This window comes from Streptomyces bugieae, assembly GCF_036352915.1.
Lineage (GTDB): Bacteria > Actinomycetota > Actinomycetes > Streptomycetales > Streptomycetaceae > Streptomyces > Streptomyces endophytica.
This window is the reverse complement of the sequence record NZ_JAZBJP010000002.1, coordinates 281,438-339,108: the sequence shown is the minus strand read 5'-3', so window position 1 is coordinate 339,108 and position 57,671 is coordinate 281,438. Positions and strand designations below refer to the sequence as shown.

48 protein-coding genes (1 of these 48 cut by a window edge) are annotated in these 57,671 nt (G+C 70.4%); 32 read left to right on the top strand and 16 right to left on the bottom strand.

The genetic code is table 11. The features are described 5' to 3' along the window. Both V2J85_RS06700 and V2J85_RS06695 read right to left on the bottom strand, forming a co-directional pair. A protein-coding gene (locus tag V2J85_RS06700; protein ID WP_330820911.1) for a D-alanine--D-alanine ligase family protein crosses the window boundary here: on the bottom strand, positions 1-925 show its 5' portion. Its footprint begins 137 nt before the window's first position; the window shows 925 of its 1,062 coding nt (coding positions 1-925); the start codon lies at positions 923-925; its stop codon lies beyond the left edge, outside the window. A gap of 106 nt (positions 926-1,031) precedes the next feature. Further along, on the bottom strand, positions 1,032-1,499 hold the full coding sequence (locus tag V2J85_RS06695; RefSeq protein ID WP_330820910.1) for a GNAT family N-acetyltransferase: 468 nt from the start codon (positions 1,497-1,499) through the stop codon (positions 1,032-1,034). A 162-nt stretch (positions 1,500-1,661) separates the two neighbouring features. Here V2J85_RS06695 and V2J85_RS06690 point away from each other — a divergent pair, with 162 nt between their 5' ends. The 5 genes from V2J85_RS06690 to V2J85_RS06670 all read left to right on the top strand — a co-directional run bounded on the left by V2J85_RS06690 (position 1,662) and on the right by V2J85_RS06670 (position 7,962). Next, positions 1,662-2,393, top strand: a complete 732-nt coding sequence (locus V2J85_RS06690) for a DUF7873 family protein (protein WP_261957799.1) — start codon at positions 1,662-1,664, stop codon at positions 2,391-2,393. Positions 2,394-3,726: 1,333 nt separating this feature from the next. Then, entirely contained in the window at positions 3,727-5,382 is a 1,656-nt protein-coding gene (locus V2J85_RS06685) for a M48 family metalloprotease (protein WP_330820909.1), read from the top strand. A gap of 133 nt (positions 5,383-5,515) precedes the next feature. Then, on the top strand, positions 5,516-5,989 hold the full coding sequence (locus V2J85_RS06680; protein ID WP_261957801.1) for a carboxymuconolactone decarboxylase family protein: 474 nt from the start codon (positions 5,516-5,518) through the stop codon (positions 5,987-5,989). Positions 5,990-6,162: 173 nt separating this feature from the next. Then, positions 6,163-7,089 (top strand): RNA polymerase sigma-70 factor, encoded by a 927-nt coding sequence (locus V2J85_RS06675; protein ID WP_261957802.1) that lies wholly within the window; start codon positions 6,163-6,165, stop codon positions 7,087-7,089. A 138-nt stretch (positions 7,090-7,227) separates the two neighbouring features. Next, positions 7,228-7,962, top strand: coding sequence for a dienelactone hydrolase family protein (locus V2J85_RS06670; RefSeq protein WP_330820908.1), 735 nt, complete (start codon positions 7,228-7,230; stop codon positions 7,960-7,962). A gap of 117 nt (positions 7,963-8,079) precedes the next feature. Here the strand turns inward: V2J85_RS06670 and V2J85_RS06665 are convergent, their stop codons facing one another. Next, positions 8,080-8,532: an Lrp/AsnC family transcriptional regulator gene (locus V2J85_RS06665; RefSeq protein WP_261957804.1), complete on the bottom strand. Its 453-nt coding sequence runs from the start codon at positions 8,530-8,532 to the stop codon at positions 8,080-8,082. Between the two features lie 115 nt (positions 8,533-8,647). Here V2J85_RS06665 and V2J85_RS06660 point away from each other — a divergent pair, with 115 nt between their 5' ends. The 3 genes from V2J85_RS06660 to V2J85_RS06650 all read left to right on the top strand — a co-directional run bounded on the left by V2J85_RS06660 (position 8,648) and on the right by V2J85_RS06650 (position 10,821). After that, entirely contained in the window at positions 8,648-9,280 is a 633-nt protein-coding gene (locus V2J85_RS06660; RefSeq protein ID WP_330820907.1) for a LysE family translocator, read from the top strand. Between the two features lie 111 nt (positions 9,281-9,391). Next, positions 9,392-9,847, top strand: a complete 456-nt coding sequence (locus V2J85_RS06655) for a PaaI family thioesterase (protein ID WP_261957806.1) — start codon at positions 9,392-9,394, stop codon at positions 9,845-9,847. Further along, entirely contained in the window at positions 9,844-10,821 is a 978-nt protein-coding gene (locus V2J85_RS06650) for an MBL fold metallo-hydrolase (RefSeq protein ID WP_330820906.1), read from the top strand. The genes V2J85_RS06655 and V2J85_RS06650 overlap by 4 nt, the downstream gene beginning before the upstream one ends. A gap of 117 nt (positions 10,822-10,938) precedes the next feature. Here V2J85_RS06650 and V2J85_RS06645 read toward each other — a convergent pair whose 3' ends face one another. Further along, the gene (locus V2J85_RS06645; RefSeq protein WP_330820905.1) at positions 10,939-11,706 is read right to left on the bottom strand and encodes an SDR family NAD(P)-dependent oxidoreductase; all 768 of its coding nucleotides are present in this window, start codon (positions 11,704-11,706) and stop codon (positions 10,939-10,941) included. Between the two features lie 194 nt (positions 11,707-11,900). Between V2J85_RS06645 and V2J85_RS06640 the strand changes: the two genes are divergently transcribed. After that, positions 11,901-12,260 (top strand): aspartate/glutamate racemase family protein, encoded by a 360-nt coding sequence (locus tag V2J85_RS06640; protein ID WP_330820904.1) that lies wholly within the window; start codon positions 11,901-11,903, stop codon positions 12,258-12,260. A 104-nt stretch (positions 12,261-12,364) separates the two neighbouring features. Then, entirely contained in the window at positions 12,365-14,059 is a 1,695-nt protein-coding gene (locus V2J85_RS06635; RefSeq protein WP_330820903.1) for a PucR family transcriptional regulator, read from the top strand. Between the two features lie 293 nt (positions 14,060-14,352). On the opposite strand, the gene V2J85_RS06630 is transcribed toward V2J85_RS06635, so the two are convergent. Next, positions 14,353-15,147, bottom strand: a complete 795-nt coding sequence (locus V2J85_RS06630; protein ID WP_330820901.1) for an inositol monophosphatase family protein — start codon at positions 15,145-15,147, stop codon at positions 14,353-14,355. A 291-nt stretch (positions 15,148-15,438) separates the two neighbouring features. Between V2J85_RS06630 and V2J85_RS06625 the strand changes: the two genes are divergently transcribed. The 7 genes from V2J85_RS06625 (at position 15,439) to V2J85_RS06595 (ending at position 22,106) form a co-directional block, all read left to right on the top strand. Continuing rightward, complete coding sequence (locus V2J85_RS06625; RefSeq protein WP_330821414.1) at positions 15,439-16,521, top strand: M20 family metallopeptidase; 1,083 nt, start codon at positions 15,439-15,441, stop codon at positions 16,519-16,521. After that, a complete protein-coding gene (locus V2J85_RS06620; RefSeq protein WP_330820900.1) occupies positions 16,518-17,300 on the top strand; it encodes a GNAT family N-acetyltransferase in 783 nt (260 codons plus the stop codon). Before V2J85_RS06625 ends, V2J85_RS06620 begins: the two co-directional genes overlap by 4 nt. Before the next feature lie 65 nt (positions 17,301-17,365). Next, a complete protein-coding gene (gene menC, locus V2J85_RS06615) occupies positions 17,366-18,475 on the top strand; it encodes an o-succinylbenzoate synthase (protein ID WP_330820899.1) in 1,110 nt (369 codons plus the stop codon). Positions 18,476-18,727: 252 nt separating this feature from the next. Continuing rightward, on the top strand, positions 18,728-19,546 hold the full coding sequence (locus V2J85_RS06610) for a maleylpyruvate isomerase family mycothiol-dependent enzyme (protein ID WP_330820898.1): 819 nt from the start codon (positions 18,728-18,730) through the stop codon (positions 19,544-19,546). Positions 19,547-19,676: 130 nt separating this feature from the next. Continuing rightward, entirely contained in the window at positions 19,677-20,612 is a 936-nt protein-coding gene (locus V2J85_RS06605; RefSeq protein WP_330820897.1) for a ketopantoate reductase family protein, read from the top strand. After that, a complete protein-coding gene (locus V2J85_RS06600; protein ID WP_330820896.1) occupies positions 20,612-21,220 on the top strand; it encodes a DUF6817 domain-containing protein in 609 nt (202 codons plus the stop codon). The genes V2J85_RS06605 and V2J85_RS06600 overlap by 1 nt, the downstream gene beginning before the upstream one ends. Before the next feature lie 79 nt (positions 21,221-21,299). Beyond that, a complete protein-coding gene (locus tag V2J85_RS06595) occupies positions 21,300-22,106 on the top strand; it encodes a VOC family protein (RefSeq protein WP_330821413.1) in 807 nt (268 codons plus the stop codon). A 13-nt stretch (positions 22,107-22,119) separates the two neighbouring features. On the opposite strand, the gene V2J85_RS06590 is transcribed toward V2J85_RS06595, so the two are convergent. Continuing rightward, positions 22,120-22,431, bottom strand: coding sequence for a hypothetical protein (locus tag V2J85_RS06590; RefSeq protein WP_330820895.1), 312 nt, complete (start codon positions 22,429-22,431; stop codon positions 22,120-22,122). Between the two features lie 140 nt (positions 22,432-22,571). On the opposite strand from V2J85_RS06590, the gene V2J85_RS06585 reads away from it, so the two are divergent. Next, positions 22,572-23,618 (top strand): S66 family peptidase, encoded by a 1,047-nt coding sequence (locus tag V2J85_RS06585; protein WP_330820894.1) that lies wholly within the window; start codon positions 22,572-22,574, stop codon positions 23,616-23,618. Between the two features lie 56 nt (positions 23,619-23,674). Here the strand turns inward: V2J85_RS06585 and V2J85_RS06580 are convergent, their stop codons facing one another. From V2J85_RS06580 to V2J85_RS06555, 6 genes are all read right to left on the bottom strand, one after another. Continuing rightward, positions 23,675-24,199 carry a GNAT family N-acetyltransferase gene (locus V2J85_RS06580; protein WP_261957818.1) on the bottom strand — a complete coding sequence of 175 codons (525 nt, stop codon included), beginning with the start codon at positions 24,197-24,199 and terminating at the stop codon, positions 23,675-23,677. A 281-nt stretch (positions 24,200-24,480) separates the two neighbouring features. After that, positions 24,481-25,242 carry a superantigen-like protein SSL4 gene (locus V2J85_RS06575; protein WP_330820893.1) on the bottom strand — a complete coding sequence of 254 codons (762 nt, stop codon included), beginning with the start codon at positions 25,240-25,242 and terminating at the stop codon, positions 24,481-24,483. A 453-nt stretch (positions 25,243-25,695) separates the two neighbouring features. Continuing rightward, positions 25,696-27,870, bottom strand: coding sequence for an RNA polymerase recycling motor ATPase HelR (helR, locus tag V2J85_RS06570; RefSeq protein WP_330820892.1), 2,175 nt, complete (start codon positions 27,868-27,870; stop codon positions 25,696-25,698). A 362-nt stretch (positions 27,871-28,232) separates the two neighbouring features. Further along, complete coding sequence (locus tag V2J85_RS06565; RefSeq protein ID WP_261957821.1) at positions 28,233-28,622, bottom strand: cupin domain-containing protein; 390 nt, start codon at positions 28,620-28,622, stop codon at positions 28,233-28,235. 52 nt (positions 28,623-28,674) lie between these two features. Beyond that, a complete protein-coding gene (locus V2J85_RS06560) occupies positions 28,675-29,766 on the bottom strand; it encodes a serine hydrolase domain-containing protein (RefSeq protein ID WP_330821412.1) in 1,092 nt (363 codons plus the stop codon). A 381-nt stretch (positions 29,767-30,147) separates the two neighbouring features. Then, positions 30,148-31,044, bottom strand: coding sequence for an alpha/beta hydrolase (locus tag V2J85_RS06555; RefSeq protein ID WP_261957822.1), 897 nt, complete (start codon positions 31,042-31,044; stop codon positions 30,148-30,150). Between the two features lie 116 nt (positions 31,045-31,160). Between V2J85_RS06555 and V2J85_RS06550 the strand changes: the two genes are divergently transcribed. From V2J85_RS06550 to V2J85_RS06540, 3 genes are all read left to right on the top strand, one after another. Continuing rightward, positions 31,161-32,210, top strand: a complete 1,050-nt coding sequence (locus V2J85_RS06550) for a helix-turn-helix domain-containing protein (protein ID WP_330820891.1) — start codon at positions 31,161-31,163, stop codon at positions 32,208-32,210. Between the two features lie 228 nt (positions 32,211-32,438). Further along, positions 32,439-34,040: a CocE/NonD family hydrolase gene (locus tag V2J85_RS06545; protein WP_330821411.1), complete on the top strand. Its 1,602-nt coding sequence runs from the start codon at positions 32,439-32,441 to the stop codon at positions 34,038-34,040. A gap of 166 nt (positions 34,041-34,206) precedes the next feature. Next, positions 34,207-34,728 (top strand): RipA family octameric membrane protein, encoded by a 522-nt coding sequence (locus V2J85_RS06540; protein ID WP_261957824.1) that lies wholly within the window; start codon positions 34,207-34,209, stop codon positions 34,726-34,728. Between the two features lie 71 nt (positions 34,729-34,799). Here V2J85_RS06540 and V2J85_RS06535 read toward each other — a convergent pair whose 3' ends face one another. Beyond that, positions 34,800-35,486 (bottom strand): DUF4328 domain-containing protein, encoded by a 687-nt coding sequence (locus V2J85_RS06535; protein ID WP_330820890.1) that lies wholly within the window; start codon positions 35,484-35,486, stop codon positions 34,800-34,802. Between the two features lie 213 nt (positions 35,487-35,699). After that, on the bottom strand, positions 35,700-37,211 hold the full coding sequence (locus V2J85_RS06530; protein WP_261957826.1) for a transferase: 1,512 nt from the start codon (positions 37,209-37,211) through the stop codon (positions 35,700-35,702). Between the two features lie 503 nt (positions 37,212-37,714). Between V2J85_RS06530 and V2J85_RS06525 the strand changes: the two genes are divergently transcribed. The 7 genes from V2J85_RS06525 (at position 37,715) to V2J85_RS06495 (ending at position 44,869) form a co-directional block, all read left to right on the top strand. Continuing rightward, complete coding sequence (locus V2J85_RS06525) at positions 37,715-38,365, top strand: hypothetical protein (RefSeq protein WP_261957827.1); 651 nt, start codon at positions 37,715-37,717, stop codon at positions 38,363-38,365. A gap of 142 nt (positions 38,366-38,507) precedes the next feature. Further along, positions 38,508-39,251, top strand: a complete 744-nt coding sequence (locus tag V2J85_RS06520) for an IPT/TIG domain-containing protein (protein ID WP_330820889.1) — start codon at positions 38,508-38,510, stop codon at positions 39,249-39,251. Positions 39,252-39,428: 177 nt separating this feature from the next. Then, positions 39,429-40,742 (top strand): IPT/TIG domain-containing protein, encoded by a 1,314-nt coding sequence (locus V2J85_RS06515; protein ID WP_330820888.1) that lies wholly within the window; start codon positions 39,429-39,431, stop codon positions 40,740-40,742. Between the two features lie 23 nt (positions 40,743-40,765). Then, positions 40,766-41,833: a class I SAM-dependent methyltransferase gene (locus tag V2J85_RS06510; RefSeq protein ID WP_330820887.1), complete on the top strand. Its 1,068-nt coding sequence runs from the start codon at positions 40,766-40,768 to the stop codon at positions 41,831-41,833. A gap of 37 nt (positions 41,834-41,870) precedes the next feature. Next, positions 41,871-43,094: a glycosyltransferase gene (locus V2J85_RS06505; RefSeq protein WP_330820886.1), complete on the top strand. Its 1,224-nt coding sequence runs from the start codon at positions 41,871-41,873 to the stop codon at positions 43,092-43,094. Between the two features lie 313 nt (positions 43,095-43,407). Then, positions 43,408-43,815, top strand: coding sequence for a hypothetical protein (locus V2J85_RS06500; protein ID WP_261957832.1), 408 nt, complete (start codon positions 43,408-43,410; stop codon positions 43,813-43,815). A gap of 412 nt (positions 43,816-44,227) precedes the next feature. Continuing rightward, positions 44,228-44,869: an IPT/TIG domain-containing protein gene (locus V2J85_RS06495; RefSeq protein ID WP_330820885.1), complete on the top strand. Its 642-nt coding sequence runs from the start codon at positions 44,228-44,230 to the stop codon at positions 44,867-44,869. Between the two features lie 84 nt (positions 44,870-44,953). On the opposite strand, the gene V2J85_RS06490 is transcribed toward V2J85_RS06495, so the two are convergent. After that, positions 44,954-45,916 carry a site-specific integrase gene (locus V2J85_RS06490; protein ID WP_261957834.1) on the bottom strand — a complete coding sequence of 321 codons (963 nt, stop codon included), beginning with the start codon at positions 45,914-45,916 and terminating at the stop codon, positions 44,954-44,956. 884 nt (positions 45,917-46,800) lie between these two features. On the opposite strand from V2J85_RS06490, the gene V2J85_RS06485 reads away from it, so the two are divergent. The 4 genes from V2J85_RS06485 (at position 46,801) to V2J85_RS06470 (ending at position 55,609) form a co-directional block, all read left to right on the top strand. After that, on the top strand, positions 46,801-46,989 hold the full coding sequence (locus V2J85_RS06485; protein ID WP_234441936.1) for a DUF5988 family protein: 189 nt from the start codon (positions 46,801-46,803) through the stop codon (positions 46,987-46,989). A gap of 77 nt (positions 46,990-47,066) precedes the next feature. Next, entirely contained in the window at positions 47,067-48,398 is a 1,332-nt protein-coding gene (locus V2J85_RS06480; protein ID WP_261957835.1) for a beta-ketoacyl synthase N-terminal-like domain-containing protein, read from the top strand. Between the two features lie 30 nt (positions 48,399-48,428). Then, the gene (locus V2J85_RS06475; RefSeq protein ID WP_330820884.1) at positions 48,429-54,758 is read left to right on the top strand and encodes a type I polyketide synthase; all 6,330 of its coding nucleotides are present in this window, start codon (positions 48,429-48,431) and stop codon (positions 54,756-54,758) included. A 323-nt stretch (positions 54,759-55,081) separates the two neighbouring features. Continuing rightward, positions 55,082-55,609: an ATP-binding protein gene (locus tag V2J85_RS06470; protein WP_330820883.1), complete on the top strand. Its 528-nt coding sequence runs from the start codon at positions 55,082-55,084 to the stop codon at positions 55,607-55,609. Between the two features lie 154 nt (positions 55,610-55,763). Here V2J85_RS06470 and V2J85_RS06465 read toward each other — a convergent pair whose 3' ends face one another. Next, complete coding sequence (locus V2J85_RS06465; protein ID WP_330820882.1) at positions 55,764-57,176, bottom strand: NsdA family TPR-like regulatory protein; 1,413 nt, start codon at positions 57,174-57,176, stop codon at positions 55,764-55,766. Positions 57,177-57,671: the final 495 nt, after the last annotated feature.

Genomic DNA, 57,671 nt, shown 5'->3' with positions numbered 1-57,671 from the left:
TGCACACGGGCTTGCCGCCGGCGTCGCAGCGAAGGTCGGTACGTGAGTACGAGTTGCCGCCGAACCCGAGAGCGTGATGCGCGCGCAGGGCCAACTCCTGGAGGAGGGAGGAGAATTCGTCCGGTACCGCTGCCGGACACACTTCGCCGACCGCGCCGGGCTGGTACTTGGCCGTGTAGTCGAACACCGATGTCGTCAGCTCGATCTCGACCACGGGGAGCGCCTGGCCGCCGACCACGGCCACGGTGAACTCCCGCCCGGGAAGGAACGGCTCCACCATGAGCTCCGCCTCACCGGAGCGGGTCTCGGCTACGATCCGCGCCAGCTGCGGGAGCGAGTCGACGTAGTGGACCGACACGCTCGAACCGTCCGCGACCGGCTTGACCACCACCGGTCCCGCCGCCACCAGCCGCTGCACGCCCGGCGGCACGTCGCCTGGCGCGGGCCGCCACAGCACCCGCTCGCTCACCGGGACATCCGCCGCCCCCAGTACCGCCTGTGCACGCCCCTTGTGCCAGGCCGCCGCACATGCCGCGCTGCCGGCGCCCGTGAACCGTACGCCCGCCATCTCCAGCAGTGCCTGCACATGCCCGTCCTCGCCCCAGCCGCCGTGAAACGCCAGGAACACCAACTCCGCGTCGCGCAGCAGCTCCAGGACCGGACCGCCGGTCAAGGCGGCATGCATCCGCCGCCTCAGCTCAGGCACGTCTGCGGAGGACGGCGGCTCCTTACCCACCGCGAACCCGTCGACCGCGTCACCGGAACCGGGTTGCAGCGGACCGGCAAGGACCGGCACCGCGGCCGCCGGGTCGACCAGCACCACCTCGTGCCCCCGCTCCAGCAAGGCCCCGGCGACCGATCGCCCCGAGGCCAGGGAGACGTCGCGCTCCGAGCTCTCCCCGCCACACAAGATCACCACACGCACAGCTGACTCCCTCGCTCTTCTCCGGCCTGGTTCGCCTTGCCTTGCCTTGCCTTGCCTTGTCTCGTCTCGCGGAGCGGCGGCCGGCTCGGTTCGGATCGCATCACGATCAGTTGGGGCTGTGGCCGGTCGCCGCTTCATGGCGCCGCGCCGGGTTCAAGATCATCAGTTGTTGGGGGTTCGGTACGGGGGCGAAGCCAACCTGCGCGTAGACCCCGTGAGCGTCGAGCGTGGAGAGCAGGACGCGCTTGAGCGGGTACCGGGCAAGGTGGTCGCGGACGGCGCCGGCAAGCCAGGTGCCGAGGCCTTTGCCCCGGTGCGCGGGAGCGACGTAGACATCGCAGAGCCAGGCGAAGGTTGCCCGGTCGGTGACGACGCGCGCGTACGCGACCTGAGGGCCGGCGGCGTCATGGATGGCGAAGTTGAGGGAGTTGCGCACCGACTCCTCGACCGTTTCCCGGCTGCGGCCCTGCGCCCAGTACGCGTCGGTCGAGAGCCAGCGGTATATCAGCCCGACGTCGAGACGGTCGGGGTCCGTGGAGAGTTCGTATCCGTCATTCCTGCTGCTACTGACCATGGGGAGGCAGCGTAGCGGCGGTACTTGGGTTTTCCAAGTACCAACTTGGGGATTCCAAGTATCGATGTATCGACTCCTGTCGGGCGTGGTGCCCGCGGGTCGAAAAGCGTTCGAGAGTTCGAGGTCTGTGGGATATGTTTCTGCTGTTCGAAGGGGGACGAAGTGGCGAAGCTGAACCAGATCATCGCCGTGGAAAAGGGCGTCAAGAGCAAGTCGCTCCAGGACATCACCGCGGCTCACCACAGGGTGCAGAAGCCCGCACTGCTGGCCGGTATCTCGCGTACCTATCAGCCGAAGGACGAAGAGGGCGAGCAGCTGCCGCCCGAGTCCACGCGGGTGCAGGTCAAGTCCGAGGACGTGCTGCGCGAGATGGGTGCGTCGCTGACCCGGCTGTTCGACGTGACGGCCACCAAGGACTGGGCCAACTGCGCGGCCCGTGCCGACGTCACGGTCGACGGGCGGACGATCCTCGCCGAGGTTCCGGTCAGCTACCTGCTCTTCCTGGAGAAGCAGCTCACGGACCTGCACACCTTCGTCAAGAAGCTCCCGGTGCTCGACGCCGCCGAGTCCTGGTCCCTCGACCCGTCCACGGACTGGTGGAAGACGGACCCGGTCCGCACGATCCGCACGAAGAAGGTGCCGCGCAACCACGTCAAGGCGGAGGCGACCGACAAGCACCCGGCGCAGGTCGAGGTGTACTACGAGGACGTGCCGATCGGATACTGGACGACGGTGAAGTTCTCCGGAGCACTCCCGGCGCGCCGGGTGAACGAACTGCTGGAGCGGGTCGAGAAGCTCCAGCAGGCGGTCAAGTTCGCCCGCGAGGAGGCCAACGGCACCGAGGTCACCGACCAGCGCGTCGGCGACGCGGTGTTCGGCTACCTCTTCGGCTGACGCCGGCCGCTACCTCCTCGGCCGAGGTAAGCCGCTACCTGGTCGGCTGGCGCAAGCCGATTCCTGGTCGGCTGGCGACGGCCGCGGGTAGCATCCATGATCGCCCCCGCGTGCGAGCGCGGGGGTGCGCAACAGGCACGGGCCGGATTGAGGACCGGTCCGTGTCATGAGCGCAAGCTGAAACTGAAGTTCAGCCTGAAGAAGCGGTTCGCAGTGAAGGTTCGAGTCCTTCCCCCGGCACCACGGGCCGGGGTAGCCCAACATGGCAGAGGCACACCGTCTCAATCTCAGACTCTCGCTCCAGCTTCAGCATTGCCGCCGATCGCCGGATCGACCGGGGACGGACGAACGCCGTCGGGTGCGAGTTCGACTCTCGCCTGCACCTCTTCACGGTGCGGTAGTTTCAACGGAAGAACACGACGGCCTGATGACTGATCCGTCCTCTTAAACGCCGCCGGCGTGCGCAATTGGGTGGCATCCCCAGGGGCCCGGGAGCTGGATACGACTCCCGGGCCCCGCCACGTTGTCCGCCCCACGGTGCCTGCGCGTATCGACCGCGCCCGGGATCGTAGCCACCGAGACGTGGATCTCGCGCGGGCGGTTGAGTGGCCACCATGCGGTAGGGGTGGTCGTGTCGCTATGACCAGGGCGTGTCCGACGGGTTGCGTATCGGTGTGTGCGTGTGCGCCTCAAGTAGCCTAGTGCGCTTGAGAGTTGGTGCGTCGGTGCGGCTCGTGCACCATGCTCTACGCTCGTTTTCGCCCGTGCGGCAGGAGGACGTGACGGCGCGACGGCAAACTTCGAACGAGCGCACTCCCTTGCGCATTTGCCCATTACCCCATTGCCCCTCGCCCGGCCTGCGCGAAAGCGGGCGGACGTCGACCTGTTGGCTGGCTCATCACACCGTAGGTGTGGCACAACCGGACCGGTTCGTGCCCGGCCGGCGGCACAAGATCCCGGCGAGGCCCGGCGAGGTCCACCAGGGCCGCCCATACCGTACTGCCGGAACCCTGTGCGCGAGCTTTGCGCACAACTTCAGCCATGCGGTAGGAGTTTGGCCTCCAGGCAGGGTTGAGCGGAGAGAGGACAATGCGGTGCCTCAGCACTCCGGACACACGGCGAACTCACGGACCGACACCATCACCGTCTCGCGCGAGGAGTTCGCCCGGCGTGTGGTGGCACGGGCGGCGCCCGACGAACCGGCCGCCTTCCCGCTGCTCTCACGACCCCGCGCTCGTACGTCCACATTGCGGGACACTCCGTTGCAACGCGCCGATGGCGTGGTGGGTGAACTGGCGCTGCTGAGACCCGGCGGGGATCAGGAGCCGGCATCGTGAATTCGTCTGCCTCTCCGCGACATTCCGCCTCGCTCGACATCGAGGCGTTCCCCTCCGATATGTCATTGATGCTGATCCTGCTGGGGGTCACGGTCCTGGCCCAGGATCTGTTCTTCGCACTGTGGATGGCCACGGTCGAGGCACCCGTGACAGGGCCGTGCACGGGTGAGTTCCTGAACTGTCCGAGGGACCTTGGCGCGATGGTCAGCGGTACGTTCAACCACCTTCTGATGCTGCTCACGCCTGGCATCGTGTTCGGTCTGCACACCAGCCGGCGCCGGCGTCGGCGATCCACGCCATTGGCCGAGACCCCGTTCCACGGCGCCGTCGAGGCGGTGGAGGGCCTGGTCCGGGAAGCCCGGCTGAGCCGGGAGCCGGTCGTCATGGTGGACCGGCGGCTGACGTCGGGAGCGTATGTCACCGGCCAGCGACGTCGGCCTCTGCTGATGCTCGGCCCGGAACTGCTGGTGCTCCGCGAGAAGGGCGATCACGGCCGGCGGATCTTCGAGGCCGTGGTCCGGCACGAGCTGGCGCATCTGCGCGGCAGGGATCTGCAGACGTACAACATGGTGACGGTGTTCCGTCCCTCCAACCTGTTCGCCGGGGCCTTCATCGCCTTCGCCGTGACCCTGAGCATGCTCAACCACTACTCCACACCGGGAGACCTGGTGGTCGCCCTGGTCCGGGTCCTCCTGCTCACACTGCTCGGCGAGCTGATCGTCCGCGCCTACCTGCGGATCCGCGAGCACCATGCCGACCTGCATGCCGGAATGACCGACCGGGAGGGACTGCTCGCCGCCCTGGGGGCAGAGAACGGCAGGGCGGACGGGACGGGTGCGGCACGGCTGCGGTCCTGGCTGCGCCATCACCCCATGGGCATCGACCGGCTGGATGTGGCCAGGACACCGGTGCGCGTGCTGGCCTCCTCGCCGGGGCGGGTGTTTCTCGGTGCGACCGTCGCCGGTGTGCTGCTGCCGATGCTCCAGGACCTGCTGCTGCGGGTCTACGGGCAGAAGAACTTCACCGTGGTTCTTTGCGGTTTCGTCGTCGGCGTGGGGCTGACCCTGTTCGTGGGGTTCACCCTGTGGCGTCACCAGTGGTACGCGGGCGGCCCGGCGCCGGCCCGGCTCGGCCGGTTGGCGCTCACCGGCCTGATCGTGGCCGGCGGGATAGTGGCCGGGAGCCGGCTCGCGCTCTACACCAGGGTTGCCGGCTTCGGCCTCTCCGGCACGCCGCTGGCCCCGTCGTTCCTGGCCGCGCTGGCCGGCGCCGCGGTACTGCTGTGCGGCTGGCTCACGGTGGTCGGGGCCCAGTGGTTCCGGGGCGATCCACAGGCGCAACGCATCCCGCGGTTCCTGAAGTTGGCCGTTGTCCCCGCGTGCCTGATCGGCGGGTGGCTGCTGGCAGGTGTCTGGACCTGGGGAATGGGCCTTCAGAGCGTCCTGGCCGCCTGCTCGACCGAGGGGTATGTGTGTCCGACGACCACGCCGGAGCTGGCCGTCGCCAACGCGGTGACCGGATCCTTCGGCACGGGACCGGTTGCGATGACGGTGGCCCTCATCGTCCTGGCCGCCCCGCTGGCCGCCCGTTTCACCGCACCGCTCACCGGGAGGCCTTCGCGCGCCGCCCGACCGCCGCGGCGCACGCCCTGATGGGCGGACCGGCACTTCGTCAGCCGACGTGCCTGGACAGGAGGAGAGGCAGGTCACATTCGGTCGTGTCACAGGGGGTCGGGCTACCTCGTCTCAGGGGTGTAGTCACTGACGACCACCCGAGGAGCACACCATGGAAGCGCGTCTGAACTTCTTCGCCAGCCCGATCGCCGGCAAGGCCCTCAAGCACGTCATGTCGGCGGGCAAGATGCTCAAGGAATCGCCGCTGCCGGCCGCGACGCAGGAACTGGTGGCGCTGCGCGTGAGCCAGATCAACGGCTGTGCCGTCTGCATCGACATGCACACCAAGGAGGCCGCCGCTGCCGGCGAGACCTCGGTGCGCCTGCACCTGGTCGCGGCGTGGCGGGAGGCCACGGTCTTCACCGAGGCCGAGCGTGCCGCGCTGGAGCTGGCGGAGGAGGGAACCCGGGTTGCGGACGCGGCCGGTGGGGTCAGCGACGAGGTGTGGGCGAACGCCGCCAAGCACTACGACGAGGAGCAGCTCACCGCCCTGGTCCTCACCATCTCCTTCATGAACATGGCGAACCGGCTGAACGTCATCTCCCAGCAGCCGGCCGGCGACTACGAGGCCGGGCAGTTCCACTGAACGGCATCAGCAACTGGCTCGGGGCCCGGGCCGGGTCCCGAGCCCGGCTGCGGGCTCCGGGCCCACCCGGCCCGGAGGGCGCTACTCTGGCCCACCCGCGGTCCGGATGATCACCAGAAGATGTCTGCGTCGGCGAGTACGGCCGGGCGGGGTTCAGGGGGAGGGGATTCGGCGTGAGCAAGGTCGAGGAGTTCGAGGAGCTGCGGCCGCTGCTGTTCTCGATCGCGTATCGGGTTCTGGGCAGCGTGGGGGAGGCCGAGGACGCGGTGCAGGAGACGTGGCTGCGCTTCGACGGCTCGACGACCCGGCCCACGTCGACCAAGGCCTACCTGTCGGCCACGGTGACCCGGATCTCGATCGATGTGCTGCGTTCCGCGCGGGTGCGGCGGGAGGAGTACGTGGGCCCGTGGTTCCCCGAGCCGCTGCTGAGCGATCCGTACCAGGATCCGGCGCGGTCGGTGGAGTTGGCCGACTCGGTGTCGATGGCGGCGCTGATGCTGCTGGAGCGGCTCAGCCCGCTGGAGCGGGCGGTGTTCGTGCTGCGGGAGGTGTTCGGCTTCGGGTTCGACGAGGTTGCGGCAACAGTGGAGCGGTCGGAGGCGGCGTGCCGGCAGCTGCTGGTGCGGGCGCGCCGGCATATGGAAGCCGGGCGGCCGCGCTTCGAAGCGGTCCGCAGAGAGCGGGAGGAGCTGGCGTCGCGGTTCTTCGACGCCCTTCGTGAAGGCGACGTCGGCGGCCTGCAGGAACTGCTCGCCGCCGACGTGTCGATGGTCGGCGACGGCGGCGGCAAGGCCCCGCAGCTGGCCAGGGCCGTCATCGGCGCCGAGAACGTGGCCCGGCTGCTTGCCTCCGTCTTCCCGTGGATGGCCCTGATCGACGTGACGTTCGCGCCGCACGAGATCAACGGCCAGCCGGGCGCGGTCTTCCGCGACCGGGACGGCAAGGTGCTCAACACCCTGGCGCTCGACGTGCTCGACGGGCAGATCCAGACCATCCGCTCGGTGAGCAACCCCGACAAGCTCGGCCACATCGGGCCGGTCGCCGACGCCTGGGCCATCGACCGCGAGGTGAAGCAGGAACGCCGGCGGCAGCGGAACTGACTCGGGAAGCGGGGACTGAGCTCCCGCCGGTCGAGATCGACGGTCGCGAACTTGCTTGGTTTTCCCGTGTCCAGTGTGACGGGCGTTGCGTGAGCCTAGTATTGCGGCGACATTCAGCGATCTGGACACGGGGGACCGATGACTGGTCAGTGGGAAAGACTCGGCGAAGACGGTGGCATCGAGGCGTATGTGCACCGCCCGGCGGGCGAGGTGCGGGGCGCGGTGGTGGTCTGCTCCGAGCTGTACGGAGTGAACGCCTATGTCCGCGACACCTGCGCGGAGTTGGCGTCGGCCGGCTACGTGGCGCTGGCGCCCGACTACTACTGGCGCAATGCCCGTCGCACCGCGCTCGGGTACTCGGCCGAGGAGCGCGAGGAAGGTCTGGTGCTGATGCGCGCGCTGGACCGGGACGAACTGGTGGCTGACGCCTCGGCGGCACTGACGGCGGCGCGCGCGGCAGCCGGGGAGCGGGGCGTGGCCTTCCTCGGGTTGAGCATGGGCGGGCACATCGCGCTGCGGGCCGCGACCGAGCTGAGCTTCGAGCTGGCCGCCGTCTTCTACCCGGGGTGGCTGCTGAACAGCGGCTTCCCGCTGGTGGGGCCGGTGCCTCCGCTGGAGACCAGCGAGCGGATCGCCGCGGGCGGCGCCTTCCTGCTGGGCTTCCGCGGCGAGTTGGACCACATCATCCCGGCCGAGGAGTGGGAGCAGGCCGAGCAGCGGCTCACCGCGGCCAAGGTGCCGCACGAGCTGGTGACGTACCCGGGAGCCCGGCACGGCTTCGCCTGCGCGGACCGCCCTGAAGACTACGAGCCGAAGGCCGGCGCCGATGCCTGGCGGAAGGTCTACGCCGCCCTGGAATCGCACCTTCAGTGATCTGAGTCAGACGTCCCGTCCACTCCGCACGGGATACGTGACGGCCGCCGCCGCAGGATGCGATCCGGAGCGCGGCGGCAACTCACGTAAGTGGTCGGTTCCTCGCGCCGTGGTCGCTTACTCGGGCAGTGGTCGGTCGTCGACCACGTGCTTCATCACGAGGGTGGAGGTCAGCCGCTGGACGCCCGGCAGCTTGGCCAGCTGCTGGTCGTAGAGCTGCTGGTAGGCGGCCAGGTCGGTGGTGGCGACGCGCAGGAGGTAGTCGGGTTCGCCGAAGAGGCGTTGGGCCTGGAGGACGTGCGGGATGGCGGTCACGGCCTCTTCGAAGGCGGTGACGGTGTCGCGGTCCTCCCAGCGCAGGGTGGCGAAGACGAGGGCCTCGAAGTTCAGGCCGATGGCGGCCGGGTCGACGACGGCTCGGTAGCCGCGGATGGCGCCCTCGCGTTCGAGGTCGCGCAGGCGGCGGTGGCAGGGCGAGACGCTCAGCTGCACGCGGGCGGCCAGCTCGGTGATGGTCAGACGGCCGTCCTGCTGTAGCTCGGTAAGAATCTTCCGGTCAAGGGCATCCATGGAGAAGATTCTCCCCCACCGGCCGCGATCATGGGGAAAGAACGGAAACACTTTCGGGCATGTCCGACCTAGCCTTCCCTCTCAGAACAAGGAACGTGAGAGGGAAGACCGATCGATGCACACGACGACGGTGGCGGCATTTCTGGCGGTGGATCTGCTGCTGGTGTTCACTCCGGGCGCGGACTGGGCCTATGCGATCTCGGCGGGGCTGCGGGACCGGTCGGTCGTGCCCGCGGTCGCCGGGCTGATAGCCGGATACGCGGGATACACGCTGCTCGCCGTGGCCGGACTGGTGGTGATCGTGGCGAGCTCGGCCACCGTGCTCACCGCACTGACCGTCGCCGGTGCCGCTTACCTGATCTGGCTGGGCTGGGGCGTACTGTCGCGGCCGGCAGCCCTGGCCACGGCTACGGAGACGACCGCCTCCCCGGCGTCGGTCGCCTCGCGCGGGCGGATCATGCTCAAGGGTGTCGGGACCAGCGGCCTGAACCCCAAGGCACTGTTGCTGTACTTCTCGCTGTTCCCGCAGTTCATCAACCCCGCGGGCGGCTGGCCCGTCGCCGCGCAGACCGGGCTGCTCGGCGTGCTGCACATGACCGCCTGCGCCCTCGTCTACCTCACCGTCGGCGTCCTGGCCCGCACCGTCCTGACGACCCGTCCTTCGGCGGCCCGCGCGGTCACCCGGGTCTCCGGTGCCATGATGATCGTCATCGGTGGGCTCCTGCTGGTGGAACGCCTCGCCGGCTGAGGCATCCGCCCCACCCTCGTACGCACACCGTGATGTCCGTGGAACCGCAGTGATGTGTCGCGACGCCCTGATGTCCGTCGCGACGCCGTGATGTCCGTCGAAGGAGAACACGTGGAAGAGCAGACGCAGCTGGAAGAGGCCACTCCCGAGGTGCAGAAGCGCATCCAGGACAGCTTCGACCGCCAGGGGCTGATGAGCCACCTCGGTGCACGGATAGCGCATATCGGCCCCGGTCGCGTGCACATCGTGCTCCCGAGCCGCCCCGAAGTGACCCAGCAGCACGGCTACTTCCACGCCGGAGCCACCAGCGCCATCGCGGACAGCGCCGGCGGCTACGCGGCCTTCACACTGTTCCCCGAGGACACCGACGTGCTCACCGTCGAGTACAAGATCAACCTCTTGTCGCCCGCCGTCGGCGACCACATCGAGGCGGTCGGGACGGTCCTGAAGTCCGGACGCACCCTGACCGTGTGCCGGCTGGAGGTGTTCGGCGTCCAGGACGACCGACGGAATCTCGTCGCCAACGGGCAGCAGACGCTGATCCGAGTGAACCGGACCGAGCGGTGAGCCCGCAGCCGTCGTTGCCGTCCTGGGTGATATGGCGGCAGAGGCCGTTCCCGGACGCCAACCTGCTGCTGCTCCCGGGGCGCCAACCGGCCCTGGTCGACAGCGGGTTCGTGGCGCATGCCGAAGAGACGGCCGCCTGGGCCCGTGCACACGCCGGGGAGGTCGCCATGGTGGTCAACACCCACTGGCACTGTGACCACGTCGGCGGCAACGCCCTCCTCCAGACGAGGGGCGCCGCCGTCGCGGCCGGGAAGCCCGAGGCGGAGGCGATCTCCCGCCGGGACCCGGGCTGCTGCGCGGCGGAATACCTCGACCAGCCCGTCGCCCCGTACACCGTCGACATCTCGCTCGACGACGGGCAGGTCCTCCAGCTCGGCGACACCGACTGGGAAGTGGTCCGCACCCCCGGGCACACCCCCGGTCACCTCGCCCTGTGGCAGCCGGACGAGCGGCTCCTCGTGGCCGGGGACGCGCTGTCGGACTACGACGTCGGCTGGGTGAACCTCGCGCTCGACGGGCCCGACGCGGCCATGACGGCGCTCGCCTCCCTCCAGCGGATGGCCGACCTGGCACCCCGGGTGATCCTTCCCTCGCACGGCCCGATCCCCGCCGACCCCGCTGCCGCGTTCGGCGCCGCGCTGCGCCGCGCCCAGCGCCTCGTCGACGACCCGGACGGGGCGGTCTGGTACGGCGCCCGGCGCATCCTCGCCTTCGCCCTGATGATCCGTGGCGGTATCCCGGCCGACGAGGTCGAGCCCTATCTGTACGGACGGGCGTGGCTGACCGACGCGGCACGGCTCCTGGACCGCACGCCCGAGGCGCTCGCCACCGAGCTGGTCGGCACGATGCTCCGCAGCGGTGCCGTCGTCCTGCGCGAAGGACGCCTCCACGCCGCCGCCGACCACACCCCGGTGGCGGCCACGTCGCTGCGCGTGCCGTACCCGCGTGCCTGGCCGGCAAGCGAGCTGCGCTGATTCGCGGCCCGAAGGGCACGATCGGTCAGAGCGTTGGTGTTCTTCGCGCCGGCACCCCCCGGCCCCTTCCGGCACCCTCCGGCACCTTGCGTCCTGCGCGGTGCCGGGCGACCGGGTTCAGACGGCGGTGCGGCCGCCGTCCACGGGCAGCACCGCGCCGTGGATGAAGCTCGCCGCGTCGCTGGCCAGGTAGGCGATCGCCTCCGCGACCTCCTCCGGTGCTGCCGTGCGGCCGGCGGGGGCCTGAGCGGCCAGGGCGGCGAGGTCCCCGCCCATGTCGGCGGTACCCTCCGTGCGGGTCGGACCGGGCCGGACGCAATTGACCCGCACACCGCGCGGGCCGTACTCGGCCGCCCATGCCTTGGTCATCAGCTCTACGGCTGCCTTGCTCGACCCGTACAACGCCGCCCCTGCGGCCCCGTACTCGGCCACCATCGTGCTCAGGTTGACGATCACCCCGCCACCCCGCTCGGCCATCCCGGGCGCGAGTGCCGCCACCAGGTAGAACGGGGCCTTCACGTTCAGGTCGTAGACGGCGTCCACGTCACTCTGCTGCGCCTGCTCCGTCGGCCCCAAGGGGTAGATGCCCGCATTGTTGACCAGGATGTCCACCCGTTCGCCGCCCAACTCCGCGGCGTCCCGGGCAAGTTGCCGCACCGACTCAGGCCGGCTCAGGTCGGCGGCGACGAAGTCGGCCGTGCCGTTGCGGTCACGGATGGCGGTGACCAGACGCTCGCCGCGGGCCCGGTCCCGGCCTGCGACCACCACGCGCGCACCCCGCTCGGCCAGCAGCGCCGCGGTGGCGGACCCGATGCCACTGGTCGCGCCGGTCACCAGAGCCACACGTCCGTCCAGATCAAATCCGCCCGGATGAAGAGAACCCATCAGTCCGTCCTTCGCATCGCAAGGTTGAGAGTGCCGACCGGCCTGCGGCCGCGCTTGCCGTGTCGTTCCGGTCCGGCCCGGAACGTTGTCCTTGTCAGTCGCCCGTGTCAGTTGTCCCTGTCATCGGTGATTCCTCCGGCGGCCATGAATGCATGGCCGCCATGAATGCATGGGGCCGTTTCCCTTGAGTGATCATGGATCGTCGGCGTCGTGCCCGTCGTGCCCGCCAGGTCTGTCTCTCGGGCGGTTGGCCTCCACCGGTTACGGAGGTCCCGCGCGACACGAGGTGGTGCGGGGAGGAGGCGGGTGCGTCCCGCTCCGCGGCGTTGTTGGGCGAGGGGCCCTCGCCGGTGCCGGCGCTGGTCGAGGGCGCCCGCTGGCTGCAGAGGGCCGGGGCCGGCTGCGCCGCCGTTCCGTGCAACACCGCGCACGCCCACGTCGACCAGCTGGCGAAAGCCGCGGGAGTCGAGGTGCTGGACATGATCGAGGCGCTGGTCGACACGGCGCTTTCCCGGCTGTGGCGAGCCGATCCGTTCGATCGACCAGGTTCGTGATCATCCGCGTTCGTTCCCGGATACGGACCTCCTCCCTTATCCTCGTCCGCACGCACCAAGCCGGGGGCCGGCAACGGCCCTAACCTGCGGAGATGATCAGGCACATGTCGACGCGCCCCGCCCGAGGCTTGAGCCGGGTGCTCGAGGACCTCGGCTCCACTCTTCTGGACCTGGTGCACGGCGACGCCGGGGCGGCCGGGGAGATCGGCGGCGTCGGCATCCACGATCCGCATGACGAGCAGCACTATCCGCAGCGTGCCATCGTGCTCGGCGTCGGTGTCCATGGCGCCGAGCAGACGTCCCGGCTCCTGCGGGACCTCGCCGACCATCGGGCCGCGGCCCTGGTCGTCCGGGGCCCGGTCGAGGGCGCGGAGGAGCTGGAACAGGTCGTGGCCGAGACGGGTGTGGCGCTGCTGGCCCTGACCCGCGGAGCGTCCTGGGCCCAGCTGGCGGCGATGCTGCGCACGCTGCTGTCCGAAGGGGACGTCGGCGAAGCGGGGGCGCACACGCTCGGCGGCGTGCCGTCCGGTGACCTCTTCGCCCTGGCGAACGCGATCGCCACCCTGCTCGACGCCCCGATCACCATCGAGGACCGCCGCTCGCGGATCCTGGCCTTCTCCGGTCGGCAGGACGAGGCGGATACCGCCCGAGTCGAGAGCATCCTGGCCCGGCAGGTGCCCGAGCGCTACCTCCGCGTCCATGAGGAGGCCGGCATCTTCAAGGAGCTGTACCGCAGCGAGGGCCCGGTGTATGTTCCTCCGCCGACCATCGGTGACGAGGTCGCGCTGCCGCGTGTGGCGATCGCGGTGCGTGCGGGGGACGAGATCCTGGGGTCGGTGTGGGCGGCGCTGCGGAAACCGCTCACCCCCGAGCGCGACCAGGCGTTCCGGGAGGCGGCCAAGCTCGCCGCGCTCCACATCCTCCGGTTCCGCGCGGGCACCGACGCCGAGAACCGGCTGCGCGCCGACCTCGTCACCACCGCTCTGGAGGGCGGGGGAGGGGCGGTCAACGCGCTCGGCCGGCTGGGCCTGGTGACCGAACCCACCCTGGTCATGGCGATGGGGCTGGCCCGCGGCGCCGGTGAGGACCACGCCCACCTCGCCGCCGAGCGCCAGCGCCTCACCAGCGCCCTGGCCGTCCACCTCACGGCCGTCCGGCCCCGTTCCGCGGTGGCGCTGTTGGGAGACGTGGCGTACGCGCTCTTCCCGGTGAGCGGGGATTCGGCGCACGCCCGGGAACGCGCCGTGCAGGTGGCGACGAACTTCCTGGAGCGCACCGGTGACCGGGCCGGGGTCGTCATCGGGATCGGCTCGGTCGCCCAGGAGCCCGCCGCCCTCCCGCGCTCGCGGGCCAATGCCGACCGGGCGCTCCGCGTGCTGCTCAGCGGCGAGAGCGCCCAGCGCGTCGCCGCGATCGCCGACGTGTACGTCGACGCCCTCCTCCTCGAGATGCGGGACCTAGCGATCGCCAACCGCGACGAGCTCTCCGGCCCGCTCGCCCGGCTGGCGGCCTACGACGCCAAGCACAACGCCCACCTCGTCGAAACGCTGCGGGCGTGGCTGGACGCCTTCGGGGACGTCATCGCCGCCTCTGCGAGCGTGTTCGTCCATCCCAACACGTTCCGCTACCGCATCCGCCGGGTGGCCGAGGTGGGGCAGCTGGACCTGCAGGACCCGTCCGCCCGGTTTGCCGCGATGCTGCAACTCCGCCTGATGGGCCCCGGGGACGGCGGAGGGGCACGCGCCGGTGGCACGGACCCCACTCCGACCGGATCGGCCCCCACCGCGTCGGCGGAATGACAGCTGATGCCGGGGGCAGGGCGTCAGAGCCCACGCCCGGCTCGGCTACGGCGCCGACTCGTGGGTCGTCCTGGCCTCCGTTTTCAGGATTCCCATCGCGCTGGAGTACGCCCGCTTCCTGCGCACCCCGTCCCAGGCAGACCGACAGCCCCTCGAACCGTGCGATCGGCCGGTCCGCCAGGGCTGCCGTCGACCATCTGCGATCATCCTGATGGGCACCTAACTTCCTTATTCGGCAGGAGAGTTGATGCCGGTCCGACGATGGCCCCTAAGCCCCGGTGCCGAGCTATGGATCAGCGGCCACGGACCATCGACATCAGAAGTTGATGGGTTTCGCGGTCGGCGGCCACGACCAGGCCGCGGCCGGTCTGCCCGACCGGGGTGCCGTCGATCGCGGTGACCACGCAGCCGGCGGCCCGGCACAGGGCGATGCCGGCGGCGAAATGCACACTCCCCGACAGGTCGCCGCCGTCGGTCACGTATGCCGCGCGCTTGCCGGCGGCGACCCAGGCCAGCGCCAGCGTCGAGGAGGCGACGCGGGGCCGGAACCGTTCGATGAACCCCGGGTGGGCCAGCAGGTCCACGGCCCGGAAACCGGGCGCGCTGGGAAACGGCGGGTCCAGATTGACGTCCACGAGTTGACTGGCGGGCGTCGGTGCCAGCTGGGCATCGGCACCGTCGTTGCGCACCCAGGCGGTCTCACCGTCGGTGCAGAAGACCTCGCCACCGAACGGGTCGGCCACCGCGGCCGCCCCGTCGTGCAGCGCCACGTTGACGGCCACCAGCATGGTGCCGACGGCGTAGTTCAGCGTGCCGCACAAGGGATCCACCAGCCACTGGCGCGCGGACTCCGTGGCACCCTGCTGCCCGCCCTCTTCGCCGAGGACGGCGTCGTCGGGCCGGGCAGCACGGATGACCTCGAGGATCGCCTTCTCGGCCGCCACATCGGCGGCGGTCGCGAAGTCCCCGGCGCCCTTGTCGATGCGGATGAGCCGCTGGCCGTACATGCTGCGCACGACGTCCGCGCCGGCACGGGCCGCTGCTGTCGCGACCCCCACGTCGTCAAGGCCTGCATACGAGTTGACCATGTCACGCAGGATATCGGCGGCACCCGGCGCACCTCCCGGAATGGTGCCGACGGCCGGTGGCCACCCCAGGCAGGCGGCCGCTCCCGCGGGCCGTCCGACCCGCCGGGCACCGCCGTTCCCCACGACTTCGGTTCCGGGCACGAACCGGCTGCTCAGTTTGTCACCGGGCTACCAACCCGGCCCTGGCCGGCGTGCCTAGCGTGGCGGTCATCCCACCCCTGGAGGACTCACGTGCCGGTTGACCCTGCATCCCTCTCCGCGCCGGCGGAGCACCCGGCGGGCCTCGACGCCATGCTCGCCGACCTCGAAGAACTCGTGACCTGCGAGTCCTACTCCGCCGACCACGCGGCCTTGGCCCGCAGCGCCCAGGTCGTCGCCGCGCAGGGCAGCCGACTGCTCGGTGCCCCCGCGCGGACGATGGTGATCGACGGTGTCACCCACGTCCAGTGGACCTTCGGCACGCCGCGCCTGCTGCTCCTGGGCCACCACGACACCGTCTGGCCGATCGGCTCCCTCAAGACCCACCCCTGGTCGGTCGAGCAGGGCATCGCCCGCGGCCCCGGCGTCTTCGACATGAAGGCCGGCCTGGTGCAGATGTTCCACGCCCTGGCCTCGCTCCCGTCCCTCGACGGCCTCTGCGTACTGGTCACCGGCGACGAGGAGGTCGGCTCGGGCACCTCCCGCCCGCTCATCGAGGACCTCGCGCGTCAGTGCGCCGCCACCCTCGTCCTCGAACCTTCGGCCCCCGGGGGCGAGTTGAAGACCAGCCGCAAGGGCGTCTCCGCCTACGACATCACGGTGCACGGCCGGGCCGCCCACTCCGGACTGGAACCCGAGAAGGGCGTGAACGCGGCCACCGAACTCGCCCACCAGCTCCTCGCCCTGCAACACCTCGCCGACAGCGTCACCGCGCGCACCGGGCCCGGGACCACCCTCACCCCGACCCTGATGTCGGCCGGCACCGCGAGCAACACCGTGCCCGCCCGGGCCGAGTTGCACCTGGACGTCCGCGTTCCCACCGCCGCGGCACAGGAAGCCGTCGACCAGCTCATCCGGACCCTGCAACCCCAGCTCAGCGGCACCCGTCTGCAGATCGACGGCGGCCCCAACCGTCCGCCCCTGGACGCCGACGCCTCCCGGGACCTGTTCGCCCTGGCCACCGAACAGGCCGCACAGCTCGGCCTCGGCCCGCTGCGGCAAGCGGCCGTCGGCGGAGCATCCGACGGCAACTACACCGCCGGAGTCGGCTGCCCCACCCTCGACGGACTCGGCGCCGTCGGCGACGGCGCGCACGCCGACCACGAACACGTCATCACCGCCACCATGCCGGTCCGCGCCCGGCTCCTGGCCCGCCTCGTCGGAGCACTGCGATGAACGGACCCGAGATCCGCGAACTCCACGCCATGGAGGAGTTCGCCACCGCCAGCCGCCTCTACGCCCGCATCTGGGGCCGGGACACCACCAGCCCACCCGTCTCCGCGGAGGTCATGCGCGCCCTGTCGCACGCCGGCAACTACGTGGCCGGAGCGTACGAGGACGGCCGGCTGATCGGCGCTTCCGTCGCCTTCTTCGGCGACCCCATAGCCACCACCCTGCACTCCCACATCACCGGAGCCGCCATGGGCCGCGGCATCGGCCTGGCCCTCAAACTGCACCAGCGCCAGTGGGCGCTCGCCCGCGGACTGAAGCGCATCACCTGGACCTACGACCCGCTCATCCGCCGCAACGCCCACTTCAACCTCGTCAAACTCGGCGCCCGCCCCGAGGAGTACCTGACCTCCTTCTACGGCGCCATGGAAGACGCCATCAACGGCGGAGACGAGTCCGACCGCGTCCTGACCGCCTGGGACCTGACCGCACCCACCGAGACCCTGGCCCCGGGCTACGCATCCGTAGGGCTCGCCGACGCGGCGCACGCCCTACGGAACCACGGCGGCCGCCCCGAAACCGGCCCGGCCGACGCCGCCACCGTCCTCGTGGACCTACCCGACGACATCGAGGCCCTCCGGCGTCAGGACGCCGGCGCCGCCCGCGCCTGGCGCCTGGCCGTCCGGCACACCCTGGGCGGCCTGCTCGCCGAAGGCGCCCGCGTCATCGGCTTCCACGACCGCCGCAGCTACGTCGTCCACCGCACCCCCACCTCCGCCGCCTGAACCCCTCAGCCGCTCGACCGCTCAACACCTCGACGCCTCACCCCCTCAACAGGAGTCACCTGACCATGAAGACGAAGATCTCCGGCATCGAACTGCGCCGGATCGCGATGCCGCTCGTCGCCCCGTTCCGCACGTCCTTCGGCGTCGAGACCCGCCGCGACGTACTGCTGGTCCGTGTCGTCACCTCCGACGGCGAGGGCTGGGCCGAGTGCGCGGCCATGTCCGAGCCCCGCTACTGCTCCGAGTACGTCGACGGCGCACAGGACGTCCTGCGCAAGTTCCTCATCCCCGCCCTGCCGAAGGACGGCGTGGACGCTGCCGCGGTGGGACGGACACTGGAGCCCTTCACCGGCCACCACATGGCGAAGTCCGCGCTGGAGACCGCGGTCCTGGACGCCCAACTCCGCCTCGCCGGCGAGTCGTTCGGCTCCTACCTGGGCGCCGCCCGGGACCGTGTGCCCTGCGGCGTCTCCGTCGGCATCATGAACTCCGTCCCGGAACTGCTCGACGCCGTCGACCGCTACGTCGCCGAGGGCTACGTCCGCATCAAGCTGAAGATCGAACCCGGCTGGGACGTCGAACCGGTCCGTGCCGTCCGTGAACGCTTCGGCGACGACCTCCTGCTCCAGGTCGACGCCAACGCCGCCTACACCCTCGTGGACGCGCAGCAGCTCGCCAAACTCGACGCCTTCGACCTGCTGCTGATCGAACAGCCCCTCGCCAACAACGACATGGTCCAGCACGCCCAGCTCGCCAAAATCCTGCGCACCCCGATCTGCCTGGACGAATCCATCGAGTCCGCCGCCGACGCCGCGGCGGCGATCTCCCTCGGCGCCTGCTCCGTCATCAACATCAAACCGGCCCGGGTCGGCGGCTACCTGGAGGCCCGCCGCATCCACGACCTCGCCCGCGCCCACGGCATCCCCGTCTGGTGCGGCGGCATGCTCGAAACCGGCATCGGCCGCGCCGCCAACATCGCCCTCGCCGCCCTGCCCGGCTTCACCCTCCCCGGCGACACCTCCGGCTCCCACCGCTACTTCGCCACCGACATCACGCCCCCCTTCGTCCTCACCGACGGCCACCTCGACGTCCCCACCGGCCCGGGCCTCGGCACCGAGCCGCTCCCCGAGATCCTCGACGAGGTCACGACCGCGAAGGAATGGATAGCCCTCTGACGTCCGTCCCGAACGCGACGGCTCGACCCGGGACACGATCCCGTCGCCTGCGTCTGTCAACCTTCCGCCCACAAGGCAGAGTTGACCTCGCGCAGTCTGCCTGTCTGCCGCTCACGTCCAGCCGGATCACCCACCGGAAGCGGCAGGCAGGCCCATCCCTCCCGGGTGGCGCTCGACCCTCGACAGGCCCCGCGCCGAGGGCTTCGCCGCCGTGGGTGACATGCTCACAGGCGGGCCGTAGTGTACGGGCCCGTGTCCGACATCATCGCTATCGCGCCGGCTGAGATCGCGCTCGTCCTCGACAGCGTCCGCAGTTCCGCCGCACGCCTCGGCACCACCCTCGACGCGCTGACCGACCCGCAGGCGCGCGAACCATCGGCGCTGCCCGACTGGAGTCGCGGCCACGTCGTCACCCACCTCGCCCGCAGCGCCGACGCCTACCGGTGGCTGCTGACGCTCGCCCGCACCGGCTCCGAGCCCGGACCACGGGCCGACGCCGCCACGCTGGACCGCGCGCTGCGCGAAGGCGCCGGGCGCGCCGCCACCCACCTCGTCGCCGATCTGAACCGCAGCCTGGACCTCCTCTTCGACGAGGCGGCAGCCATGCCCGTCGACCGCTGGACCACGCCGGTCACCGCACTGGCAGGCTGGCACCACCCGGCGTGGTTCACCCTGCACCGCTGCCGACGCGAACTCGAAACCCACCACGTCGATCTCAACCTCGGCTACACCACTGCCGACTGGCCCGCCGACTACGTCACCTGGGCACTCAACGACGCCCTCGCCGCACTGGCGGCCCAGCACTTCCCCCTCGCCCGGATCGAGGCCGTAGACCTCGACCGGACCTGGAACCTCTCCTCGACCGGCCCCACCGTTTCCGGCCCCGGCCACGCCCTGCTCGCCTGGCTCGGCGGACGCGGCACAGACCCGCAACTCCGCTCGGACCTGCCGCTACCGATCCCACCGCGGTGGCCGCTCCCACCCGCTCCTGGAGTCATGGCAACCTCCAAGCTGTTGCTTGGGCATGACACAGCAAACCCCGGGATTGACTTGGGTTTCGGTCAGGCTTGATCATCGTTCCAGGGCCCAGGGCGGCAACCCGCCCACTGCTTCCCATGCGATCCGGACGCGCGGGAGTACGGCGGGTGCCGACCCGCAGCGCGCCGACCCCGAGCCGCCGTCGCCAACTGGAGGAGCACACATGAGCACAAGCAACCCAAGGGTGGCCGTCCTCGGACCCGGCGGCGTCGGCGGTCTGATCGGCGCCCTGCTCGCCCGTGCCGGACACCGCGTCCGTTGCCTGGCCGGCGAGCGGACCGCGGCCACCCTGCGCCGCGACGGCCTGCGCGTCGAGAGCACCCAGTACGGCCACTTCACCGCAGCGGTGGAAGCCGACACGTGTCTGCGCGAGCCGGTGGACGCCGTCTTCGTCACGGTCAAGCAGACCGCCCTGGACGAGGCACTTGGGCGGGTCCCCGCCGACATCCTCGGCGACGCGCTGGTGGTCCCGTTGCTCAACGGCCTCGACCACCTCCCGGTACTCCGCCGGCGCTATCCCGCGGCCAGGGTCGTCGCAGGGACGATCAAGGTTGAGGCCACCCGCACGGCACCTGGCCACATCGTCCACACCAGCCCCTTCGCCCGCCTCGAACTCGCCGCACCGCCCGCCGGTTTCGCCGCACCGCCCGCCGGTTTCGCGGCACCGCTCGACCGGCTCGCGGACTGTCTGCGGCAGGCCGGTCTTGGGGTGACGCTGCGCACCGACGAGACCGCGATGATCTGGGACAAGCTTGCCTTCCTCGCCCCGTTCGCCCTGCTGACCACCCGCTACCGAGCCGACCTCGGAGCCGTCCGTAGCGAGCGGAGGCCGGAACTGGTCGCCGTGCTGGACGAGATCACCGCCGTGGCGCGGGCCGCAGGCGCGCCGATGACTGTCGACACCCTGCTGTCGTTCTTCGACGGTGCCCCGCAGACGATGAAGTCCTCGATGCAGCGCGATGCCGAGGCCGGACGCCCGCTCGAACTCGATGCCATCGGCGGAGCCGTGCTGCGGGCCGGAGCCGCCCACGGCGTCGAGACCCCGACCCTGGCCCGCCTGGTGGCAGAGGTGGCCCGCACAGCAATCGAGGCGGCGTAATGCAGCGCATCGACCCGTTGGACGACGGCCCTTCGGCCGGCGGCCCGGGGCGTGCGACGGCGTGGCCGGAGATCGAGGACTTCCTGCGCGCACGGGGTGCCGACCGAATGCCCCACCCCGGTGGAACGCTCCTGCACCACCTGAGGCGCGTCGCGCAACTACTGGGTGACTGGGGCGCCGACACCACCGTACAGATCGCGGGGCTGTGCCACGCGGCGTACGGGACGGACGGGTTCGCCCCAACCCTGCTGGACGTCACCGAGCGCCCAGCCTTGTCCCAACTGATCGGCGAACGGGCAGAAGCGCTGGTTTACCTGTACGCCAGTTGCGACCGAGGCGTCGTCTATCCACGGTTCGGGAGTGATCGCCCGGTGCTCTTCCGCGACCGCTGCACAGGACAGGAACACACCCCGCCGGAACCGGACCTGCGTGCCTTCCTGGAGATCACCGCCGCCAACGAACTCGACGTGCTGACGCACCACACCGACCTGGCCCGGCGCCACGGCCCGTCCCTCTACCGGCTGTTCACCCGCTCGTACGACCTGCTGTCCACCGCGGCCCAGGAGGCCTGCGAGCACCACCTCGGCCGGTACGCGGACGGGGCGTAGGCATGCGCCTCACGGGCCTGGACCTCCTGGATCGGAAAAGCCCGATCGAGGGCATCGCCCTGCAACTACCCTTCACCGAATCACAACTGACGGTCTGGAGGGAAAGGACCTCGGCATATCAACGAAGCTGACCACGGTCGTCGTCGAGGCGTCGGACCCACGGCGCCTGGCCCGCTTCTGGGCACAGGCCCTGGAATGGGAACCGACCGCCGGTGGCTCGATCGCCGAGGGCTCGATCGCTGACGGTACGAGCGTCCGCCCACGCGGCGCGGGCGATGTCGGCCTGCTGTTCGTCCGCTCGCTGCGGCCGAAGACCGCGAAGAACCGGGTACACCTGGATCTCGCGGGCGACGCGGACGAAGTGCGGCGCCTGCTCGCCCTGGGCGCCACCCGCCTGGACATCGGCCAGGGCGCGGTGCCGTGGGAGGTGCTCGCTGATCCGGAGGGCAACGAATTCTGTGTCCTGCCCAGGGCGGGTTCGCACGGTCGGCTTGCCCAGATATGCCAGGACGCCGCCGATCCGGGCAGCCAGGGCCGGTTCTGGGCGGAGGCGAGCGGCTGGTCCATCGTGGACGAGGGTGACTGGGGTATCAGTCTCACCTCGGCAGCCGGCGACGGACCCACGCTGGTCATGGGCCCACCAGTGGCTCCCAAGGAGGGCCCGAACCGCCTTCAGTCGGCCCTCATGGCCAGCGCCGGCAGCGATCCCGCGGCCGAGGCGAAGCGCCTGCTGACCGCCGGTGCCTCACCCGTGGACATGAACAGGGCGGACATCGAAAGGACGGACATCGCCACGGGCGAGTCACGCCGACAGCTGCTTGCCGACCCCGAAGGGAACGAGTTCCTCATCCTGGGACGCTCGCAAGCCGAGCCGTCGGGCGCTTGACGCACGAGCGGGTCTATCCGTCCTCCCGGCCGGGCAGCGGCGCCCCCTGGAGAAAGGCCCGGTAAGCGTCTGCGGCATCGTCCTCTATGGTCGGCCCGTCCGGTCCGTAGCGCGTGTCGCTCCGGTCGCGCTTCGGTCCAGAGACCCAGAAGTCCTCATGGGTTTCGACGTCGTAGAAGTTCGCGTCGGACAGGCCGAGGCCGGTGGCCCGCCGCAGGGTCCGCCCCTGGAAATAGGCCGTTTTCCACGTCTTGGAGAAGTCCACCCACCCGATCCACGAGGGTCCGCGATCGGTGTCATAGCCCGTTTTGAGCTGCACGAACATGATTCTGCGAGGCATGGTCCCAGCTTGGCCGATCGTGCTGCTCCGGCAAACCGATTTCGTGGACCGACCGATGGCCCGAAGGAGGGGCTCGCCGGAAATGGAGGTGAGCGAGCGAAAGCGCCGGTCCTACGCTCACCTGCATGAGCTCACCCACATATCCGCCCAAGCCCGCGCCCGGCGACCGCATAGCGATCATCTCGCCGTCCTCCGGCCTGCCGGGAGCCCTGCCGCTTCCCTACGAGTTGGGGCTCAAGCGGCTGCGCGAGGACTTCGGTCTGGAACCGGTGGAATACCCTGCCACGCGGAAGATGGGTGCCACGCCCCAGGAACGTGCCGACGACATCCATGCCGCGTTTGCCGATCCGACCATCAAGGCGGTGATGGCCACCATCGGAGGTGACGACCAGATCACCGTGCTCCCACTGCTCGACCGGGAGTTGATCCGCGCCCACCCCAAGCCGTTCTTCGGCTACAGCGACAACACCAACCTGCTGATCGCTCTGCGCAATCTGGGCATCGTCGGCTACCACGGGGCCGCTGTGATGACCGAGCTCGGTCGCCCCTACGCCCTCCACCCGATCACCGCCGACTCGGTGCGGGCGGCACTCTTCACCTCCGGTCCGTACGAACTCCGTCCCGTACAGCGCTACGGCGACACCTCCCGTGACTGGGCGGATCCGGCTACCTTCGACGTGGAGCCGGATGCGCAGCCCGCCGAGGGCTGGGTCTGGCATCAGCCCGAGCGGGTCGTCGAGGGGCGGTCCTGGGGCGGCAACGTGGAGATCCTGTCCTGGCTGTTGATGGCGGACCGCGAGATCGAACGTGACTGTGCCGCCTATGAAGGCAGTGTGCTCTTCCTGGAGACCTCCGAGGAGTTGCCCAGCGGGGAAGAGGTCTTCCGGATCTTGCGCAACATGGGCGAACGTGGCCTCCTGGCCCGCTTTCCCGCTCTGCTGATGGCCCGCGCCAAAGCCTGGTCCTTCGACCAGCCGAACAATGCGGAGAGCAAGCGGCGTTACGCCGTTGAACAGCGCGAGGCGGTGCTGCGCGCGCTGGCTACGTACGCCCCGCACAGCATGGCGGTCTTCGACGTGGACTTCGGGCACACCGACCCGCAACTGGTGATCCCGTACGGCGGCCTGGTGCGCGTGGACGGCCCGGCGCGGCGGATCACCGTGACGTACTGACGACTCCGGGGGTTGGTGGGCTGGTGGCCGGCACGCGGTGGCCACCAGCCCTCGGCTCAGCGGAGTTCGCTCGCCAGCAGGCCCATCGTGAACATGTCGTACCACTTGCCGTCCCGGCGGAAGACCTGACGAAGACGGCCCTCCTCGACGAAGCCGACCTTCTCGTAAACCCTGCGCGCGGCATGGTTCTCCGTGACCACGGTCAGCGTCACCTTGTGCAGACGCATGTCCTCGAAGCCGTAGCGGCAGATCGTCCGCATCGCATCGGTGGCGTAACCCTTGCCCCAGTACGACTTCTCGCCCAGGTAGATGTCGAGTTTCGCGATGCCTTTCTCCGGCTCGGCGTCCTGCAGCATGACCAGGCCGATGAGCGTGCCGTCGGCGAGAGCCTCGATGCCGAGGAGCAAGTCGCCGTAGGCGTTGCGGGGGCGTTCCGCTTGCCACTTGCGGACCTGTTCGACCGAGTGCGGATAGGTGTCGTCCATCCACCGCATGACCTCGGGGTCGTGATTCCAGCGCCACAGCGCGTCGGCATCCGCCGGGCCCATCGCCCGCAGTGTGACCAGTTCTCCGAGTGGCACGCCGCCGACCCCTTACGTATCCCGTGACCATGTGAGGAACCACGAAGTGATACCACGCTCAAGATCGCCCACTCAATGGGTTTCCGGGTGGGCGAAACAGTGGCCAGGGCGAGCGGCGCTCACTCTTGGGAGTGCTCGAACGTCTCCACAGCCCATCATCTTGTCGCCGGGGCTTCCCACCTCCGGTCCCACCCGCATGCGGGGCGACGGCGCCGTGCTCGACGAAGGCGCCCCGCCTGCCTGGCAGGTGTGTGACGTGCCTGCCTGGCAGGTAGGTGAGGTCAGACTGCCGCGTACGTGCCCCGCCCCGGACGCGTCACCAGCTTCTGCTGCTTCGCGACCCGATCGAGGGTGTTGCGAACGGATTCGATCTGGCCCGGGGTGGCCTCCCGTCCCAGCGCCGCGTTGATCTCACGCGCACGCATCGGCGCGCCGGAATTCTTGAGCACGGCGAGCGCGGCATCGATGAGCTTGCCCGCGCCCTCGTCAGCCGGCTGGGCGGTGGCGGCCCGCTTGGAAGCCGCCTTCTTCGCCTTCGGCGTTGCGGGCGCGGCGGTCTTCTTCGTCGCCTTGTTCGGCGTCGCCTTCTTTGCCGCCGTCTTCTTGGTGGCGCGCTTCTTGTCGGTGCTGGCCTTGGTGGCGCTGGGCTTGGTGGCGCTGGACTTGGCGGTGTTGGACTTGGCGCGCGAAGACGCTGCGGCACGTGGCTGTGGCACGACGGACGCCGCTCGCTCCGGCTCGCCGGCCGACTCAGGCGCGACAGTCACGTTCGGCTCGGGCGAGTCCTCGCCGGCGTCGCCTGCCGGTTCGACCGCGGCCGGCTCCTCGGGCGTAAGCCCCGGCGAGGCAGTGGCGGGCGCAGACTGGCCGACCGGGGCAGCGGCGCCGGTCAGGACGCGCAGGTGCTCCAGGGCCTCGCGGGTGGAGCTGGCCCGTTGGACCACGCCTTCGAGTTGCTCGCGCAACAGCCTTTCCTGCTCCTCAAGTCCCGGCAGGGTGCTTTTGAGGTTTTCGATGGTCTGGAGGAGAACGGAGTCAGTCATGGGAACGGAGTCAGTCATGTGTGTCCTAACTTCGCAGCGATGAGCGCGATCGCAAGTCACCGTACCTCCCCAACAGTCACAAGGCACGAGGTGAGGCGCGGTCTTTCGAGTGGGCAGTGTGGTGAGCGCTGTCGGCAGGATCTCCGACTACGAGCGGTTTCCCCGGTATTTTGCGGTCAATCACCGACCTTGCTCGCCACCGTGTCAGGACTGGTATTGACGGTGCCGGCCCTCACACGGGCGACCTGATCAGTGCGAACGCGCACGGGGACAGGAGGCGATCAATGGGAATTGCGGCCCTACGATCACCCGCACGAGGTCACCCGAGTCTTGGTCCAATAGGTCGTGATGACTGCAGAGCTGTTCACGACTGGCCGAGTTTCCGGCCTTGTCCCTCTGCGCCGAGTGCGGCAACTCACTTAAAGCCGACCATTGGCCACCGGTCGATACGGCTCAGTGCCTCGTGAGGATGATGAGTTGCTGGGTCGCTCGGGTCATCGCCACATAGCGGTCCACCGCTCCTTCGATGCCCTCGCCGAATTCCTCCGGATCGACGAGGACGACCAGGTCGAACTCGAGCCCCTTCGACAGCTCCGGAGTCAGCGACCGGACGCGGGAGGTCGTCGGGAACGTGGGATCGCCGATGACGCAGGCGATTCCGTCGGGGTGTGCGGCGAGCCAGGTGGTGAGGAGGGAGTCCAGGTCGGAGGCGGATCCGTGGGTGACGGGGATGCCGTTGCTGCGGATGGAGGTCGGCACATTGGCGTCCGGGAGCACGGCCCGGATGACCGGCTCGGCTTCCGTCATGACTTCTTCCGGCGTGCGGTAGTTGATGCTCAGGGAGGCCAGGTTGATCCGGTCGAGACCGATCCGTTCGAGCCGTTCCTGCCAGGTCTCTGTGAACCCGTGCCTGGCCTGGGCGCGGTCCCCGACGATGGTGAAGCTCCGGGACGGGCAGCGCAGCAGCAGCATCTGCCATTCGGCGTCGGTCAGTTCCTGGGCCTCGTCCACGACGATGTGCGCGAAGGGACCGGCGAGCCGGTCCAGGTCGGCGGTGGGCAGTTCGGACTCGTCGACCAGGCTGACCTGGGCGTCCGCGCCGCGCAGCATCGTCACCAGACCTTCGCCGTCGTCACCGTCGGCCCCGGAGCTGGCTGCGGCCTCGATGAGGTTGTCGACGACCTGCGTCATGCGCTCGCGCTGGGCGGCGAGGACGGCCTCGTGCCGGCGCTTGCGCCGGGCGGCCTCCGGGTCGCCGAGCCGCTGCCGTGCCGCGTCCAGGAGCGGCAGGTCGGACACCGTCCAGGCCTGGGGGGCTTCCTTGCGCTGCAGTGTGCGGATCTCGTCGCGGCTGAGCCAGGGAGCGCACAGCCGCAGGTAGGCGGGGACCGACCACAGGTCGCCGACGAGGTCGGCGGCTTCGAGCAGCGGCCATGCGCGGTTGAGGGTGGTGACCAGCTCTTCGTCGTGCGCCAGCGACCTCCGGAAGAGGTCGGGCGAGACGTCGGCGTTGAGCTTGTCCAGCAGGATCGCGACCAGTTCGTCCCAGACCTGCTCGCGCCCCTCGTTGTGCGGAGTGCCTGGCTCTGGTGCGTCGAACGCCTCGGCCCAGTCGTCGGCGCTCAGCCAGATGTCGGCCCAGTCAGTCGTGACCGTCATCCCCTCGGCGGGCGGCTCCTCGTAGAACCTCACGGCCGTCTCGATCGCCCTCACCATGCCTGCGGACGACTTCAGGCGGGCCACGTCCGGATCGGCCTCTACGGCTGCTGTGGCTCCCTCGTCGACAAGGTCCCGCAGGGTGGCCGTCTGCACCCCCTCCTCTCCGAGGCTGGGCAGGACATCGGCGACGTAGGCCAGGTAGGGCCGGTGCGGTCCGACGAACAGCACACCGCCCCGGCGGTGGTGACTGAGGCGAGGGTCGGAGTAGAGAAGGTAGGCGGAGCGGTGCAGGGCGACGACGGTCTTGCCCGTACCCGGACCGCCGTCGACGACGAGAGCGCCGCGGGATCCCGCACGGATGATGGCGTCCTGGTCGGCCTGGATGGTGCCGAGCACGTCTCGCATCCGTGCCGAGCGGTTGCCGCCCAGGCTGGCGATGAAGGCCGACTGGTCGTCCAGCGCGGCGTGCCGTTCAAGCCCGTCGGCGGTGAACACCTCGTCCCAGTAGTCGCTGATCCGGCCACCGGTCCAGCGGTACCTGCGGCGGCTTGCCAGTCCCATCGGGTTGGCGTGGGTGGCTCCGAAGAACGGTTCGGCGGCGGGGGAGCGCCAGTCGACCAGCAGCCGACGCCCCGCGCTGTCGGTGAGGCCGAGTCGTCCTATGTACACGGGCTCGGGGTTGTCCGCGCTGACCATGTGCCCGAGGCACAGGTCCAGACCGAAGCGACGCAGTGCGCGCAGGCGGGCGGTGAGCCGGTGGATCTCCGCGTCCCGGTCCATCGCCTGCCGGCCCATGCCACCGGGCGCCTTGCGCTCGGCGTCGAGGCGGTCCGACAGTTCGGCGATGGTCTGCTGGAGGCTCTCCGCGATGGCCGCGAAGTGCTGCTCGTCGCCGGCGATCAGCGACGGGTCGGCCTTGGGGGAGAGGTGGTCGGGAAGGTCAAACACGCTGGTGGTCAGCGGGTTCACGGCATTGGCTCCGATCTGAGGTCGCCGGCTCGCGACCCTTGCGCGCGGCAATGTGTCTGGAACGTGTCTGGAGCTGGTGTGACGAACCCGGTGGCCTCGACCGCCCCATACGTCGACGACAACACCCGCACTGTGCGACACCCGTTGTTGGTAGGTGTGGGCTTCGGCCGGTGATTGTGCGGCACGAAGGGGGCCTTGCCGCAAGGCCCCCTATGCGCTATATGTTGAGAGTGGCAAGGAGTGGGTAACTCCTTGCCTTTGTCTTTGCCTCCTTTCGTCCGCTACGCACGGACCGCGTCCGCGACGAACGGACAGCGTCATGCCGGTGGGATGGCCCCGCCCACGGGTGGCCCGGCCCCGGCCTAGGCTTCGGTGCGCTTCTCCAGGCGGCTGCCCCGCGGCAGGGTGACGGACAGGATGTCGCTGGGGGCGTCCAGTGCCATGCGGTGCCATCGTCCGCGCGGCACGATGGCTGCGGTGCCAGCCGTCAGCTTGATCTCCTCTTCCTTGTCTCCCGGCTGATCCGGGCGGAGGACGAGGCGTATTCCCCCGGTGAGGCAGGACACGAGTTCGTCCGCGTCGGAGTGGACTTCCCAGTGGTCGGCGTGCACCTCGGCGTCGGTCTGCACACGGAAGGCCATCAACTGCCAGCCCTCCCGCTCGGCGTCGAACACAGGCTGCTCAGCGCGCACCTGGCCGTCTTGGCGAAGGTGGATGAAGGAGGAGAAGAGATCGATGGGGGTGAGAGTCATGCCGGGAGGTCCTTCCTGCGGTGTTCTTTCATCGGATGGTGGAAAGGGCAGGTCACGTCGGCTGCCCGGGCTTGGCCTGGTGGGTTCCGTCGCCGCACACCGCTCGCCGGTACAGGGTCGACAGCGCGTCGTCGATGGGATGGCGTTGCGGCTTCCCCGAAGAGTCGATCTTGTTCCACCTCGCGAGGTTCATCGCGAGGGACATCTGCCGCTTTCCGTCTGCGCTGGTCAGGGAGAGTGTGGAGGCGCCCCAGACGGTGCCGTCGTGGCCCCAGAAGGTGCCGCAACCCGGGAACGTGACCTTGTGCAGGCCGAGGCCGTAGTTGATCATCGTCCCGTCCAGGGCGCGGACCGGCACGGTGCGCTGCATCTGCGTCAGCGATGAATGGTTGACGATCTCGCCGTTGAGCAGTTGGCCGTAGAAGTCGTTGAGGTCCTCCATGGTCGATACCAGCGCGGCTCCGGTGCTCACCCAGGAGGCGTCGTAGACGCTGTAGTCGCGTGGCGGGTCGATCAGGCCGAACAGCGACTCGTACATCCGCGAGTGCGGTCCCTCGATGTGCGGGCCGGTGGGGAATTCGGTGTGGTGGAGCCCGGCGGGCTCGATGATCTTCCGGGTGATGTACTCCTCCGCCGGGGCGCCGGTGACCTGCTGCAGGAGTTGGCCGAGGAGCAGGTAGTTGGTGTTGGAGTATGTCCCGGTCGGGCTTCCGGGCTCGCCGACGGGAGGCGCCGTGAGCCCCATTTCGATCAGTTCGGTCGGGTGGAACGTCCGGAACCGGTTGTCGTCCAGGCTCTCGGGTGAGACGTCGGACAGCGAAGGGAAGCCGCGGAAGGACGGGAAGGCGGAGGGGAGGTAATCGGGGATGCCGCTGGTGTTGTTGAGCAGCATCCGGACCGTGATGCTTTCGCCGCGCTCTCCCGGTACCAGCCGCCGCAGATAGTGGCCGATCGGCGCATCGAGCTCGATCCGGCCCTCTTCGACCTGCTGCAGGATCGCGGCGGCGGTGAAGGTCTTGGTGACGCTGCCGACGCGGTGGCGCATGTCGGGAGTGACGGGGCGACCGGTATCGACGTCGGCGACGCCGGACGCGCCGCGCCATACCTGGCCGGAGTCACGTACCTCGGCGTAGATGCCCGGCATCCCCGCACGGTGGATGCCGTCCAGGGCGGACTGCAGCTCCGCGGGATCGAAGCCGGTGGACGGGCTCGTGCTGCCGGCCGGCACGGCTCCCGTCTCGTCGGGCGCGGGGGCCGCCGCGACCGTGCCTGCACCCACGCTCGGCGCGCCCACGTCTCCGTTTGCGGCCAGTCGGTTCTTCACGACACTCGTCCTCTCATGGTTCTTGGGCGCACCGGGGACTCTCCCGGTGCGTTCGACAATCAGGGCCCAGGCAGAGCGCACATACGGATCAGACAGAGCTCAGCCAGGGCTCGGCCGGGGTCCAGCCCGCTCGGTCAGGGCTCGTCCACGGCGCACTCGATCAGGGCGCGACCGCCCCGGTCGGTCAGGAGTGTTTGAGCCTCACTCGGCCACGCCGCGGCGCAGGGCGGCGGCGAGTTCGGCGATCTGCCGCTGCGAGATCTCGGCGGACAGGATCGCCTGCGAGCCGTGGAAGGTGCCGGGCCACTGGTGCAGCTCGACCGAGACGCCGGCCTGGAGCAGGCGCAGCGCGTAGGCGATGTCCTCGTCGCGGTTCGGGCAGAGTTCCGCGGTGGCCATGTAGGTGGGTGGCAGACCGGACAGGTCGGCGGCCCGTGCCGGGGCCGCGTACGGCGTGGCGGACTGGGAGCCCAGGTAGTGCCGCCACGACGCGGTGACCTTGGCGCGATTCATCCAGGGCGTTTCGGTGAAGTGCCGCGCCGACCAGGATTCCTGCCGGTCGTCGAGCTCGGGCTGGTTGAGCAGTTGGAAGCGGATTGGCGGCCCCTGCCGGTCGCGGGCCCGCAAGGCCAGCGCGGCCGCGAGCCCTCCGCCGGCGCTGTGCCCTCCGACCGCGATCCGCTCGGGGTCGATACCGAGCTCGGCCGCGTGTTCGGCCGTCCAGATCAGTACGGCGTAGGCGTCGTCCAGGGCGGCCGGGAACCGGTGCTCGGGAGCCAGCCGGTAGCCGACCGAGATCACCGTCGCCCCGGATTCCTCTGCGATCCGGGTGGCCCACGGATGCTCGGTGTTGAGGTCCCCGTAGACGTATCCACCGCCGTGCAGCCACACGAGCGCACCCTGCGCCTGGTGCGGGCGGTAGATCCGTACCGGCACGTCCGGTTCGGCGGGGACCGTGCGGTCCTCGATCTCCATTCCCGCGGTGTCCGGTGGCGGCAGTTTGGCCGCCAGGTCGGCGAAGTTCTTGCGCTCGGTGACCGGGTCGATCAGGTTGACGTCGGGGAACAACGGTATGAAGGCTTCGAGTTCGGGATCCATGCCGACCATCCTCGCGGGAGCGATCCCCGAGATCACCCGCCAACTGTCGGGCATACCCGCCCGATCGCGCGCCGATCGGCGCCTCCCTCCCCGCCGCGGAGCCCTATCCTCCTGTCATGGAGGCACTGGCCGTACGGCTGTCAGGAATGGATTCGTACGTCGAGGGCGCGATCCGCGTCGTCGCGTTCTACGACACGCTGATGCGCCGACGCGTGGACCTCCCGGCGCTCGCCCGGGCCTCGGCGGGCCTGGCCGAGTGTGTGGTGGGGATCCAACTCCACAGCACGGGGCGGGTGATCCGCATGGCACCCGACGGCAGGCAGGCGGCCGCCCCGCCGGCCCCCGCGTCCACCTCGGCGCCGGTCACGCTCGATGAGGAGGAGATCGGCACGGTGTGGCTGGAACGTCCTGGCCCGCCCGCCTCGCCTGCCTCACTCGATCTCGACGAGCTGCTGCTGGACCGGCTCGCCATCGCCGTGGCGGCCGTCGCCGAGCGGTACGGCCCGGCCCGGACCACCATGGCCGACCCGGCCCTCGTCGAACTGGCCATCAGCGCCGACAGCGACGAGGCGGCCCGTGCCCGGGCACTACGACTCCTGGGGTTCGCCGCCGACCTGCCGGTACGCGTCGTCGCCGTACGGTCCCAGCTCCCGCTCGACCGGATCGGCAGTCTCCTCTGCCCGGGCCGCCCGGTGAAGGCGGCACCCGTCGCCCAGGTGGGCGTCATCCTGGCCACCGCCGTCGATCCGACCCGCTTGCCGGCAGACGTGCGCGCGGGCCTCGGCGCCGCCGAAACCCCGGACCGGTCCTGGAGGGAAGCCCGCACCGCCCTGCGCTTCACCACCCCACGCCAGCCGGTCGTCCACTACGCCGACCTGGGCGCGCTGGCGCTGCTCGCCGAGGTACCTCAGGACGCCGCACGCAACAACGCCGACGTGGTCGCCCTCGCCCGCCTGGCCGACCACCCGGAAGATCTGGAAACCCTGGAAACCTACTGCGCCACCGGCTCCCTGCGCCGGGCCGCGGACCTCCTCCACCTGCACCACAGCAGCGTCGCCCGCCGACTCGAACAGCTCGGCAGGACACTGGGCATCGAACTCACCGAACCCACCGGGCTGATGCGCGCCAGGCTCGCGCTCACCGCATGGCGGCTGCTCAACGACTGAGGAAGACCAGCCTCCCGCTTCGTGAACGCTCACGCTCCTTCCCCTGACGTGTGGATGCCCCCGCGGCGGCTCTTGCGGATGCCCTTGCGAAGGGCATCCCCGTATCCCCTATCCTCGTACAGTGTACGTAATAGAGGAGGGGGAACCATGTCATCACGCATGCCCGGAACCAAGGCCAGGCCGTCCTGGGTACCGCCAACTGCGAAGCCGCCACTGTCCTCACGGATGATGAGGGCGACGTGGCGCCGTCTCCCGGCCAAGCTGCATGACGCCGGGTGGGAGCCGGGACTGGTGGTGCCGGCCGCCGACGGCAGTCCGCTGATCACCGATCACTACTTCCCGCGTGCCGAGGGCGACTTCCCCACCCTCCTGGTGCGCTCGCCGTACGGCAGGGGCCTGCCGTGGTCCCCCATGTACGGCATGCTCTTCGCCGAACAGGGTTTCCACGTGGTCCTGCAGAGCTGCCGCGGCACCGGCGGATCAGGCGGTGCGCTCGATCCGTGGCGCAACGAGGCCGCTGACGGCCGGGCCACCGTGTCCTGGCTGCGCGAACAACCCTGGTTCAACGGAACACTGGGGACGGTCGGCCCCAGCTACCTGGGATACGTGCAGTGGGCCCTGGCCGCGGACCCGCCACCGGAGCTGAAGGCGATGGTGGTGCAGATGGGGTTGCACGACCCATGCGCCCTCTTCTACACGGACGGTGTGCTCCACCTGGAGACCGCCCTGGCCGTCGGCGCAGGCATGACGTATCAGCACCAAGGGGCGGTACCGCTGCTGAAGGCGGGCCTGCGTCTGCACCGGCGCCTGCGCGACATCACCACCGGGCAGCCGCTGCGCCGCTCCTACGTGGCCGCCCTCGGTGACATTCCCTGGCTGGACGACGTGATGACGCATCCGGACGCCAACGACGCGTTCTGGCGCGGTACTTCGGTGGCCGAGGCGTTGGATCGGCTGAAGGTGCCCACAAGTCTGGTCGGCGGGTGGCACGACGTACTGCTCGACCAGACCCTCGACCAGTACGACCGACTGCGCCGGGCCGGATGCGAGACCGCCCTGCTCGTCGGCCCCTGGACGCATACCTCCGCGGTGCAACAGGGCTGGCCCGAGGTGTTCGCCGAGAGCCTCGCCTGGCTGCGCGCGCACCTGAACGGCGATCCTTCCGGCCTCGGTTCCACACGGGTGCGCGTACACGTCGGCGGCGACGACGGTTGGCGGGACATCGATGACTGGCCGCCGGCCCCGGCCGTCACGCCGTGGTTCCCCACCGCGCAGGGGCATCTCACCGAGCAGGCTCCCACGGACTCCGCACCACTGACGTCCTTCCGCTACGACCCGGGCGACCCCACCCCGTCCATCGGCGGCCCGCTGCTCTCCCGCACCGCCGGCGCTCGCGACAACCGCACCTTGGAGGCGCGCGACGACGTACTGACGTTCACCGGCCCCCCGCTCACCGAGCCCGTGGAGATCCTCGGCCCGGTCTCCGCACGGCTGACCATCTCCACGGACACCGGCCACGCCGACGTCTTCACCCGCCTGTGCGATGTGGACCCACAGGGCCGCTCCGTGAACATCTGTGACGGGCTGGGCCGGCTCCGGACAGCCGAACAGGTGCCCTCGCAGGTCACCGTGCCGATGAGCGCCACCGCCCACCGCTTCGCCGTCGGACACCGCATACGCTGGCAGATCAGCGGAGGCGCCCATCCGCGCTACGTCCGCAACCTCGGCACCGGGGAGTCGCCGTTGGACACCACCGCCTCCGCACCGGTGCGCATCACGCTCCACGCGGACTCGGCATTGACGCTTCCCCGCAGCATCGGGCTCGCCTGACTCTCCAGCCCTGCGGGAACGCCTGACGAGCCGGGCCGTCCGGCCCGGCTCACTTCTCCAGGACGCGGTGACTCCCCGCATCCGGCGCCGCGTCATACGTCAAAAAGCGTATCGACAGCCATGACCGGCTCCCCGGATCTGCCGGGGCGTCATCATGGTGGGCGTGATGCCTGATCCGCGCAGTGCACCGCCCTCCCTCCCGGAGGCGTCCTCGGCCGGCGACACCCCCGAAGTGGTTCGCGAGCCCTCGCTGTCGGTTTTGGAGCTGTACAAGCTGGCCGTGGAGATGGCCGACCGGGTGTCCGCGCGGCGGGGCCAGGCGAACGCCTTCTTCCTCACCATCCAGACGGCCTTCGTCAGCGTGGTCGGCGTCGCGCTGCCGAACCTGCGAGCAGAACCGGTGTGGGTTGCGCCGGTCATCGCCCTGGCGGGGGTGGCGATCTCGATGACCTGGTGGCTGCAGCTGCGGAGCTACCGTGACCTGAACCGAGCGAAGTTCGCGGTCATCAACGCGATCGAGACGCAGCTGCCGGTCCAGGTCTTCACCGATGAGTGGAGACAGCTGACGCGCACACCCGAGATCCCCAGACGGGTGCGCTACGCCGAACTCGGCTTCAGCGAGCGGATGATCCCGTGGATCTTCGTTCTGCTGCATTGCCTGCTGTGCTTGGGGAGACTGCTCGCATGACCTACCTGCGTCATGTCGAGGCCAATCGGGCCGCAGCGGGTGCGCGTGCGGCCTGACTGGGGCACCGTGATTCACCCTGCGTGCTGCACGAGCCGTTGGGTCTGCCACGCGGTGATGCGCCTGATGAGGAGAACCACCAGCACACCGGCGACCGCATCGAGCACCGTGCTCAGGGTGGACAGTTTCGCGGCGCTCAGCAGACTCTCCTCGGTGATCTCCTCCGACAGGTAGATCTTGGCGACGGCCCGGCCGATGATCGTGCTCACCACGAGCGGCGCCCACCAGGCCATGACCAGGCCATTGGGAACCGGCCGCCGGGCTGCGCTGGCCCGCCAGATATCTGACATGACCTGGTACGGAACCCACAGGTTGGCCACCGGCGTGAACCAGCCGCCCACCACCCAGCCCCGGGAACGACGCTGTGCGGCGGCACCACCCAACAGCTCGGCGTTGACCCGCGCCCGCCACAACCAGACCAGGAACACCACACCGGCGGAGATCCACACCACGAGCGTCGGGATCGACACCAGCTGCCCGTAGGAATCGGCCGCCTCGAGATCCGCGATCGTCGCCGCCCCGGCCTTGTAGTCGTGGACGACCGTGTAGTTGCGCCAGTCGGAGGTCGAGCCCAGGACTTCACCCACGAGCACCAGCAAGATCAGTGTCGCCGCGGCGGTAGCCGTGCCGGTCACCTTCCTGAACCGCTCCGGACCGGCCGGGCTCGCACTCGTCGGCACAGCCTGCTGTGGACCGTCCATGATTCCCCCGAATCCCGCGCAGCCGCAGAACAATCCTTGGACGGGATGCTACTCCGCGGTGTCCTGACACGTCCCCCGTTTCTCCTTTTTCGGGGGCGCACCAGGGGGCCTCGGGTGAATCGTGTGAATCGGTGCCCGAGACGATGCCAGGTGGCACAACCTTGGCTGTGGCGCCGTCAGGGCCCAGTGGGCGTCTGCCAGGGGACGGCGGTGTCAGAGAGCGAAGAGCTGCCGTGCCCGGGACACCAGCCAGGACAGCAGGGCCACGGACACGACCAGTGCGAACCCCTTCCACAATGCCGCCTGCACGGCGAAAACGCCCCGCCAGGCCAACGTCCGGCGACGCACCCCCACCGACGCCAGAGCGGCCTTCACGGCGCGGACCACTTGGTGCGCGGGCGTGCTCAGGGGGATCATCGGCGACCGGCCGGCTTCTCGCACGCGGGCCACGAGGGACGCGAGCGCGCCGCGTCGGGCCGTGTCGGACACGGGCCCCACCGGGTGCACCCGGGGCGTCCCATCGGGATCGAAGGCGATGACGGCGGAGATCCAGGAGTCGCCCGCGATCACCTCGTCCAGTCGGGCCGGCGTCGGCAGATGCTCGTCCAGCCGGGCAGCCACGTCCGGCAGCCCGGCGGGCGCCAGCAGGACCAGCTTCCGTGCGGGCTGCGTGGCTCGGGCCTGCTCGACCTCCCACCAGAGCCCCTCGCCCAACCCCAGTCCCAGCACGATGAGTTGGGACAGTTCCATCAGCCGCAGGACCACCGGCTGCCAGTCGTCCTGCGGCAGATAGAACCGCGCCGCTCCCAGGCGCGGCAGCGGCTCCCCGGGTTTGCCCACCGCAATGACGGGGCCGAAGGCGCTCAACGCCCCCGCGAGCTGCTCCTCCCGCGAATGGATGTTGACCGGCGCCCCGTCGTCGACCGAGGCCGCGGTGTCGTCGTCGGCGAAGCTGCGCAGGTAGAGCACGGGCCTACGACCGTCGGCCAGCAACGCCTGGGCCGCACTGCGCGCCGAGCGCGGACGGCAGTAGCGCAGGATCAGGACACCGGCGCCCAGCGCGGCCAGGCCGCCGAGCAGCAGGAGCACCTGTGTCTCCAGCGGCATGGTGTAGCCCCGCTGTTCCGACGTGGCGACGGCGAGGGAGCCCGACGCGAACAGCCCGTATCCGACCCAGCTGGCCATCAGGAACACCGGTCGCCGCCACCACGGTTGGGGCGGGACGAACCGGCTGACCACGTCAACGATCTCCGCGGCGCCCGACCGGCGACGGTGCCGCAGCCGGAGCACCGGCACGAGAAGCACCCCGGCGGGGGCCGCGAAATACAGTGCGAGGTCAGTCGACGAGCTGAGTTCCCGATCGAGCCGTGCCTGATCCTCTTCGATCTCCTCCGCCAGCCCTGAGACCTGCTTGCGGGCCAGGGAAACCCTGCCCTCCTCGGCGTAGTCGGCGGCGGAGGAGACCGTGGACCGGCTTCCCCGCACGGGGGCGTTCTGGTCGAACCACGCGTCGATCCGGCGGATGTGGGCGCGTGCGGAACGTTCTCCGTCGGCCTGGCGGTCCAGCGCGGCGAGGAAGGCGGCGGCCTGCGCCGGGGCCTCGTGGAAACGGTCACGGGCCCGCAGGTCCAGGCATGCCGTGACCGCCAAGTGCAACGCGACGTAGGCCGTGATGGCCGCGATCGCCGTGACCAGTCGGGCGATCGCCCGTAAGCCGGAGGACACCTCAACCCCCTTGTTCCCCTTGGCGGACCACCGCCGTCAGGCGCAGATTGCGTCCAGTGGTACCACCTGGGGGCCACCGGGCGTGGCCGGTTTCCGGTCACAGCCCGGACCGAGCGACATGGGAAGCGGCTCCTGCCTGTGGATCGCGCCGGCTCAGAGCCCGCTCACGTCACGCGCCGGGCAACGCAACCTTCGCGCGGGGCCATTCGGATGACGCTCCTCCGGAGACATTGCCCGACCCGTCACTCCGGTGGGTTACTTGGTGCGTCCAATCCGGTGAGCCGCCCATCTTCTCCGGGGGAGCAAGTGACGGCGGTCTCCGTTCGCTTGCCGGTTTGGAGCCCCCGCCCCGCACCGGTCCCACGACGGCGATGCCCTACCGGTTCCCTCGGCAGAGGACCTGCCTCGTCCACCTGCGCTCCTTGTCAGCAGGGTGGGAGCAGCGGCTCGCATGACCGCCTGGGGGCATCATGCCAACTGCCCGTGTTCTTCGGTCGGCACTCGTGGTCTGTTCTCTGACCGCGGGCCTGATGGCCGTACCGGCCACCGCCCGTGCCCAGATCCCTGTGCTGTGCAGCGAGAGTGCGTTGGTGGCCGCCGTCAACGCGGCGAACGCGGCAGGCGGAGACACCCTGGCCCTGACTCCGTTCTGCACGTACTCGCTCACCACTGCTCACGGCAGTGCGTCGGACGGGCCGATCGGGCTGCCGCCCATCACCACCCCGATCACCATGGCGGGGCTGGGCACGGTCATCGCCCGCGACCCGTCAGCGCCGGCCTTCCGGGTGCTCGAAGTCCAGGGTGCCGCGAACGTTCCGGGAACCAACGGCCAGCTCACACTGGCCGCGATCACCGTCCGGGGCGGTAACGCGGTCGCTCCCCATCCTGGGGGCGGCATCACCGACCGAGGCGGTGCGGTGACCCTGGTGTCCAGTTCGGTCACCGGCAACAACGCCGTGGCCGGCGGCGGCATCTACGTCGACAACGGGGTGGTGTCCCTGACGGCCAGCAGCGTCACCGGAAACTCCGCCACCGCCGCCGGTGGCGGCATCTACCGCAACTCCGGCGTGGTGAGCCTGCTGGTCAGCGACGTCAGCCGGAACACGCCCAACAACTGCGCCCCCGCGGGGAGCGTCGCGGGCTGCACGGACTGACGGCACGGCCGGACGACACCACCGGACAGTCAGACGACTTCACCGGCTCGGCGTGGCATCGGGCGCGCACCCCGCAGTGCACAGCAGCTCGCCCGGTCCCGCGGGCCATCCACGCGTCCCTCCATGATGAGAAGAGGCAACCATGCCCATCACCCCCAACCAAGGCTCCACCGGCGGCGGGACAACCGTCACCATCACCGGTACCAACCTCGGCGGCGCCACCGCCGTCCACTTCGGCACGAAGCTGGCCACGATCACGGCCAACACCCCCACCTCGGTCACGGTGATCTCCCCCTCCGGGACCGGCACGGTCAACGTCACGGTGACCACTCCCGGCGGCACCAGCAACCCGCTGCCGTTCTTCTACGTGGGCGCGCCGTTCAAGTCGAGCCTGAGTCCGGTCTCCGGTCCCACCGCGGGCGGCGACACCGTCACCATTCGCGGCAACGGGCTGTCCACTGCCACCTCCGTCGCCTTCGGCGCGGCCTCCGCCACGCCGACCGTGGTCAACGACAGCCAGCTCACCGTCACCGTGCCCGCCGGGGCGGCGGCCGGGCCGGTCGGCGTCAGCGTGACCACAGCGGGCGGCACCAACAACGGCCTGTCGTACACCTACGTCGACAGTCCCACCGTGACCTCCCTGGCGCCGACGGCCGGACCGACCTCCGGCGGGACCGGGGTGACCATCACCGGCACCCAGCTGACCACCACGCAGTCGGTGTCGTTCGGGGGGACCCTGGCACCGTTCGACGTCATCAATGACACCACCATTTCGGCCGTCACCCCGCCCGGTGCCGCGGGCGCCGTGGACGTGACGGTGGTCACCACAGGCGGATCGGCAACTGCCGCGGGCGCCTTCACCTACACCGCAGGGCCCGGTATCTGACGTACGGGTCGCTGAGCCTGGTCCCCCCGGCCAGGCGCGCGGGGGCCCACCCGGAATCCCCCCAACCCTCACCGGGCCGGCCCCCGCGCATTCCCCCCGCTACAGACACCGGAGCATCCGTCCTCGCGCCGGGCCAGGCACTGGCACCGATCGTCACGTTCTCGAAGGAGCGGACCCTTGAACGCATCCCGCAACCTGTCGAAGGTGTTCTCCGCCCTGGCCGTGCCCCCGCCCTCGGTGCTCTCCGTCTCACCCGGTTCAGGGTCCGTGGCGGGAGGCACGAGCGTGACGGTGACCGGCGCGAACTTCACCGGAGCCACCAATGTGCGCTTCGGGGCGAACTCGGCGACGTCCTTCACGGTCAACTCCGATACCCGGATCACCGCCGTCGCGCCCGCCGGGACCGGAACGGTTCAGGTGACCGTCACCACCCCCGCGGGCATCAGCTCCCAGTTCGTCACGTACGCGTACACGCAGGTGACCGGGCCGGTGCTGAGTTCCGTGACCCCGCCCTCCGGTCCGGCCGCGGGCGGGACGACGGTGACGCTGATGGGATCGGGACTGTCCGGTACGACGGCAGTGCGGTTCGGTGCGGTGGTTGCGCCCTCGTTCACGGTGGTCTCCGACGCACAGGTCATGGCGGTGGCCCCGGCGGGTTCGGGGACCGTGCAGATCACGGTGAGCACGCCCGGTGGGACGAGCAACGGGGTGGCGTACACGTATGCGTCGGTGCCCGTCGTGAGCAGTGTGAGCCCGAATCAGGGCCCGGTCTCCGGTGGGAACACGGTGATCCTGACCGGCGTCAACTTCTCCGGAGCGGCCGCGGTCACCTTCGGCTCCGCACCGGCCACGAGTTTCACGGTCGACTCCCCGACCCGGATCAGCGCCGTCGTTCCCGCCGGAGCGGCCGGTGCGGTCCAGGTCGTCGTCACCGGTCCCGGCGGAACGAGTGCGCCGGGCGCCACGTACTTCTACCTCGGCGCTCCGGTCCTCAGCAGCATCACGCCGGCGTCAGGCACGCTGAGCGGCGGCACCAGCGTGACCTTGACGGGCAGTCAGTTCCTCAACGCGACGGCGGTGAGGTTCGGAGCTGCGGCAGCTTCCTTCACGGTCGTCTCGGACACCCTGATCACCGCGGTCGCACCGCCGGCCTCCGCTGCCGGCTCCGTCCAGGTGACCGTCACCACGCCCGGCGGGACCAGCGCAGGTGTCAGCTATGAGTACCTCGCGGCGCCCGTACTGACGGCGCTGAGCCCGGCAGCCGGGCCCCTGTCCGGTGGTGACATCGTCACGCTGACCGGCAGTGGCTTCGCCCGGACGACATCGGTGCACTTCGGCACCGGGACCGCCGCGTTCACCGTGGTCTCCGACACCGCGCTCACCGCGGTGGCCCCGCCCGGACCACCAGGGCCGGTCGGCGTCACCGTCACCACCCCAGGCGGTACCAGCACCGCCCTGACCTATTCCCGAGTACCTCCCCCCACCATCTGAGCCCGTCATGCAAGAGGTGACGCATGAGGAAGACGAACGAGCGAAGCGAGAGGGTCGCCGCCCTCAGAGCCGGCTACCGCAGCGAGCTGGACCAGGGCCTGGAGCGGTTCTTCGAACCCCGCCGAACCGTGTGCCCCTGGTGCACCTCCGACCGCCTGCGCCGGCGCCTGCGCAGCACCGATCACCTCCAGCAGAAGCCGGGGACCTTCGTACTCGATCAGTGCGGCAACTGCGGGCACGTCTTCCAGAACCCCAGGCTCAGCGCGGAGGGACTGGAGTTCTACTACCGTGACTGTTACGACGGCCTGGGGCAGGCGACGATGGCGCGACTGGCCTCCTCGCCCCTCGCGAAGATGCTCTACCGGGCCCGTGCCCGCGCGGTGCTGCCCCATGGTCGCCCGGCACTGTGGCTGGACGTGGGAACCGGCCAAGGCCACTTCTGCGCGACGGCCCGAAGGGTCCATCCGTACACCGAATTCCATGGGCTCGACCAGGGCGAGGGCGTGCTGAGCGCCGAACGCGAGGGCCGCATCACACGGGCGTACCGAGGCTCCTTCACCGAACTGAGCCACCGGCTCGCCGGACGGTACGACGCGGTGAGCATGTACCACTACCTCGAACACACTCCGGCGCCGCGCAGCGAACTGGCTGCGGCGCACCGGGCGCTGCGCGCGGGCGGCCACCTCCTGATCGAGGTCCCCGACCCCCAGTCCCTCTCCGCCCGTCTGCTCGGCCGCTGGTGGGGTCCGTGGCTGCAGCCGCAGCACCTGCATCTCCTTCCGCTGGCGAACCTCTGCGAGGCGTTGACCGAGCACGGATTCACGGTGGTGGCCGTCGACCGGCGCGAGCCGCACGTACCCACCGACCTCACCTCCGCGGCGGCCAACCTCCTCAAGTCCGTTCTGCCGGCCGAGGACCTGCCCTGGAGACCCAGGAGACCGGGCCCGCTCAGCCGCTGGTTCCGCAGGGCGGTGCTGCTGCAGACCGCACCCAATCTGATCGTCCTCTTCGCAGTGGACCTCCTGCTGGCGCCGCTCATCCGCCGCACTCGGCTGTCCAATGCCTACCGGGTGATCGCACGCCGTAACTGATCAGGCTCAACACGCCTGCCAATGAAGGGAGTTGGCCATGCATGTACTCATCGCTTCCGCGGGTTCGCACGGGGACGTGGCCCCGTACACCGGACTGGGAACGCGTCTTACGGCAGCCGGGCACGAGGTGGTGCTGGCGACGCACGAACGCTCCGCCGCCCTGGTCCGCCGCTGTGGACTCGACTTTCTTCCCTTGCCGCTCGACCAGGGGGCCACAACCGGCACCGGCACGCGGCACTCATCGGCGAAGGCCGGACTCTCCGTGCTCGAACAGGCCCGATTATTAAGGGAGTTGGGGCCGGTGATGGCTGATGCACTGGCGGATGCCTGCGAGTCCGGTGCGGAGATCCTGCTGTTCTCCAGTGGTCTGGCCCCCTTGGCGCTGGTGGCAGCGGCAGGAGTGGGGCTGCCCAGTATGGGAGTCTTCCTGCAGCCGCTGGCCCCCACCCGGGAGTTCCCCCCGGTCGTTTCGGGACTCGCGTCGTTGGGACCGCTGGGCAACCGGGTCGCCGGCCACTGCGCCCAGTCATTGCTGGTCCGCCTCTACGCACGGGGGGCGCGCCATCTGCGGCGGAGGCTGCACGTGACGGCGCACGCCGTCGAGCGGAGGCGGGCGGCATCGCCCATATACCACGGCTTCAGTCCCCGGGTCGTACCGCGGCCTTGCGACTGGCGGCCGGGCATGGACGTGGTGGGGTACTGGTGGCCGGCCGAGGACCCTGACTGGACGCCGGATCCCGGACTGTCCGAGTTCCTGCGGTCCGGCCCGCCGCCGGTCTACGTGGGCTTCGGCAGCATGGAGCTCGGAGACTCCGAGGACCTCGGGCGCCTGGTGGCACGTGCCTTGCGGCTCGCCGGAGTGCGCGGTGTGGTGCAGACCGGCCGGGCCGGCCTGTCCCTCAACGGGGACGATGTGCTGACGATCGGTGCCGTTCCGCACGCACGGCTGTTTCCGCAGGTGTCCGCGGTGATACACCACGCCGGAGCAGGTACCACGGCGGCGGGCCTGCGGGCAGGAGTGCCGGCGGTTCCGGTGCCCGTGATGCTGGACCAGCCGTTCTGGGCGTCCCGCCTGAGGGCCCTCGGCGTGAGTCCCGGTGTGCTGCCGGTGCGTCGACTCTCCGCGGAGAGGCTGGCGGAGGCCGTGCGGCACGCCGTGCGCGATCCGTGGTACCGCGACCGCGCGCAGCGCCTCTCCGCGCTGATCGCGGCGGAGGACGGCGCCGGCCAGGTCCTGGCAGCCGTCGAGCGCAACTACTGAACACGCGTCGAGCGCAGCTACTGAACAGGCTTCCTGCTCGCCGGCGTTGAGGCTTAGGCCAAACGGGTGCCTTGAGGTCGGTTCCGTTACCTGGGCCGGTCCACGTTGGTTTACTGGCTTCATCCGAACCGGTGGGTCGCCCATCCCTTCCCCGGGAAAGTCGGCGTTCGACACCTGCCCGCTCGCGCTCCCAACAGGCAAGCCCTTGGCGGCCGTTGCCTGCTTTCCCGCAGTCCCTTGGAAGGGACCCGGTGCTCCTCCGGAACCAACCTCCTCGCCACTCGGCGAGGACGTCATCTGTAGGGAGTTTCCCATGAACCGTGTCCGTATCGCTGCCGTCACCGGCACGTCCGCCGTCGCGATAGCTCTCGCCCTGGGCGTCGCCCCCATCGCCTCGGCCGCGCCCGCCAAGGCCGCTGTCTCGGCCTGCGTGACCGACCTCCAGGCCGCCCAGAACTCCAACAACGCGGCCATCGCGGCGGACCAGGCCAACAACACCAACGCTGCCCGCACCCAGAACCTGGCCACCACCACCTCGCTGCTCTCGGCAGCGGTCGACTGCCTCGGGCAGCCTTCGACGGTGACGGCCAACGTCCTCACCGCCACGACCAGTAACCTCTCCGCGACGGTGTTCAACGTGCTGGGGGCCTCGGCCGCCGCCCTGAACGCGGAGCAGTCGACAGCCGCGGCTCTCACCGCCGCTCTGGCCAACGCGAGCTGATCGTTCCGCACACAGGTGGGGGCCCGGGCCGCATGCCCGGGCCCCCACCGCGTTTCCCGTCGCGTTGTCATTCCGCGGGAATGCGCGCTGCGCTGAACGAGTGGGTCGATGTCAAGGACATTGCCCGCTGAAAACCCTTCTGGGTTACTGGGGGATGCCTGGTCGGTGGGCCGTCCATCCCCCTCGGGCTTCAGTGGTCGGCCCACCCGCCAGCCCTCTGCACGCAGGGCTGTGAAGGAAGCCCGGCAGCGTGACGGCCCTCGCACCTCGTGAGCGTGAACAGGCCCTCTGCGCGCCGCCGGTGTCCTCCTCCGGTACGGCCGGCTGCTGCCAGTGCCCGAACTCCGGGCTCGTGCACCGCACCGTCGCGAGCCGAGCCGGGCGACACCCCGCAGACAGCAGGAGGACTTCCATGTGCACATGCTCGAACCAACCGAACCCGCAGGCGGCCCAGGCGCAGCTCCAGGCTCTCCAGCTCCCGCAGCTCCCGCAGCTCCCGCAGCTCCAGCTTCCCCAGCTCCCGCAGCTCGGCCCGGCGCTGATCGCCCTGCTGCCCAACTCGGGGCCCGTCGACGGCGGTAACACCGTGACGCTGTTCGGACTGGGGCTGGCCGGTACCACCGACGTGCAGTTCGGGGAAGAGTCGGCGACCATCACCGGGCAGGACCCCTTCGGGCTGACCGTCACGGTGCAGGCCCCGCCGCAGGACCCAGGTGCCGTGCAGGTCACCGCCACGAACGCCGTGGGCACCACCAACCCGGTGACCTACGTCTACGTGGAACCGACCGATCCGCCCGCCCCGGTGGCGGCCGCGATCATCCCCAACGCCGGTCCGGCCGGCGGCGGCATCCCGTTCGCCATCGTCGGCTCCGGTCTGCAGAACGCGGACGTGACGTTCGGGGACACTCCCGCGATCGTCCTGGGCACCGACCCCGGCGGCTCGTTCCTGTTCGGGCTCGTTCCGGCCGGACCCGCCGGCGGCGGGAACGTTCCGGTCGTGGTGACCACCCCGGGCGGCAGCGCCACTGTCCCCGGCGGGTTCACCTACCTGTGAGGTAGGGGATTGGTGAACCCGTAGTCCGGCCCCCGTTCCTTGAGGGACGGGGGCCGGGCCTTCGTCGGTTACCGCGCGGTCGTCCTAGCGCACGGGGTCGGCGCTCGGCGGGAGGTAGCGCCGGACCTCGTCCGACGAAGGGCGCCCGGCGACGTCGTACAGCTCGGACATCGTCATCCCGGCATCCGCCATCCACGTCAGCCCGGTGGGGCGCAGGTCGTTGCGCAGCAGGAACTCGTGCCCCAGTTCCACCACGACATCGTCCCAATTCGTCGCCTCCCTCAGCAGCGGGGTGGAGAAACGGCCACCGGACGGTTCGGTGAACAGCCGGGTTTTCGGTGCCTCGCGTGCCGCCTGCAACCGCCGGGCCAGCAGCATCCGTGCCGCGGGCCGCAGTGGCACCGCTCGCCGGCTCCGGTTGGGGCAGGCGGAATCGGTCAGGCCGTCCGGCACGAAGACGGTGTACCGGCACACGTTCCAGGTCCAGGTCACCGGGTCGATGTCCTCGGCGCGCAGGGCGGACACCTCACTGAACCGGGTGCCCGTCCATGCCGTGAAGCGGACGATGTCGCCCCAGCCCTGGTAGCCGTCCGAGGACTGCTGGACGAGCCTGGCCGCCAGGAGGTCGAGCGCAGCCGGGTCCGGAAGCGCCAGCGACCGCGGCGTGGTGCGTTCCCGCTGGGCACACTGGTATTCCCGCTGCCAGCCGGCGATGCGTGCGGGATTGGCGTCGAGGACCCCGTCGTGCACGGCCTGTTCGAGGACCCGCACCAGCACCGCCAGGCTGTTCTTCACCGTCGACAGCCCGTACTCGTCCGCGATCCAGCAGTGCAGCGCCCGGTTGACGTCCCGTCGGGTCATCTTCCTTACGGGGACGTGCCCGAGGCTCGGGAGGACACGCAGCCGCCATCCGGCCTCGTACGGACACATGGTGAGGGGCTCCAGCCCGTGCATCGCGGCCGCCCACCGATATCCCCCGTACTCGGCGAGTGACATGGTGCGGCCGTCGACCGCGCGGGAAGACCGCGGCGGGAAAACAATCGTCATTCTCCAATTACCCTTGTCTGATGGGGTGTTGGCGGGCCCGTGCTGGGATGGCGGAAATTATTCGTACGTGGTGAAGGTGACGCCCGGCCGTGGGTACTTCAGAAAGATGTGCTATGCCGCGTCACAGGTCGGCGGGGTACCCACCACCTGGTTAACGTCCTGAGGCAACCGACTTCGTAGTGCCCGGGCTCCCTGAGTGCGAATCTGCCGCGGCGAGTTGGTGGTGGCGCACGTCATCTTTTCGCCGCAGCGCTGGAGGAGGCATGGCGGCGCTACATCGGTCATGAGTGAATTAAAAGCACCCATCAATGCCGGTGCGCAAGTTGGTCGGTGCGAGTTCGCAGTTTTACGCGCTGCTCCGAATGGGTGGCCTTATCGGTTGGCTATTGTAGCCCGCCCTGAGCGCATGGATAACTATTCGCATCCAACCGGTGGGCCGCCCACCCTCTCCGGGGAGCGGCATCCGGCCTACTCGTTGGCCCGGCCCAGTGCCTGGTTACGGGTCAGACCGGCGCCGTATGGGCGTCCCCGGCGGAGGGTCTTGGATCCGTCAGCCGGCGTCGGATTTTCCGGCGCCGGCTGATCGGCCCCCCACCGCCGAGCGAGGGACACCACGCGATCGACTTCCGCATGGTGACCGTCCCCGAGACCCCCACGAGCGCAGCGGCCACCGCTCTCGCCGCTGTCGACCGTCCACTCACCGGCGCAGCCCCGCCGGTACGACAGGCACGGCCTTCGTCGCCCCTCCGGCAGCTGCCGCCCACGCGGTGACCTCCGCGCAGGTTCCCCCACCGCATCTCTGCATCGCCATCGGCCGGAATCCGGCTGCGAACCAGAAAACCTGCGAAAGAACCCCGGAGTGGACCATGCCACGGAAAAGCATCGTGATTCTCGTCGACGAGGCCGGGGGAACGGCCCTTCCCCAGAACTCTCGTGAAGAAGCCCGGGATCCGGTACGGCTCGTACGCGGCAGCGGCTACGAGCGTTTCGAATTCTACGGTGAATACGCGGAGTTGGACGGCGAGCAAGTGCCCGTGTACCGCTGGCATTACCGCACGTCCATTGCCGAGTAGGCATCGCGCGCCCCGACGAAGAAACCAAGTCACAGAGGACGGCACATGACGATCCTCGTGAGGGACGGAGTCCTGCCATGAAACAAGCCGTGTACCCCGAAGACCACGACACCGGCCGCCGGGCCGTGGTGACCGGGGTCGGGTTCTGTCTGCCCGGCCCGACGAAACCGGTCTTCACGGCCGAAGAGGCATGGGACGTGGCCGCAAACGGCCGGTCGTGCCTTCAGTACGACGAGGTCTACTACGGCGCCGTCGGCCTGACCCAGGAAATGTTTGACGAACACTTCCCGGACCTTCCGCCGTTCTTCTCCCGCCACTACACCTCGGCACACCAATACGGCCTGCTCTCGCTGGCGCACGCCTGCGAGGACGCCGGACTGAATTTCCGGGACGGAGAACTCAGCGATGCCGCGATTCTGGTCGGGCGCGGGGGAGTGGACGCCAACATCGACAGTTATCTGTCGGTGCTCCGCGCCGATCCCGCGACCACCAGCGCACCGGAAGCCATGGAGCTGTTCGTCGCGGCCCAACAGGCGGTGACCCCCTCGGACGTGGCCCTGGTCCAGTCCGCGCTCGTCCGCTCCAACGGCCCCACCTACACCGTCTCGTGCGGTTGCGCCTCGTCCGCCGTGCAGATCGGCAACGCCCGGCAGATGATCACCCGGGGTGAGGCCGACATCGCCGTCGTCACCGGCGTCGACGTCTTCAACATGCACCTCATCCAGAACATCCAGCGACTGCTGCACGGCGCCCAGCAGACCTACGAGTCCGTGCGGACCCCCGGGATGCCGGAGATGGTGCCGTCCTTCCTCTCCCTCATGCGCCCCTACGACCGCCGGGCGAGCTGCATCAACCACGGCGAGGGCTCGGCCACCGTGATCATCGAGAGCTGGGACCACGCGGTCCGGCGCGGTGCGCACATCTACGGCCAGGTGCTCTCCACCGCCATGGCCCGCGACGGCCTGGCCAACCCCCTCGCCTGCGACGAGACCGGCGGCGAACTGGTCGCCGCCGTCCACCGCTGCCTCGGCGACCGCTGGGACCTGGGCAACGTGCCGTACGTCCACGGCGGCAGCGACGGCAACATCGTCGTCACCGCCTTCGAGGCCGCCGCCATCAAGGAGCTGTACGGGACCGACAACGCCCCCCTCATGACGTCGCAGGAGGGCTGCTTCGGCCACAACGGAGCCCCGGCGGGCTGCACGGGGGTCGCCCTGACGCTGATGATGTTGGAGCGAGGGCAGGTCTGCCCCACCGCCAACTGCGAGGAACCCGCCGACGGGCTGACCTTCGACCCGGTCCCCGGCACCCGGCCCCGCCCGCTCGACTTCGACTACGCGCTGACCTTCAACTACCAGGTCGGCGGGGTCAAGAACGCCATCCTCCTCGGCAGCACCCAGGTCGTGTGACCGCGGACCACGCCTACGTACGGAGACCCGATGAGCAACCACACGCTTCCTCCGGCCGCCGCGCCGCAGACCCCGACCGACACCGAGCGCATCGCCGTGATCGGCATGGGATGCCGGCTCCCCGGCGACACCCCCTCGCCCGCAGCCCTGTGGCGGCTGCTGTCCGAGGGCCGGGACGCGGTCGGCGAGCTTCCCCCCGAACGCCGGCGCCTCGTCCAGGGGGACTCGCTCGGCCGCGGAGATCCCGGAACACCGGCCTTCCAGCCGGGCGGCTACCTGCGCGAGGTGGCGGGCTTCGACGCCGCCTTCTTCGGCGTCGCGGGCGGGGAGGCCGATGTCCTGGACCCCCAGCACCGCCTGCTGCTGGAAGTCACCTGGGAGGCGCTGGAACACGCCGGCCTCCCGCCGGAACGGGTGCACGGCACCCCGACCGCCGTCTTCACCGGCATCAGCTACGGCGACTACATGGACCACCTGACCGGGACGCCCCGGGAACTCGAAGGATCGATCCTCACCAACGGCCACTGCGTGGCGGCAGGCCGGGTCTCGTACCTCCTGGGAGTGCACGGATCGAGCGTGGCCCTGGACACCGCCTGCTCCTCCTCGCTGGTGGCCGTGCACATGGCGCGCCAGGCCCTGTGCGCCGGCGAGTGTGACCTGGCGCTGGCCGGCGGCGTCACCCTGACCTTCCAGCCGCGCATCACCCGCTCCTTCGCCAGGATGGGCATGCTCTCCGCCAGTGGGCGCTGCCGTACCTTCGACGCCGGAGCCGACGGATTCGTCCGCGGCGAAGGCTGTGGCGTGGTCGTGCTCAAACGCCTCGACGACGCCGTTCGGGACGGTGACCGCGTACTGGCCGTAATCCGCGGGTCCGCGACGAACCAGGACGGTTCGTCCGACGGACTGGCCGCACCGTCGGCCGCCGCCCAGCGGGCCCTCTACCGGGAAGCCCTCGCGCGCTCCGGGATCGACCCCCAGGACGTGGGGATGGTCGAGACCCACGGCACGGGCACCCCGGTGGGTGACCCCATCGAGTTCGCCGGGCTGGCGGACGTCTACGGGGACGGCCCGGGCCGCTGCGCCCTGACCTCGGTGAAGACCAACGTCGGGCATCTGGAGCCGGCCGCCGGCGTCACCGGGCTGATCAAGGCCGTGCTGTGCCTGCAGCGCGGCGCCATCCCCGCGAACCTGCACTTCCGGCAGTGGAACCCGGCCATCTCGGCGGCCGACACCCGCTTCTTCGTGCCGACCGAGCTGACCGCCTGGCCCCTGCCGACACCGACCCGGCTGGCGGCGGTGTCCTCCTTCGGCTTCTCGGGCACCAACGCCCACGTACTGTTGGAGCAGGCCCCGCACACTTCGGCGCCCCGCCGTCACGAAGAGCCGGCCCCCTCCGCACCCGATGTCTTCCTCGTCCCGGCCGGCTCCCCGGACGTACTGCCCGCCGCGGCCGGAAGACTCGCGGAGTGGGTGTCCGGTGAGGGCGCGAACGTACCGCTGCGGGACCTCGCGCACACCCTCGCCCTGCGGCGCTGCGCCGGCCGCGGCCGGCTGGGCGTCGTGGCCTCGGGGCGCCGCGAACTCCTCGGCGCCCTCCGCGCGTTCGCCGACGGCCAGCGCCACCCCGCGGTGGTGACCGGGGCGGCGGTGGGCGCGGCGGTGGCGCGGCAACCGGTCTGGGTGTTCTCCGGCCACGGATCCCAGTGGCCCGGAATGGGACGCGGCCTGCTGAAGACCGAACCCGCCTTCCGGGAGGCGTTGAGCGAGGTCGGCGAACTCATCCGGGCACAGAGCAAGGTCTCCGTGGTCGACGTCATCCGGAAGGGCAAGCCCGTCAAGGGCTGTGGCGAGGTGCAGCCGGTGCTGTTCGCGCTGCAGATCGCGCTCGCCGCGACCTGGCGCTCGTACGGCGTCGAACCCGCCGCGGTCATCGGCCACTCCATGGGCGAGGTCGCGGCGGCGGTGGTGGCCGGTGCCCTGACGCTCGGCGACGGGGTCCGGGTGATCTGCCGCCGCTCCGGCCTGCTCAGTGACATCGCGGGCACCGGCGGCATGGTGAGCGTGGGACTGAGCGCCGATGCGGTCCGCGAGGAACTCGCGGACGGCGCGGCCGAGACCGTGTCGGTCGCCGTGCTGTCCGCGCCGGACACGACCGTGGTGGCCGGACGCACCGCGGAGGTGAGCCGGCTGGCCGCCGCCTGGGAGGCCCGGGGGGTCCCGGTCTTCCCGATCGCCGTGGACGTCGCCTCCCACTGCCCGCTGGTAGACCCGGTCCTCCCCGCACTGCGCTCGGCGCTGGCCGGGCTGACGCCGCGGCCGCCCACGGTGCGGTTCTACTCGACCGTGGTGGAGGCAGGCGCCACCCCGTCCTTCGACGCCGACTACTGGTGCGACAACCTGCGCCGCCCCGTGCGGTTCGCCGAGGCGGTGGCCGCCGCGGCGGCCGACCGGCACCAGGTCTACGTCGAGCTCTCACCCCATCCCGTCGTCACCCACTCCGTCGAGCGGAGCCTGTCCGGGCTGGTCACCTCCCCGGCCGTGCTGCCCACGCTCCGCCGCGAGGAGGACGAACCGACCACGCTGCGGACCCAGCTCGCCGCACTGCACTGCGCCGGAGTCCCGGTGAACTGGCGGCGCCTGTACGACGGCGGAGCCCTCGTCGACGCTCCCACCCTCACCTTCGACCGGCGCCACCACTGGGCCGAGGCCGCACACCGCTCCGCACCGGCCGGCCCGGTCGACTCCCCCCTGCCCGGCCGGCACTCCGAAGTGCCGGGCGAACCCGTGCGGCACTGCTGGCGCGCCGACACCGGCACCGACGCACTGCCCTGGCTCGCCGATCACCAAGTCCACGGCTCCCCGGTCATGCCCGGCGCGGCCCACTGCAGCATCGCGCTCGCGGCGGCCGCCGAGGCCTTCGGGACCGCGCCGCACCAAGTCGACATCACCGACGTCCACTTCGAGCAACTGCTGCGACTGGACCGGCAGACCGACCTCAGCACCGTCGTGACGATGGCCGCGCCCGACCGGGCACACTGCGAGATCCTCGCGCGCGGCGAGGACGGCGACTGGGAGCGGCAGGCCGACGCGGTGCTGCACCGGCTGACCGTACGACCGGACACCCGGCCGCGGCCCATCGAGGCCCTCACGGTGCGCCATCCGGTCCGGTTGGACCCGGGCGACCTGTACCGCAATCTGCGCCGGCGCGGCCTGGAACACGGTCCGGCCTTCACCGGCATCACCGAACTGCGCACCGAACGCCATCACGGCAGCTATCTCGCCAAGGTCACCCTCCCGGCCCGGGCGAAGGACCCCGCACCCGGTCTCGCGGTCCATCCCGTCCTGCTCGACGTATGCGCCCAGCTCGCGGTGGCACCGCTGATGCACGAGGACGACAGCGCACCGGTGCTGCCCGTGGCCGTGCAGGCGGTGCGCGTCCTGGGCGATGCCGCGCAGGCCGAGTACTGCCACGCGCACATCAGCGAGAACGCGCCGGACAGCGTGGTCGCCGACGTCCGGCTCCTGGACGGCAACGGTGCGGTCGTGCTCGCCGTCAACGGCCTGCGCTTCACACGGCGGGCCGCACACAGCGCGCCGGCGGCCGACGACTGGCTGCTGGAAATCGGCTGGCACTCCGCGCCCCGGACCACGACCGATGCCGGCCAGGCGCCGGGAAGCTGGTTCCTCGTGGGGGAGGCGGACGGCTCGGCCCGCGTCCTGGCCGCCGCACTGCGTACCCGCTGCGCCCGTACCAGCGTCTGGGACCGTCCGCTGGACGACACGCCCCTCGACACCCTCCGCAACTCCCTCAGCGAACGCCTGGCCGCCGGACTCCAACCGCCGCGCGGCGTGGTGCTGGTGTGCGGCCGGCAGAGCGGTGCCGAGCCGACCGAGGATTCGTTGCGGCGCACCCGCAGACTGCTCGCCGTCCTGCAGGCCGTCGCCGCGAGCGCGTCGTCTCCGCGGCTGTACGTCCTCACCCAGGGGGCCCGGGACGTACTGCCGGACGACACCGTCGACGTCGGGCAGAGCAGCCTCCGGGGACTGGTGCGGGTCGGTGCCCTGGAGCACCCGGAACTGCGCCCGACCCTGGTGGACGCCGACTCCCGGAACGCCGACCCCGCGGACGTGGCGGAGGAGTTGCTGGCCGACGCCGGCGACGACGAGGTCGCGCTGCGCGCCGGCGACCGGTGGGTGGCCCGGCTGCGGCGCGCCCCGGCCGAGCAGGAACGTCCGCTGACCCCGTGCGCCGTGCAGTACGGCGTCGACGGGTTCCGGCTGCGTGCGGCCCGGCTGGGCGATCTGTCGAGCCTGGAGTACGCCGTGATCCGGCGGCGCCCGCCGCAGCGCGGTGAGGTCGAGGTGCGGGTCACCGCGGCCGGCCTGAATTTCCGGGACGTGCTGACCGCGTTGGGTCTGCTCCCCGGCGACGAGGACGTCCGCTACCGCATCGGGTTCGAATGCTCCGGTGTCGTCAGCGCGGTGGGCGCCGGGGTGGACCATGTGCAGGTCGGGGACGAGGTGGTCGCCATCGACCTGCGGGGCGGGGCGTTCGGCTCGTTCCTGACCGTCCCGGCCGAGGGGGTGGCGCCGATCCCCGCCGGCCTCGGGCCGGTCACCGCGGCGGGTCTGCCGGTCGCCTTCGTGACGGCCTGGTACGCCCTGCGGCATGTCGCCCGCCTCGCGGCCGGGGAGCGGGTGCTGATCCACTCGGCCACCGGCGGGACCGGGCTGGCGGCGATCGCGGTGGCCCGGGCACTGGGGGCCGACGTACTGGCCACGGCCGGCAGCACGGACAAACGCCGCTACCTCCGCGGCATGGGCATCCGGCACGTCATGGACTCCCGCTCCCTGGAGTTCGGGGAGCGCGTCCGTGAGGCGACCGGCGACGGCGTCGACGTCGTGCTCAACTCGCTCTCCGGCGCGGCGATCCGCACCGGACTGGAGACGCTCCGCCCGTTCGGCCGGTTCGTGGAGCTCGGGGTGCGCGACATCCTCTCCGACGCACCGCTGGGGATGCTGCCCCTGCGCCACAACGTCACCCTGCGCACCGTGGACCTGATCGAGCTGTGCCGTCACCGTCCCAACGCGTTCGCCCGGGTGTGGCAGGAGGTCCTCGACGAGTTCACGGCCGGCCGGCTCACACCACTGCACTGCACCGAATACCCGCTGTCCGAAGCCACGACGGCCTTCCGCACGATGGCCGCCGCCGACCACATCGGCAAGATCGTGCTGGCCGTGCCGCACGCCGGCCAGGCCCGCGCCGCGCTGCCCGAGATGGGGCTGCCGGTCCGGAAGGGCAGCGCCTACATCGTCACCGGCGGACTGCGCGGTCTGGGACTGGCCACCGCACGCTGGCTCGCCGCGAACGGGGCCGGTCACCTCGTCCTCAACGGGCGTTCCGCCCCCTCCCCGGACGCCGCACGGCAGATCGCCGACCTGGGCAAGGACACCACCAAGGTGTCGGTGGTACTCGGCGACATCGCCGAACCGGGCACCGCCGAGCGGCTGGTGACGACCGCGGCGACCGGGGGCTTCCCCCTGCACGGGGTGGTGCATTGCGCCATGGTCCTGGACGACGCGGCCCTCACCAACGTCACCGACGAACAGTTGGAACGGATCTGGCTGCCGAAGGCCGCGGGTGCCTGGCGGCTGCACCACGCCACGGAAGGGTGCCCGCTGGACTGGTTCGCGGCGTTCTCCTCGATGGCCTCCCTGCTCGGCAACGCCGGCCAGGGTGCCTACGCCGCGGCGAACTCCTGGCTCGACGGCTTCGCGGCCTGGCGCTCCGCCCGCGGCCTGCCCACCCTGGCGGTGAACTGGGGCCCGTGGGGCCAGACCGGTGTCGCCACCGACTTCGGCCGGCGCGGCTACCACACCATCCCCACCGATCAGGGCATGGCCGCACTGCACGCCCTGCTGTCCCGGCGGCGCGTGCAGACCGGTGTGCTCCCCGGGCCGTCGGAGACCTGGCTCCCGCCCACGGGCCGCCATCTCCCCTTCTTCAGCGCGGTCTCGACCGAACGGCCCGCCAAGGCTGCCGAAGTCCCCGACGACACCGGGGAGTTGCGGGACTGGCTCAGCGCTCTGCCCACCGGCCTGGCGCGCAGGGCAGCACTGGAGGAGCGTCTGGCGGACCACGTCCGGGCGGTGCTGCGCCTGGGCGACGGCACCGTCGACCCGCAGATCCCGCTGAAGTCCCTGGGGTTCGACTCGCTTCTGGCCATGGAGCTGCGGGTGCGCATCGAGCGGACCTTCGCCGTCTCGGTGTCACGGAACTTCGTGTGGCAGCACCCCACCTTGGCCGATCTCGCCGTGGGCGTCGCGGACCTTCTGGGACTGGAACTGACCGCCACGTAACGCGGCCCGGAACGCTCTCTCCCGTTCGGCGGACACCTCGAAGGTGTCCGCCGAACGCGGTGCTGTCCGGCGGCGATTATTCAGTTACGGCACCAATTGCTCTCCATTACCGCCATTCCCGCACAACGTTTTCTTGCGGTGATAGTATTTCGCCTCCCCATGTCTCCGCACCCCTTTTCGCGCTTCACGATGCGCCTTCCGTAATGCCCGTGGTGCTGTTTCAATGAATGTGGAAAAGCAGCTGAGGAATCCCGGGCGTTATTCCGCCTGAGGGTTCTCCCATGGGTACGGGGGTCCGAAAGGAACCTAGGAAAGGGGTAGTCATGTTACCCATCATCGAAGAGGCCGACATTGAACTGACGGCCCACCAGGTCGAGAACTGGCCCGACGCGAAGGCCACGGTCATGTCGCCCGAACACTGGCGTGCCGGCAAGCAGACCGCATTCAGCCTGCCGGCACTGGAGCGCTCGGTGCCGGTCTGCCGCGCCCTGGCCCGCGCCTGGCTCGACGGGCAGCGGATCCAGGGTGACGACACCCGCTACCTCATCCTGCTCACCCTGTCCGAACTCGTCACCAACGCGATCCAGCACTCCGGCGCCCTCCGCATCACGTGCCAACTGCGCCGGTCCGCGGGCCAGGTACACATCGAGGTCCACGACGGCGGCGGGACCCCGTGGGTGACGCGCCGACGGTACCCGGACCACGGCCAGGAAAGCGGCCGCGGTCTGGAACTGGTCGCCAAGTCCTGCCTGCAGTGGGGCCGCCGGACGGAGACCGGCGACGGCTGCACGGTCTGGGCGACGGTGCCACTGTCCACGTGCGCACCCGTCGGCCGCCTCCCACAGCCGTGACCGCACATGACCAGCGCCTCCCGCTGCCCGCTCCCCGTACTCCGCGCACCGGCCGCGGCAGCCTCGACGGTCGACGGCCAGACAGGTTCGCTTCCCTCTCTCCCCTCCGAAGCGGGACGATCTGCCTGGCTGCCGGCGCCACTTCCGGCGCCCGTCAGTCGCTGGACGCACGCTGCGGGGGCAGATGTGCCTCGCACTCCTGCACCAGCACGGCGAACTCACTGGCGGGTCTGGTATCTCGGTAGGGGCGGAGCCCCGCGAGGAACTGCTCCAGATACTTCCTGCCCAGTGCCGACCGCAGTTGCCGCAGCAGACCCACGGCCTCTTCGGCCACCCGGCACGCCTCCTCCACCTCACCGGCCTGCACCTGTGCCGACGCCAGCAGCAGCAGATCGATCGTCCGGCGGCGCACCCGCGTCCTCGGGTGCCGGGCGAGCGCCTCGGCGGCCCGGCGAGCGGCCTGCCGGGGCTGCTGCAGATCCCGGTGGCAGTGCGCCAACTCGTCGGCCAGATAGGCCCGGTCGAAGTGCGCCAGCCATTCCGGCGCGTCAACCGGATCCGCATGTGCCATCGCCTCCAGGGCCTTGTCCCTGAGCATCCCGCACGTCCGCGAATCGCCGAGCAGAGCGTATCCGCGGGCCTCGGCCACGTAGAACAGCGCCTGCGCGGCCGGTGGCGCCTGCCCCCGCGTCCCTTCCTGGGCGGCCCGCGCGAGCTGCACCGCTTCCCGGGCACAGCCCGCGTCCACGGCGAGCCGGCTCAGCCCGGCCGCCAGCACATAGCCGCCGTAGCACCTCTCGTCCGCCGCCTGCGCGAGCCGCAGCGCCTGGATGTAGTACCGCTGCGCCAGGCCGGGCCGGCCGGTGTCCATCGCGGTGTACCCGGCGAGCTCGGTCAACCGGGCCGCAACAGCGAACAGCTGGCGTCCGGTGGTCTCGCTGTAGCTCCCGGCGAACAGCCCCGACAGCACGCTGTTCAGACACGACACCACCACCGGCCGCACATAGCCGCCCCCCACCCTGTGGTCGAGTTCCGCCAGCCCCCGGGTCGTCATCCGCACCATCTCGACCTCGTCCAACCCCGCGCGCGGCCCCAGCCGGCGGCTCTGCGCCACTTCCGGGTCGACGGCACTGATCAGCCAGTCCCGCGTGGGTTCGACCAACGCCGCGGTGCCCATGGTCGTACCGGACAACGCCTCACTCGACTCCGCGTCCATCTGCCACAACTCGCGCACCTGTCCCAGCGCGTCCTTCACATCGGAGGCGAAATGCAACCCGACCCCGCAGGTCACGCTGTTACCGTTGGCCATTCCGATCTGGTCGGTGGAGACTGTCCGTCCGAGCCTGCTGCTCAGCGCCTCGGCGATGATGGCAGGGACGCGGCCGCGCGGCTGCTGACCCCTCAACCACCGGCTGACAGACGTCTTGTCGTACCGGAGGTCGAGCCCCTGCTCGCGTCCCAGCACGTTCACCTGGCGGGCGAGAGCGGAGTTGGACACCGCGGCCTCCTGGATGAGCGACCGCAGCCGCTGATTGCTCTGACGCGCGAACACAGGTCGAGCGGCCATGGTGTGCCTCCAAGCACATGCGGAAGACGCTTTACGTTGGCATATCCAGTGTTATGGGACTGCAAAGGTCATTACCCAACAACCGGGAATGATCCGTCATGACTCCAGTCAAGTCACCACCACAGCATCGCGCACAGTAGTGCGGGCGCAGGACTGAGCGCCGGGAGCCGCCGGGTGACGTTCCTCCACCCCTTCGCACCCGCCGGACGCCCCGCGCCGGTCAAACACACCCGCGCAACCGCCAACGCCCCTTTCCATGACCGTTCCCCCGCCGCCCCAGCCCGACCAGCCCACTCGGCAGTGGCCCCCCGGCCGTGCGACGCCTCGCCCCAGCGGGACCGACGAAGCCTGCCTCGTCCATGGCTGCGCCCCCGAACAGACGCACCAGCGCGCGTCCGGCGCGTGCACCGTGTTCGTCACTACGGGGAGAGATGCGGCCCACTCCACGGAGGGTTGGCGCGGGTAAGCGGTTCGCCAACTGCAGGCCAAGGAAGC

Coding starts and splice junctions, on each gene's coding strand:
- V2J85_RS06695 (WP_330820910.1), bottom strand. CDS start 1,499: ATGGTCAGTAGCAGCAGGAATGACGGATACGAACTCTCCACGGACCCC.
- V2J85_RS06680 (WP_261957801.1), top strand. CDS start 5,516: ATGGAAGCGCGTCTGAACTTCTTCGCCAGCCCGATCGCCGGCAAGGCC.
- V2J85_RS06670 (WP_330820908.1), top strand. CDS start 7,228: ATGACTGGTCAGTGGGAAAGACTCGGCGAAGACGGTGGCATCGAGGCG.
- V2J85_RS06665 (WP_261957804.1), bottom strand. CDS start 8,532: ATGGATGCCCTTGACCGGAAGATTCTTACCGAGCTACAGCAGGACGGC.
- V2J85_RS06660 (WP_330820907.1), top strand. CDS start 8,648: ATGCACACGACGACGGTGGCGGCATTTCTGGCGGTGGATCTGCTGCTG.
- V2J85_RS06645 (WP_330820905.1), bottom strand. CDS start 11,706: ATGGGTTCTCTTCATCCGGGCGGATTTGATCTGGACGGACGTGTGGCT.
- V2J85_RS06640 (WP_330820904.1), top strand. CDS start 11,901: ATGGATCGTCGGCGTCGTGCCCGTCGTGCCCGCCAGGTCTGTCTCTCG.
- V2J85_RS06635 (WP_330820903.1), top strand. CDS start 12,365: ATGTCGACGCGCCCCGCCCGAGGCTTGAGCCGGGTGCTCGAGGACCTC.
- V2J85_RS06630 (WP_330820901.1), bottom strand. CDS start 15,147: ATGGTCAACTCGTATGCAGGCCTTGACGACGTGGGGGTCGCGACAGCA.
- V2J85_RS06625 (WP_330821414.1), top strand. CDS start 15,439: ATGCTCGCCGACCTCGAAGAACTCGTGACCTGCGAGTCCTACTCCGCC.
- V2J85_RS06620 (WP_330820900.1), top strand. CDS start 16,518: ATGAACGGACCCGAGATCCGCGAACTCCACGCCATGGAGGAGTTCGCC.
- menC (WP_330820899.1), top strand. CDS start 17,366: ATGAAGACGAAGATCTCCGGCATCGAACTGCGCCGGATCGCGATGCCG.
- V2J85_RS06605 (WP_330820897.1), top strand. CDS start 19,677: ATGAGCACAAGCAACCCAAGGGTGGCCGTCCTCGGACCCGGCGGCGTC.
- V2J85_RS06600 (WP_330820896.1), top strand. CDS start 20,612: ATGCAGCGCATCGACCCGTTGGACGACGGCCCTTCGGCCGGCGGCCCG.
- V2J85_RS06590 (WP_330820895.1), bottom strand. CDS start 22,431: ATGTTCGTGCAGCTCAAAACGGGCTATGACACCGATCGCGGACCCTCG.
- V2J85_RS06585 (WP_330820894.1), top strand. CDS start 22,572: ATGAGCTCACCCACATATCCGCCCAAGCCCGCGCCCGGCGACCGCATA.
- V2J85_RS06575 (WP_330820893.1), bottom strand. CDS start 25,242: ATGACTGACTCCGTTCTCCTCCAGACCATCGAAAACCTCAAAAGCACC.
- V2J85_RS06565 (WP_261957821.1), bottom strand. CDS start 28,622: ATGACTCTCACCCCCATCGATCTCTTCTCCTCCTTCATCCACCTTCGC.
- V2J85_RS06560 (WP_330821412.1), bottom strand. CDS start 29,766: ATGCCGGGCATCTACGCCGAGGTACGTGACTCCGGCCAGGTATGGCGC.
- V2J85_RS06555 (WP_261957822.1), bottom strand. CDS start 31,044: ATGGATCCCGAACTCGAAGCCTTCATACCGTTGTTCCCCGACGTCAAC.
- V2J85_RS06550 (WP_330820891.1), top strand. CDS start 31,161: ATGGAGGCACTGGCCGTACGGCTGTCAGGAATGGATTCGTACGTCGAG.
- V2J85_RS06545 (WP_330821411.1), top strand. CDS start 32,439: ATGAGGGCGACGTGGCGCCGTCTCCCGGCCAAGCTGCATGACGCCGGG.
- V2J85_RS06540 (WP_261957824.1), top strand. CDS start 34,207: ATGCCTGATCCGCGCAGTGCACCGCCCTCCCTCCCGGAGGCGTCCTCG.
- V2J85_RS06535 (WP_330820890.1), bottom strand. CDS start 35,486: ATGGACGGTCCACAGCAGGCTGTGCCGACGAGTGCGAGCCCGGCCGGT.
- V2J85_RS06520 (WP_330820889.1), top strand. CDS start 38,508: ATGCCCATCACCCCCAACCAAGGCTCCACCGGCGGCGGGACAACCGTC.
- V2J85_RS06510 (WP_330820887.1), top strand. CDS start 40,766: ATGAGGAAGACGAACGAGCGAAGCGAGAGGGTCGCCGCCCTCAGAGCC.
- V2J85_RS06505 (WP_330820886.1), top strand. CDS start 41,871: ATGCATGTACTCATCGCTTCCGCGGGTTCGCACGGGGACGTGGCCCCG.
- V2J85_RS06500 (WP_261957832.1), top strand. CDS start 43,408: ATGAACCGTGTCCGTATCGCTGCCGTCACCGGCACGTCCGCCGTCGCG.
- V2J85_RS06495 (WP_330820885.1), top strand. CDS start 44,228: ATGTGCACATGCTCGAACCAACCGAACCCGCAGGCGGCCCAGGCGCAG.
- V2J85_RS06490 (WP_261957834.1), bottom strand. CDS start 45,916: ATGACGATTGTTTTCCCGCCGCGGTCTTCCCGCGCGGTCGACGGCCGC.
- V2J85_RS06480 (WP_261957835.1), top strand. CDS start 47,067: ATGAAACAAGCCGTGTACCCCGAAGACCACGACACCGGCCGCCGGGCC.
- V2J85_RS06475 (WP_330820884.1), top strand. CDS start 48,429: ATGAGCAACCACACGCTTCCTCCGGCCGCCGCGCCGCAGACCCCGACC.
- V2J85_RS06470 (WP_330820883.1), top strand. CDS start 55,082: ATGTTACCCATCATCGAAGAGGCCGACATTGAACTGACGGCCCACCAG.
- V2J85_RS06465 (WP_330820882.1), bottom strand. CDS start 57,176: ATGGCCGCTCGACCTGTGTTCGCGCGTCAGAGCAATCAGCGGCTGCGG.